The sequence below is a fragment of the Bradyrhizobium sp. 18BD genome, assembly GCF_054185225.1.
In genome coordinates, this window is the sequence record NZ_JAVAYL010000008.1 from 1 (window position 1) to 57671 (window position 57671).

Annotated in this window: 51 protein-coding genes; 14 read left to right on the forward strand and 37 right to left on the reverse strand. The window is 64.9% G+C overall.

All coding sequences use genetic code 11. The features are described 5' to 3' along the window. Positions 1–151: 151 nt before the first annotated feature. The 9 genes from RAD16_RS15955 to RAD16_RS15995 all read right to left on the reverse strand — a co-directional run bounded on the left by RAD16_RS15955 (position 152) and on the right by RAD16_RS15995 (position 11111). The gene (locus RAD16_RS15955; RefSeq protein WP_458158840.1) at positions 152–943 is read right to left on the reverse strand and encodes a fumarylacetoacetate hydrolase family protein; all 792 of its coding nucleotides are present in this window, start codon (positions 941–943) and stop codon (positions 152–154) included. A 54-nt stretch (positions 944–997) separates the two neighbouring features. After that, on the reverse strand, positions 998–3157 hold the full coding sequence (locus RAD16_RS15960) for a carboxypeptidase-like regulatory domain-containing protein (RefSeq protein WP_458158841.1): 2160 nt from the start codon (positions 3155–3157) through the stop codon (positions 998–1000). A 64-nt stretch (positions 3158–3221) separates the two neighbouring features. After that, positions 3222–4040 (reverse strand): alpha/beta fold hydrolase, encoded by an 819-nt coding sequence (locus RAD16_RS15965; protein WP_458158842.1) that lies wholly within the window; start codon positions 4038–4040, stop codon positions 3222–3224. Next, complete coding sequence (locus RAD16_RS15970) at positions 4040–4828, reverse strand: SDR family oxidoreductase (RefSeq protein ID WP_458158843.1); 789 nt, start codon at positions 4826–4828, stop codon at positions 4040–4042. Before RAD16_RS15970 ends, RAD16_RS15965 begins: the two co-directional genes overlap by 1 nt. Before the next feature lie 9 nt (positions 4829–4837). After that, entirely contained in the window at positions 4838–5809 is a 972-nt protein-coding gene (locus RAD16_RS15975) for a Bug family tripartite tricarboxylate transporter substrate binding protein (RefSeq protein WP_458158844.1), read from the reverse strand. Between the two features lie 40 nt (positions 5810–5849). Continuing rightward, positions 5850–7286, reverse strand: coding sequence for an MmgE/PrpD family protein (locus RAD16_RS15980; protein WP_458158845.1), 1437 nt, complete (start codon positions 7284–7286; stop codon positions 5850–5852). A gap of 17 nt (positions 7287–7303) precedes the next feature. After that, positions 7304–8755: an MmgE/PrpD family protein gene (locus RAD16_RS15985; RefSeq protein WP_458158846.1), complete on the reverse strand. Its 1452-nt coding sequence runs from the start codon at positions 8753–8755 to the stop codon at positions 7304–7306. Further along, on the reverse strand, positions 8745–9779 hold the full coding sequence (locus RAD16_RS15990) for a PdxA family dehydrogenase (RefSeq protein WP_458158847.1): 1035 nt from the start codon (positions 9777–9779) through the stop codon (positions 8745–8747). The genes RAD16_RS15985 and RAD16_RS15990 overlap by 11 nt, the downstream gene beginning before the upstream one ends. An 18-nt stretch (positions 9780–9797) precedes the next feature. Beyond that, positions 9798–11111: a cation:dicarboxylate symporter family transporter gene (locus RAD16_RS15995; protein WP_458158848.1), complete on the reverse strand. Its 1314-nt coding sequence runs from the start codon at positions 11109–11111 to the stop codon at positions 9798–9800. Positions 11112–11248: 137 nt separating this feature from the next. Here RAD16_RS15995 and RAD16_RS16000 point away from each other — a divergent pair, with 137 nt between their 5' ends. Both RAD16_RS16000 and RAD16_RS16005 read left to right on the forward strand, forming a co-directional pair. Next, the gene (locus RAD16_RS16000) at positions 11249–12262 is read left to right on the forward strand and encodes a LysR family transcriptional regulator (RefSeq protein WP_458158849.1); all 1014 of its coding nucleotides are present in this window, start codon (positions 11249–11251) and stop codon (positions 12260–12262) included. 71 nt (positions 12263–12333) lie between these two features. After that, entirely contained in the window at positions 12334–13776 is a 1443-nt protein-coding gene (locus RAD16_RS16005; protein WP_458158850.1) for a hypothetical protein, read from the forward strand. A gap of 6 nt (positions 13777–13782) precedes the next feature. Here RAD16_RS16005 and RAD16_RS16010 read toward each other — a convergent pair whose 3' ends face one another. After that, positions 13783–15084 (reverse strand): MFS transporter, encoded by a 1302-nt coding sequence (locus RAD16_RS16010; RefSeq protein ID WP_458158851.1) that lies wholly within the window; start codon positions 15082–15084, stop codon positions 13783–13785. 362 nt (positions 15085–15446) lie between these two features. Between RAD16_RS16010 and RAD16_RS16015 the strand changes: the two genes are divergently transcribed. The 3 genes from RAD16_RS16015 to RAD16_RS16025 are packed head-to-tail and all read left to right on the forward strand — an operon-like array spanning position 15447 to position 19217. Beyond that, positions 15447–16661, forward strand: a complete 1215-nt coding sequence (locus RAD16_RS16015) for an ABC transporter substrate-binding protein (protein ID WP_458158852.1) — start codon at positions 15447–15449, stop codon at positions 16659–16661. Positions 16662–16668: 7 nt separating this feature from the next. Then, complete coding sequence (locus RAD16_RS16020; RefSeq protein ID WP_458158853.1) at positions 16669–18402, forward strand: FAD-dependent oxidoreductase; 1734 nt, start codon at positions 16669–16671, stop codon at positions 18400–18402. A 20-nt stretch (positions 18403–18422) separates the two neighbouring features. Next, the gene (locus RAD16_RS16025; protein ID WP_458158854.1) at positions 18423–19217 is read left to right on the forward strand and encodes an IclR family transcriptional regulator; all 795 of its coding nucleotides are present in this window, start codon (positions 18423–18425) and stop codon (positions 19215–19217) included. Between the two features lie 174 nt (positions 19218–19391). Here RAD16_RS16025 and RAD16_RS16030 read toward each other — a convergent pair whose 3' ends face one another. The 10 genes from RAD16_RS16030 to RAD16_RS16075 all read right to left on the reverse strand — a co-directional run bounded on the left by RAD16_RS16030 (position 19392) and on the right by RAD16_RS16075 (position 28713). After that, positions 19392–20174, reverse strand: coding sequence for an SDR family NAD(P)-dependent oxidoreductase (locus tag RAD16_RS16030; RefSeq protein WP_458158855.1), 783 nt, complete (start codon positions 20172–20174; stop codon positions 19392–19394). 59 nt (positions 20175–20233) lie between these two features. After that, the gene (locus tag RAD16_RS16035; RefSeq protein ID WP_458158856.1) at positions 20234–20824 is read right to left on the reverse strand and encodes a thiamine pyrophosphate-dependent enzyme; all 591 of its coding nucleotides are present in this window, start codon (positions 20822–20824) and stop codon (positions 20234–20236) included. A 5-nt stretch (positions 20825–20829) separates the two neighbouring features. After that, positions 20830–21372: a thiamine pyrophosphate-binding protein gene (locus RAD16_RS16040; RefSeq protein ID WP_458158857.1), complete on the reverse strand. Its 543-nt coding sequence runs from the start codon at positions 21370–21372 to the stop codon at positions 20830–20832. Positions 21373–21694: 322 nt separating this feature from the next. Next, entirely contained in the window at positions 21695–22399 is a 705-nt protein-coding gene (locus tag RAD16_RS16045) for a GntR family transcriptional regulator (RefSeq protein WP_458158858.1), read from the reverse strand. A gap of 108 nt (positions 22400–22507) precedes the next feature. Beyond that, on the reverse strand, positions 22508–23251 hold the full coding sequence (locus tag RAD16_RS16050) for an aspartate/glutamate racemase family protein (protein ID WP_458158859.1): 744 nt from the start codon (positions 23249–23251) through the stop codon (positions 22508–22510). 9 nt (positions 23252–23260) lie between these two features. Then, positions 23261–24526 carry an NAD(P)/FAD-dependent oxidoreductase gene (locus RAD16_RS16055; RefSeq protein WP_458158860.1) on the reverse strand — a complete coding sequence of 422 codons (1266 nt, stop codon included), beginning with the start codon at positions 24524–24526 and terminating at the stop codon, positions 23261–23263. Positions 24527–24529: 3 nt separating this feature from the next. Further along, a complete protein-coding gene (locus tag RAD16_RS16060; RefSeq protein ID WP_458158861.1) occupies positions 24530–26191 on the reverse strand; it encodes a thiamine pyrophosphate-binding protein in 1662 nt (553 codons plus the stop codon). Next, on the reverse strand, positions 26188–27414 hold the full coding sequence (locus RAD16_RS16065; RefSeq protein ID WP_458158862.1) for a pyridoxal phosphate-dependent aminotransferase: 1227 nt from the start codon (positions 27412–27414) through the stop codon (positions 26188–26190). The genes RAD16_RS16060 and RAD16_RS16065 overlap by 4 nt, the downstream gene beginning before the upstream one ends. 10 nt (positions 27415–27424) lie before the next feature. Beyond that, positions 27425–27778 (reverse strand): RidA family protein, encoded by a 354-nt coding sequence (locus RAD16_RS16070; protein WP_458158863.1) that lies wholly within the window; start codon positions 27776–27778, stop codon positions 27425–27427. A 17-nt stretch (positions 27779–27795) separates the two neighbouring features. Beyond that, positions 27796–28713, reverse strand: a complete 918-nt coding sequence (locus RAD16_RS16075) for an NAD(P)-dependent oxidoreductase (RefSeq protein ID WP_458158864.1) — start codon at positions 28711–28713, stop codon at positions 27796–27798. Between the two features lie 237 nt (positions 28714–28950). On the opposite strand from RAD16_RS16075, the gene RAD16_RS16080 reads away from it, so the two are divergent. Genes RAD16_RS16080 through RAD16_RS16090 form a run of 3 tightly spaced genes read left to right on the forward strand, consistent with a single transcriptional unit; the run spans position 28951 to position 31214 of the window. Next, positions 28951–29790 carry a transporter substrate-binding domain-containing protein gene (locus tag RAD16_RS16080; RefSeq protein WP_458158865.1) on the forward strand — a complete coding sequence of 280 codons (840 nt, stop codon included), beginning with the start codon at positions 28951–28953 and terminating at the stop codon, positions 29788–29790. 6 nt (positions 29791–29796) lie between these two features. Then, complete coding sequence (locus RAD16_RS16085) at positions 29797–30459, forward strand: amino acid ABC transporter permease (protein ID WP_326904007.1); 663 nt, start codon at positions 29797–29799, stop codon at positions 30457–30459. Beyond that, the gene (locus tag RAD16_RS16090) at positions 30456–31214 is read left to right on the forward strand and encodes an amino acid ABC transporter ATP-binding protein (protein ID WP_458158866.1); all 759 of its coding nucleotides are present in this window, start codon (positions 30456–30458) and stop codon (positions 31212–31214) included. The genes RAD16_RS16085 and RAD16_RS16090 overlap by 4 nt, the downstream gene beginning before the upstream one ends. A gap of 38 nt (positions 31215–31252) precedes the next feature. Here the strand turns inward: RAD16_RS16090 and RAD16_RS16095 are convergent, their stop codons facing one another. The 3 genes from RAD16_RS16095 to RAD16_RS16105 all read right to left on the reverse strand — a co-directional run bounded on the left by RAD16_RS16095 (position 31253) and on the right by RAD16_RS16105 (position 35012). Then, the gene (locus RAD16_RS16095; protein WP_458158867.1) at positions 31253–31996 is read right to left on the reverse strand and encodes a metallophosphoesterase family protein; all 744 of its coding nucleotides are present in this window, start codon (positions 31994–31996) and stop codon (positions 31253–31255) included. Between the two features lie 149 nt (positions 31997–32145). Beyond that, complete coding sequence (locus RAD16_RS16100) at positions 32146–33651, reverse strand: carboxylesterase/lipase family protein (protein ID WP_458158868.1); 1506 nt, start codon at positions 33649–33651, stop codon at positions 32146–32148. 23 nt (positions 33652–33674) lie between these two features. Next, positions 33675–35012 carry an MFS transporter gene (locus tag RAD16_RS16105; protein ID WP_458158869.1) on the reverse strand — a complete coding sequence of 446 codons (1338 nt, stop codon included), beginning with the start codon at positions 35010–35012 and terminating at the stop codon, positions 33675–33677. A 213-nt stretch (positions 35013–35225) separates the two neighbouring features. On the opposite strand from RAD16_RS16105, the gene RAD16_RS16110 reads away from it, so the two are divergent. The 3 genes from RAD16_RS16110 to RAD16_RS16120 all read left to right on the forward strand — a co-directional run bounded on the left by RAD16_RS16110 (position 35226) and on the right by RAD16_RS16120 (position 40116). Beyond that, positions 35226–35876 (forward strand): TetR family transcriptional regulator, encoded by a 651-nt coding sequence (locus RAD16_RS16110; protein ID WP_458158870.1) that lies wholly within the window; start codon positions 35226–35228, stop codon positions 35874–35876. Between the two features lie 92 nt (positions 35877–35968). Beyond that, entirely contained in the window at positions 35969–38755 is a 2787-nt protein-coding gene (locus RAD16_RS16115) for a hypothetical protein (protein WP_458158871.1), read from the forward strand. Continuing rightward, entirely contained in the window at positions 38755–40116 is a 1362-nt protein-coding gene (locus RAD16_RS16120; RefSeq protein ID WP_458158872.1) for a metallophosphoesterase family protein, read from the forward strand. Before RAD16_RS16115 ends, RAD16_RS16120 begins: the two co-directional genes overlap by 1 nt. A gap of 49 nt (positions 40117–40165) precedes the next feature. Here RAD16_RS16120 and RAD16_RS16125 read toward each other — a convergent pair whose 3' ends face one another. From RAD16_RS16125 to RAD16_RS16150, 6 genes are all read right to left on the reverse strand, one after another. Beyond that, positions 40166–40951: an ABC transporter permease gene (locus RAD16_RS16125; protein WP_458158873.1), complete on the reverse strand. Its 786-nt coding sequence runs from the start codon at positions 40949–40951 to the stop codon at positions 40166–40168. Further along, positions 40948–41760 (reverse strand): ABC transporter permease, encoded by an 813-nt coding sequence (locus RAD16_RS16130; RefSeq protein ID WP_458159135.1) that lies wholly within the window; start codon positions 41758–41760, stop codon positions 40948–40950. The genes RAD16_RS16125 and RAD16_RS16130 overlap by 4 nt, the downstream gene beginning before the upstream one ends. A gap of 72 nt (positions 41761–41832) precedes the next feature. Then, positions 41833–42879 (reverse strand): ABC transporter substrate-binding protein, encoded by a 1047-nt coding sequence (locus tag RAD16_RS16135; protein ID WP_458158874.1) that lies wholly within the window; start codon positions 42877–42879, stop codon positions 41833–41835. 22 nt (positions 42880–42901) lie between these two features. Further along, complete coding sequence (locus RAD16_RS16140; RefSeq protein ID WP_458158875.1) at positions 42902–44209, reverse strand: NAD(P)/FAD-dependent oxidoreductase; 1308 nt, start codon at positions 44207–44209, stop codon at positions 42902–42904. Between the two features lie 17 nt (positions 44210–44226). Next, positions 44227–44943, reverse strand: coding sequence for an HAD family hydrolase (locus RAD16_RS16145; RefSeq protein WP_458158876.1), 717 nt, complete (start codon positions 44941–44943; stop codon positions 44227–44229). Positions 44944–44978: 35 nt separating this feature from the next. Next, positions 44979–46058, reverse strand: a complete 1080-nt coding sequence (locus RAD16_RS16150) for an ABC transporter ATP-binding protein (RefSeq protein WP_458158877.1) — start codon at positions 46056–46058, stop codon at positions 44979–44981. A gap of 213 nt (positions 46059–46271) precedes the next feature. Here RAD16_RS16150 and RAD16_RS16155 point away from each other — a divergent pair, with 213 nt between their 5' ends. Beyond that, positions 46272–47210 (forward strand): LysR family transcriptional regulator, encoded by a 939-nt coding sequence (locus RAD16_RS16155; protein WP_458158878.1) that lies wholly within the window; start codon positions 46272–46274, stop codon positions 47208–47210. A gap of 46 nt (positions 47211–47256) precedes the next feature. Here the strand turns inward: RAD16_RS16155 and RAD16_RS16160 are convergent, their stop codons facing one another. From RAD16_RS16160 to RAD16_RS16190, 7 genes are all read right to left on the reverse strand, one after another. Next, positions 47257–48177, reverse strand: coding sequence for a lipase family protein (locus tag RAD16_RS16160; RefSeq protein WP_458158879.1), 921 nt, complete (start codon positions 48175–48177; stop codon positions 47257–47259). A gap of 261 nt (positions 48178–48438) precedes the next feature. Further along, entirely contained in the window at positions 48439–49629 is a 1191-nt protein-coding gene (gene uxuA / locus RAD16_RS16165; RefSeq protein ID WP_458158880.1) for a mannonate dehydratase, read from the reverse strand. 70 nt (positions 49630–49699) lie between these two features. Next, the gene (locus RAD16_RS16170; protein ID WP_326904021.1) at positions 49700–50749 is read right to left on the reverse strand and encodes an L-idonate 5-dehydrogenase; all 1050 of its coding nucleotides are present in this window, start codon (positions 50747–50749) and stop codon (positions 49700–49702) included. Further along, positions 50746–52152 carry a TRAP transporter large permease gene (locus RAD16_RS16175; protein ID WP_458158881.1) on the reverse strand — a complete coding sequence of 469 codons (1407 nt, stop codon included), beginning with the start codon at positions 52150–52152 and terminating at the stop codon, positions 50746–50748. Before RAD16_RS16175 ends, RAD16_RS16170 begins: the two co-directional genes overlap by 4 nt. A gap of 4 nt (positions 52153–52156) precedes the next feature. Next, positions 52157–52735: a TRAP transporter small permease gene (locus RAD16_RS16180; RefSeq protein ID WP_458158882.1), complete on the reverse strand. Its 579-nt coding sequence runs from the start codon at positions 52733–52735 to the stop codon at positions 52157–52159. Positions 52736–52870: 135 nt separating this feature from the next. Next, complete coding sequence (locus tag RAD16_RS16185) at positions 52871–53830, reverse strand: sialic acid TRAP transporter substrate-binding protein SiaP (RefSeq protein WP_458159136.1); 960 nt, start codon at positions 53828–53830, stop codon at positions 52871–52873. A gap of 90 nt (positions 53831–53920) precedes the next feature. Further along, positions 53921–54718: a FadR/GntR family transcriptional regulator gene (locus tag RAD16_RS16190; RefSeq protein ID WP_458158883.1), complete on the reverse strand. Its 798-nt coding sequence runs from the start codon at positions 54716–54718 to the stop codon at positions 53921–53923. Positions 54719–54862: 144 nt separating this feature from the next. On the opposite strand from RAD16_RS16190, the gene RAD16_RS16195 reads away from it, so the two are divergent. Beyond that, positions 54863–56347 carry a mannitol dehydrogenase family protein gene (locus RAD16_RS16195; protein ID WP_458158884.1) on the forward strand — a complete coding sequence of 495 codons (1485 nt, stop codon included), beginning with the start codon at positions 54863–54865 and terminating at the stop codon, positions 56345–56347. 98 nt (positions 56348–56445) lie between these two features. Continuing rightward, positions 56446–56853: a nuclear transport factor 2 family protein gene (locus tag RAD16_RS16200; protein WP_458158885.1), complete on the forward strand. Its 408-nt coding sequence runs from the start codon at positions 56446–56448 to the stop codon at positions 56851–56853. Positions 56854–56877: 24 nt separating this feature from the next. On the opposite strand, the gene RAD16_RS16205 is transcribed toward RAD16_RS16200, so the two are convergent. Next, positions 56878–57627 (reverse strand): HAD family hydrolase, encoded by a 750-nt coding sequence (locus RAD16_RS16205; RefSeq protein WP_458158887.1) that lies wholly within the window; start codon positions 57625–57627, stop codon positions 56878–56880. Positions 57628–57671 lie beyond the last annotated feature (44 nt).

Sequence of the window (57671 nt, forward strand, 5' to 3'; positions counted from 1 at the left end):
GACAATCGCCGAAACGCCTTCCTGAGCTTGCCCATACGACTCCCTCCGTCTCGTGGGAGTCGTTCTCAGAATCCATCTTGCAAAACAACGCAATAGAGGCCGCAATTCCATATGCGATTCCCCTGCCGCAAGCGGGGAGAGGCAAAGACAATCAGACGATCTTGATCGACATATCCGGCAAGCCTTCGAGCTTGCACAGCAGCACATCGCCCTTCACCACCGGGCCGACATTCTCCGGCGTGCCGGAATAGATGATGTCGCCGGCCTTGAGCTCGAAGGCTTCCGAGAGCTTCGCGATCTGCTCGGCAACGCTCCAGATCATCTTGCTGAGATCCGAGCTCTGCTTCACGGTGCCATTGATCGCGAGCGAAATGGCGCCCTTTTCGAAGTGGCCGGTCTTGCTCGCGGGATGAATCGGGCCGATCACCGCCGCGCGGTCGAAGCTCTTGCCGATCTCCCACGGCTTCTTCTCCGAGGCCATGCCGTTCTGGAGATCGCGCCGGGTCATGTCGAGGCCGAGCGCGTAGCCATAGACGTGGTCGAGCGCCTTGTCGGCCGGGATGTTGGTGCCGCCGGATTTCAGCGCGGCGACCAGTTCGACCTCGTGATGGTAGTTCTTGGTCAGCGACGGATAGGGATGATCTGCGACCTCGCCCACCGCGACGTTCTGAATCGCGTCAGTCGGCTTCTGGAAGAAGAACGGCGGTTCGCGGTTCGGATCCGAGCCGCGCTCGATCGCGTGCGCCGCGTAGTTGCGGCCGATGCAGTAGATGCGGCGGACCTGGAACACCTGGGTCTCGCCGACGATCGGGATCGTCACCATCGGCACCGCGAACATCGGCTTGGGCGTGGCCTGCGCCGCGGCCGGCGCAACGTCGGCAATGCCCGCCGCGGTCATCGCGGCTGCGGCGGTGAGCACATCACGTCGAGAGGTTCTGGTCATCGTCTTGTTCCCTGGGCACTCGTTTTCTGGTTGGCTATTCTTAGGGCGAAACACTCAATGGGCCAATGGATCGGGCCGCATCTGCACCTTGTAGACTTTAGGCGAGGATTCCTTGCCGCCCTCCCCGTGGAAGCTCGCCCGTGTTCCCGTCGTGCTCCACAGGCCGCGTCCTTTCCAGCCGGTATCGGGATCGTCGATCCGGCCGTCGACATTCTTGGTGAAGAAGCCGAGGGGATACGGGTTACGCAGATTCACCAGTTCGCCATTGACCAGCGCCAGCAGCGACTCGCTGCCATTGGCGCTCGCGATCGGCACGTTCGCGCCGAGGCCGAACGCGTTGTAGCGGTCGACCCAGACATAATAGGCGTGATTGGCGCTGCCGCTGCTATCGAGCCCCCTGAACTGCGGCCCGGGCATGCGCCAGGTCTTCCATCCCTCGGGGCATTGCTTGCCGTCTGCCGTGGTCGGCCCGTTCAGCGGCCCCTTGCAGAGCTTGCGATCGAAGCTGGCGAGATGGCCGCTGGACAAGACCGTCCACACCACGCCGTCGAGGCCGATGTCGAGACCGCGCGGCCCGAACGTGCCCTCCGGCGGCTGGTACACTTCGGACAATGCAGTGTTGGCGGGATCGGGCCCGGGCATCACGCGGACGATGTAGCCGGGCTGGTCGATGCGGGAGAAGCCGCGGTCCATCGCCTGGCCCCAGACCGCATCATCGACCGGGCTCGGCATGATGCCGTAGAACGACGCGGCGATGCGCTTGTCCTTGGCTGGATCGACGGGATCCTTGTGCTCGACATAAGCATCGCGCTTGCCATTGCCATTGGTGTCGATGATCAGCGGCGTCCAGCCCTGCGATTTCACGTCATCAAGGGTCTCGCGATACTGCTTGGTGTTGAGCCAACCGACCAGCCCGCCGCCGAGGCCCGGGCCGCCGGAGCTGGTCCACAGCGTCTGGTTGGCATCGTCGTCGAAATAGAGGTGATGAGTCGTGAAGCAGGTGTTGATCAGGTCCCATTTGCCGGTCGCCGGATCAAAGCGCGACAATTGGCGTAGCGAGGTCGCCTGCGGCGCGACCTTCGCCGAAGCCAGATCCGAACCCTGCTTGCAGTAATCAGGATTGGCCGGCGGGCGCAGCCGGGCCGTGAACCAGACCTTGCCCTGCTCGTCCATCATCACATTATGGATGCTGGTGTGGCCGTCCCAGATCGGCTCGTCTCCCCAATAGGCCGACGGGCCGCGCGGCGCATCGGTCGATGATGGCGTATTGGGATCGAGATAAGGATGCTTGATGGTGCCCGCGACGTTCTTCACCGGATCGAGCGTCGGCACGAGATCGGAGCTCTCCTCCGACGATCCGTAGATCAGGCCGTTGGCATTGACCCTCGGGTTGCGCTTGTCGGTCGAGATAGCGTCATGCTGATAGCGCGTCGGCGCCGCCCAGTCCCACATCGTGAACACGACGTTGCGCTCGATGCCCTTGGGCCGCTCGGGCTTGGCGAACGGCAATTCGCCGGCCGCGATGCGGTCGGTCCATTTCGAGAAGAGGTCATAGACCTTTTCCGGGCCCATGCTGGCGAGCACCGTCGCCATGTATTCCTGGGCCTGGCCGGCTTGGGTACGAACCGCCCATGCCGTGTGAGAATCATAGCCGTCGGTAAACACCTTCGGAATCTCGCGGATACCGCGCGTGCCGAGCGCGTGGCAGGACTGGCACATGTTCTTGACCGTATCGACCCACTGGGCCTGCGACTTCATGGTCTCCGGCATCTTGTTGCCCTTGTCGCCGGTGCCGGGAAATTCCTCCGGCTTGGGGATATCGAGCATCGAATACCAGTACATGCCGGGATAATTCTGCGCGTCTTGCTTGGCCGAAGCCGCAGCGGCCTTGAAGTCCAGCACCTTGCCCGGCCGGGCCTCCTGCTGCGCCGTGTCCTGCAGGCCGTAGCCGCGAACCCAGACCTTGTAGTTGGCGGCGGGAAGATCGGGAATGACGAACCGCCCCTGATCGTCGGTGACGACCACCTTGGCGTATTTGGTCGGCAGGTCTTTCGTCTCGGCAATCACCCAGACGCCGGCCTCGGCGCCTTTATCGCCCATCACCTGGCCGCCGATGTCATTTGCGGAGATCTCGACATTTGCCGCCATGGCGGCACCAGCATGAAGCAGCGCAGTCGCGCTGACGCAGCCGGCAAGTATTCGCCTCAAGCTCATCGTTCCTCCCTTTCGTTCTCATTGATCGTCCGGGCCTCTTGGCGGGCCTATTCGGACCAGTTGCTCACGCTTTAAGTCGATCGAAGAACTCCCGAACCTTTCGTGCGCAGACATCCGGGTCGGTGGCGGCGACATGGTAGGAATCGCCCGGCAGCACTTCGAGCTTCGAGCCCGGGATCGTCTCCTGCCACGCCTTCACGGACGCGACGTCGCCGAGCCCCGAGCCGGTCGTGGTGATCACCAGCGCCGGGCGCTTGATCGACGGGAGCTCACCGGTGACATCGACCGTCGGGACCATCTGCAGGAACGCCTCCAGCGTCGAAGCCTTGGTCTTCGACATCAGCTTGATCCACCAGTCCAGAGCCGCCGGCGGCAGCGACGAGCCGAGCCGGCCGGCCGTGGTCTCGCGCACCCAGGCTTCCACGCCCTGCTCGCGGATCTGCTTGCGCCAGGTCGGCGCGCGCTCGTTGAACGAGGTCAGCGAGGCCGGTGCGCCCACCGCGGCCACCGCGATCACGCGGTCCGGATGCTTTGCGGTGAGATGCATCGCCAGCGTGCCGCCGATCTTGCCGCCGACCAGGAAGACCCGATCGAGCTTCAGCGCATCCAGCATCCGGACGATGTCGTCGCCGAGGCCGGCGAAGCGATAGACATAGTCGCCCTGCATCGGCGTCGAATCGCCATAGCCACGCAGGTCGGGGCGCACCACGAGGTGATGCGTGGCAAAGTACGGAACCCAGCGCCGGAACGCTTCGCCGCTTTCGGCGAGACCATGCAGCATAACGACCGGCGGCTTGGTGTCCCATGGCAGCAGATAATCGTCGATGCGAACCGCAAGCTCGCAACCCTCGCCGACACCGATCTTCCGCAGTTCGCTAGCCATCAGATACACCTCGTTCCACCGCCATCGACATTGATGCAGGTACCAGTAATGAAGGATGCGCGGTCTGAACAGAGGAACGCGACGATGCCGGACACCTCGTCCGGCTGCCCGACGCGCCCGAGCGGCACCGAGGCGATCGCCGCCGCATTGGTCGCGCCCTGATCCTGACCGGAGATCGCCGCGCCTTGCGAGATCAGGCTGTCCCAGCGGTCGGTCTGCACCGGACCGGGATTGACGCCGGTGACCAGCACGTTGTCGGGCGCGCATTCCTCGGCGAGCGCCAGCGTGAAATTCAGGAGCGCCGCGTTGACTGCGCCGCCCGCCATATAGGCCGCGCGCGGCTGGTGCCCGCTGCGGCCGATGATGTTGATGACGCGTCCCCAGCGGCGGTCGCGCATTTCAGGCAGGACATTACGCGCGCAGCGCATGTAGCCGAGCAGCTTCAGCTCGATCGACTTGGCCCAGGTCGCATCCGGCGTCTCGGCGATCCGGCCCATCGGCGACGCCCCGGCATTGTTGACGAGGATGTCGACCCGGCCGAAGGCCTCGCGTGCAGTGTCCATCGCACGGGCGATGTCGTCCGGCTTGGTCATGTCGCCGGCGCAGGCGATCACACGCCGGCCGGTATCCCGTGACATCTCCGTGGCAGCCGCCGCAAGGCGCTCGGCATCGCGCGCGACGATGACGACATGCGCCTGCTCGCGCGCAAGCTCGGCGGCAATGGCACGGCCGATGCCGATACTGCCGCCTGTGACGACGGCAACCTTGCCGCCCAGATTCAGATCCATGACGCTACCTTAATCCACCGTGGCGCCGGAGGCCTTGACGAGCTTGCCCCACTTGGCGGTCTCATCCGTCATGAACTGCCCGAATGCGTCGCCGAAAACCGTGCCGGGTTCGGCCCCGAGCTCAGCAAGCCGCTTCTTGACGTCAGGCATCTTCAAGATGGTCTCGAGTTCGCCGCTCAGCTTGGCAAGCGCGGGCGCAGGCGTTTTGGCCGGCGCCACCAGTCCGAACCAGGACGAGGCATCGAAGCCGGGAACGGTGTCGGCGACAACAGGCACGTCCGGCAGCGCTTCCGCGCGCTTGGTGCCCGCAACCGCGATTGCATTGATCGCCTTGCCCTGCACCTGCGGGAGCACCGCCGGCATGTTGTCGAACATGAAGGGGATCTGGCCCGCGAGCAGATCGTTCATCGCCGGTGCCGCGCCACGATAGGGCACATGGACGATATCGATGCCGGCCATGCTCTTGAGCAGCTCGCCTGCGAGATGATTGGTCGATCCGATGCCGGACGAGCCGAAATTCAGCGTGCCCGGCTTGGCTTTGGCGAGCGCAATCAGCTCGGCGACGTTCTTCGCCGGCACCTGCGGATTGACGACCAGCACGATCGGAACCGAGGCAATCAGCGCCACCGGCGCAAAGGCCTTGGCCGGGTCGAACGGCAGCTTCTTGTAGAGCGAGCCGTTGATCGTCAGCGGAGGCGGTGCAGTCAAAAGCAGGGTGTAACCGTCCGCCTCGGCGCTCGCGACCGTCTCGGCGCCGATATTGCCGCCCGCGCCGCCGCGGTTCTCCACCAGGAAGGTCTGTCCGTTCCGCTCGGTCAGCTTCTGCGCGACGATACGGGCGATGATGTCGTTGGAGCCACCGGCCGGGAACGGGACGATGATCTTGACCGGCCGGGAGGGATAATCCTGCGCTAGAGCAGCTCCGGAAAACAGGACGGCCGCACAGGCGGCCAGAAAGGTGCGTCGCATAACCCCGCGCATGGGCACTTCCTTGATGCTTGTCTTGTTGTTGGTGGACTCATCACGCTGTCATCAACGGCATAAGCTTGCCGATGTCATCAACCTTTTCGAGATTGCGGATCTGCGCGATCAGCTTGTCCGACTTCTCGGCGCCCAGCACCGGAACGATCAGGTCGCGGGTCTTCGCGGCCACCGCGTCCGTGCTCAGCGGATTCTCCTTGGTGCCCGGCGGATATTTGGTGAAGTGCTCCACCTTCTTGCCATCGGTCATTGTCACTTCGACGACAGCGCCGCGCGGTGCCGCCGGATCCATGAGCGCCTTATCGCCCACCAGTGTCACCTTTGCGCGCTGCTCCAGGATCTTCGGGTCGTGCATCAATGCGACGTCATGGCTGTCGTTGAAGGACACCGCGCCCTTGAGCAGCGCGACCGCGACGAGGTGCTGGCAATTGACGTCCGGCATCGCACTCTCGCCTACAATTCCCATCGCATCGGTCGGCAGCTTCACCAGGATGCTACGGACGTCATCTGGCGTGAGGCTGTGCTGCTTGCGCAGCGTCAGCGTCGCATCCAGCGGCGACTGGATCGGATAGCCGACCGAATAGGTCTTGATCGCCGTCTCCGTGACATAGAAGCGGCTGCCGAGGTCCTTCACCATCTCCTCGGGCTTCGGGTCGGTCGAGAGCGCGATGAAGAGATTATGTGTGCCGTCGAGCACGTCGTCGACGCCGGTCAGGCCGTTCTTGACCATGTCCACGGCCATCACGCCGTTGCGGGCGCCCATGCCGGCGAAGTCGAAGGCCTTCTCGATGTGGTCGTGATCCCTGACCCAGCTCCAGAGGCCGGAGACCTGCTGTGACGAATAGGAGATCGCGTAGCGCATCCCCTTCTCGTCGAGCCGGGCCAGCGACGCCGCGGCGCCGAGCGCGCCGAAGGTCGACGACGTCCCCTCGGCGCTGCGATGCGAGCCGCGCACGAGATCGGGCCCCAGTGCCATCAGCAGGCGGCAGGTCAGGTCATAGCCGAGCGCGACGGCGCGAATGACGTCCTGTCCGCTGCGATGCTCCCGCTCGCCGAACACCAGCGCGGCCGGCACCACCGAGCAGCCCGGATGGGCCTTGGTCACCGGCTCGAAATCGTCGGTCTCGTCGGCATGCGCGCACATTGCGTTCGCCATTGCCGCGTTGACGGCCGTGGTGCGGAAGTCGGACCCGACCACGGACGCCTGGGCATCGCCGCCGAGCGTGCGGACGTATTTCAGCGCCATCTCTCCCGGCTTCATCCGCGAGCCCGAGATCATCGCGCCGAGCGTATCGAGAATGCGGTGCTTGCATTCGAGCAGCACCTTCTCAGGCAGTTCCTGATCCCTCGCGGCAACCATGTAGCGGGCAAGCCGCTCCGTCACGCCGGGGCCGGCCGCAAAGGCCGCGCGGCCGCCGGTGGCAGCCAAAGCGGCGACCGAACCGGCAGATTGCAGGAAACGGCGGCGTGACGGCACGCTTCTCTCCCTCGCGATCAGACCGCGACCGACATTTTTGCGATCTCCGCCGCATTCGGCAGGTTCTCGACCCCCCAGCAGGCATCCATCACCCGGCGGATGGTCGCGGCGGGAATGATGCTGTCTGCGAGGTCCGAGAACTTGGCCTCCAGCTGCTTGTCGGTCATCGGCACCTCGACGCTGCCGATCGCATGCTCGATGTAGCGGTTGAGCTTGCGGCCGTCCTTGAGCACGATGGTGAGATCGACCTGCTCCGGCTTGATGCCCGGCGTGATCACCGGATTGACCTTGGCCCGCAGTGCGACGATGGTCGGGTCGGTCACGGCGCGGTCGCTGAATTGCTTCTCACCGCCACCGCCCTCGACGATCGCGACTGCGACCGCATGGTAGATGCTGAACTTGCCTTCGAGGCCCTGCTTCGGCGTTTTCTTTCCGGTCAGCTCCAGCACCAGCGGATGGACCTTGAGGTCGACGCGCTCGATCTGGTCGGCAGTCAGCTTGTTCTCGTTGCGGAGCTGGATCGCAGCGTCGATCGCCGGATGCAGGACGATGCCGCAGGCAAACGGCTTGTAGGTGTTCAGCGCCGCCTCATAGCGCTTGCCGAGATCGCCCACGATCTCGTTGTAGTCCTGCTTGGTGCTGATGGTGTTGGCCCAGCCGCGCTTGGCCTCGATCATCGCGTCGGACGAGGTGAAGTTCTTCGACGCCAGGATCGCGGCGAAGATGCCGCTCGAGGCGGCACGGCCCGGATTGAAACTCTTGTTCATCGAGCCGAAGGATTCGCGCAAGCCCACCGGCTGGGAGGCGGCAAGGCCGAGCGCCCAAATCATCTGCTGCTCGTTCAGCTTCAAGAGCTTGCCGACCGCGGCGGCCGAGCCGAACACGCCGGCCGTGCCGGTGATGTGCCAGCCGACATCGTAATGGTTCGGGTAGACCGAGTTGCCGATCCGGCACTCGGTTTCGACGCCGAGCACCAGCGCATTCAGGAAGTCCTTGCCGGACACCGGCTGCATCTCCGACACCGCGAGAATGGCCGACGCCACCGGCCCCGCGGGATGGATGATCGTCTTCAGGTGGGTGTCGTCGTAGTCGAAGATGTGGCTCGACACGCCGTTGATGAAGGCGGCATTCATGATGTCGAATCGCTCGCGCCGCCCGAACAGTGAGGCCTGCTGCGGCCCGGAGAACGGACCGAGCGCGGACACGGCGATGTCGACCGTCTCGTGATGCGATCCGCCGATGGCGACGCCGACCCAGTTCAGCAGCGTGCGAACGCCCTCTTTCCGGACGTTGGCCGGCAGGTCGTCGTACTGCGCGGTGACGAGATAATGCGCCAGCGCGCGCGTAACCTCCTTCGGCGCGGCGGCGGGCGCCGCGGCCGGGGCTTGCGCGAAAGCGGCGTTGGTGCCGACGGTGGCGAGCGGCAGCGCGGCCACCGCCTGGAGCAGTGTCCTGCGATCAGTGCGCATAGGCGGCCTCCTTGACCTTGATCGACACGAGTTTCGCGGCAAGCCGGACCGCGCTTTCGAGCGCACCGGTGTTCGCCACGCCCTTGCCGACGATGTCGAACGCCGTGCCGTGCGACGGCGTGGTGAAGACGGTCTCAAGGCCAGCGGTGACCGTGACGCCACGGTTGAAGCCGCGCAACTTGGTCGCGATCTGGCCCTGGTCGTGATACATCGCGACCACGCTGTCGAACTCGCCCGCGAAGGCGCGGATATAGACGGTGTCGGCGGGATAAGGCCCGGTGCAGGCGATGCCCGTCTTGGCGGCGGCTTCGACGGTCGGGCGGATCATCTCGATCTCGTCGCGGCCGAACAGGCCGTTCTCGCCGGCATGCGGATTGAGCGCTGCAACCGCGATGCGCGGCTTGGCAACGCCGGCCTTCTTCATCATCCGGTCGACCAGCTCGATCGCATCGGTGATGCTCGCCGGATGGATGCCGTCGAGCGCCTCGCGCAGCGACTGGTGCCCGGTGACGCGCGACATCCACTGACCATCGAGCACGTTCATCTCGGAGAAATAGGTCTTGTGGCCGAGCAGGCTCGCGAACATCTTGTGCTCGTCTGGAAATTTCCAGCCGCCGTCGAACATCGCCCGCTTGTTGAGCGGCGCGAAGGTGATGGCATCCACCTCGCCGTCCTTGGAGAAGTCGATCGCGCGCGACAGCGTCTCGCCGGTCAGCCGGCCGGATTCGGCGCTGGCCTTGCCGAGCGGGATTTTCGCGGGATCGGTATTGCCCAGATCGACGAGCTGCACCGTGCCGCGGCCCCAATTGGCGGCCTTGGGTGAGGCAATCCGCTCGACCTTCAGCTTCACGCCGGCATGTTCCATGCCCATCTCGAGCACGCGGGCATCGCCGATCACGACGAGGCGCGCCGCATCCGCGAGCCGGTCGTCGGAGAGGATTCGCGCGACCTGTTCGGGACCGATGCCGGTGCAGTCGCCCGTCGTCAGCGCGATGACGGGCAGTTCGTTACTGTCAGTAGCCATATCGAAGACCTTGGATCCTTACTTCACTGCTTGGACTTGCGCGGCGGACTGAACCCAGTCCTCGCGGTTGAATTCTCCATCCCATTTCGCGACCACGATGGAGGCGACGGCATTGCCGATGGTGTTGGTGATGGCGCGCGCCAGCGACATGAAGCGGTCGATGCCGAGCAGGAGCGCGAGGCCTTCCGCCGGCAGGCCGGCTGCGACCACGGTCGCTGCGAGCGCCGCGAACGCGCCGCCGGTGACGCCGGCCGCGCCCTTGCTGGTGAACAGCATCACCACGAACAGGCTGAGCTGCTGCGCAGCGCTGAGCTCGATGCCGTAGACCTGGGCGACGAAGATGGTCGAGAGCGGCAGCGTCAGCGCGACGCCGTCGAGATTGAAGGAATAGCCGGAGGGAATGACGAGGCCGGCGACCGCGCGGCCGACACCCGCCTTCGGCAGCTTCTCCATCATGCCCGGGATCGCGGTTTCCGACGAGGAGGTGCCGAGCACGACCAGCAGCTCGGTGCGGAGCAGGCGCAGCAGGTCCATCAGGCGAATGCCGGCCAGGCGGCAGATGGTGCCGAGAATGACGAAGATGAAGAATGCCATCATCGCCCAGGCGGTGCCGACCAGCAGCGCCAGCGCATAGAGCGTGGCGGCGCCGAATTTCGCCACCGTGAAAGCCATGGCGCCGAACGCCCCGATCGGGGCCAGCGCGACCACGACATGGACGACGCTGAAGACGAGTTCGGTCACCCGCTCGAGGCCCGTCCGCAACGGTGCGGCTTTCTCGCCGAGCAGCAACAGGCCGACGCCGCACAACAGCGCGAGCACGAGCACCTGGAGCACGTCGCCGGCTGCGAACGCGCCGACGAAGCTTTCCGGGATCATGTGCTGAATGTAGGCGGACAGCGACCCGACATGGGCCTGCTGATAGCGCGCAACGGTCTCGGCCTGCTGCGCGGTGGCATGCGCGACACCTGCGCCGGGCTGCACCCAGCGCACCACGACGAAGCTGATGAGCAGGCACAAGGTCGTGACGGCTTCGAAATAGACGAAGGCCTTGAGGCCGATGCGGCCCACCGCCTTCATGTCGCCGACCTGCGCGATGCCTGTCACCACGACCAGGAAGATCAGCGGCGCGATCGTCATCTTGATCAGCGAGATGAAGGCATCGCCCAGCGGCTTGAATTCGACGGCAATCGTTGGAGCCAGGAACCCGAACAGCGCCCCGAGTGCAGCGCCGGCCACCACCAGGACATACTGCTCCCGCCAGAGCGGCTTGCGGCGGCCTTCGGAAACCGGCCTCGACAGGGGCTCGGACAGCGGCGTTGCGGCGATCTGCAATTTGGTTTCCTCCAACGGCATCGTCGCGCCATACGAGCGTGGCGCTTTGTTCTTGTCTTGCGATGCCGTTTACATTGGACCAGCGGCGTGTCAGGCGCTAATGCCGTATCGGTATGATTTGAGGACAAAACGTTATTATGGACCTGATCTGGCTGGAGGACTTCCTTGCCATCGCCGAGGAGGGCGGGTTCTCCCGCGCCGCCGAGCGCCGGCACGTGACCCAGCCGGCGCTGAGCCGCCGCATCAGGTCGCTCGAGGAGTGGCTGGGCACGCCGCTGTTCGAACGTTCGACCCATACGATCACGCTCACGGCGGCCGGCGAGAGCTTTCGTCCCGTCGCCGAAGACGTGCTCCGCCGCGTGCTGGTCGGACGCGAGGAAGCGCTCGAGGTGGCGCGGCTGAAGGCCGAGACCATCACCTTCGCCGCCACGCATTCGCTGTCGCAGGCTTTCTTTCCGGAATGGATCCGCAACTCCGACAGCGCGCGGGCCGGCTCGGCCGTGCAGCTCGTCGCCTCGAATTTCGCAGGCTGCGAGAAACTGCTGCTGGATGCGCAGGCGCATTTCATGCTGGCGCATTACCATCCGTCGCTGGTGAGCCGGCTCGACGTGGACCGTTTCCAGCGCATCGATCTCACCACCGACATTCTGATCCCGATCAGCGCGCCGGCGGCCAAGTCTGCAGCCACCAAGTCTGCAGCCACCAAGTCTGGAGCCACCAAGCCAGGCCGTAACGGGCGCGGCAGCAAGAAGGCGCAGGCCCGCTATGCCCTGCCCGGCGCATCCGGTGCGCCGCTGCCTTACCTCGCCTACCACCCGGGTTCTGGCGTGGGCCGGCTGGTCACCTCGTTCCTGGCAACGAAGGATCCGGCGGCCTGGCTCGTCCCGGGCTTCGCCGCGCCGGTGATGCTGCTGGTCGACATGGCCCGCGAAGGGCGCGGCGTGACATGGGCGCCGATGAGCCTCGTCCGCGCCGATCTCGACAGCGGCCGCCTGTTGCGCGCCGGCGGCGCCGAATGGGACATCCCGATCAGCGTCTCGCTGTTCCGCACGCGGGCCCGCATGACGCGGGCGGCCGAGAATTTCTGGAGCTCCGTGCGCAAGGGCCGGCCGGGCGGGAAGTCCATCTCGTCCGCGTCGCGGGCCAGGTGACAGCGTCTCGAATCAAGTCGAGTGTCGAGCCGCTTTGGCGGCGAATGTTGCCGCTAGGCTTCCTCGCCGCAATGACAAGCGCGGCCCAGGCCGACCTGATGATTGCGCCTGCAACGCTGAAGGCGATCGGCACGATCGATGCCCGCTTCCAGTCATACAACATCGAGATGGTGGAGGTAACCGGCGGACGGTTCTGGAAGCCCTATGCGCAAGGAGGGGTTGGCCGCGATCGCTACGCCTATCGCCCGCCGATCGATCTCGCCAACACGCGGCTGCGCAAGCTGGCCGCGGCGCTCGGGCCGGCCTATTTGCGCGTGAGCGGCACCTGGGCGAATGCGACCTTCTTCGCCGACACCGACAATGCGCCGGCCGCTCCGCCTGCCGGCTTCAACACCATGCTCAGCCGCACGCAATGGCGCGGCGTCGTTGACTTCGCACACCTCGCCGATGCGGAGATCATGACGTCTTTCGCCATCGGTCCCGGCAGCCGCGACGCCGACGGCGTCTGGACGCCGGACCAGGCACAGCGCCTCGTCGATCTTACGCGATCGCTGGGGAGCCGCATCGCCGCCGCCGAATTCATGAACGAGCCGACGCTTGCGGCGAACAATGGCGCGCCGGCGGGATATGACGCAAATGCCTATGGCCGAGACTTCAAGATCTTTCACGCATGGATCAAGCGCGCGTCTCCCGAGACGTTGATCGCAGGGCCTGGCTCGGTCGGCGACCCCGCCACATCCTCGGCCACCGGCATCACCACGCGCGATCTGCTCGCCGCATCAGGGCCGGGCCTCGATCGCGTTTCCTATCACCACTACAATACACTCTCGCCTCGCTGCGGCGTGCACGACGATCCGGCCCAGGCGCTGTCCGGGGACTGGTTTTCGCGGACCGACGCGACGCTCGCCGTCTACCGCGGACTGCGCGACGAATTCGAGCCGGGCAAGCCGATCTGGCTGACGGAGACCGCGGATGCCGCCTGCGGCGGTAATCGCTGGGACGCAACCTTTCTCGACAGCTTTCGCTATATCGACCAGCTCGGCCGCCTGGCCAAGGCCGGCGTGCAGGTGGTGATGCACAACACGCTTGCGGCGAGCGACTACGGCCTGCTCGATGAGAAGACGTTCCGGCCACGCCCGAACTATTGGGCCGCGCTGCTCTGGCATCGCCTGATGGGAACGACCGTGCTGGACGCGGGCATGGTCTCAACGCGGGCCGTTCACGCCTATGCGCATTGCCATCCCACGGCGAAAGGCGCGGCGTCCGTGCTCCTCATCAACACGTCGCAACATGGATCGCACGCCGTGACGCTGGGGGCGCGCGCCGACCACTACACGCTTCGGGCGCGCCGCCTCCAGAGCGCGAGCGTGCAATTGAACGGCGCGACGCTCGCCCTGACTGACGGCGACAATCTGCCCCGCCTCGCGCCGCGAGCTGCACCCGTAGGCCGGATTGGCCTGCCGCCCGCCAGCATCACCTTTCTGGTGATGCAGCACGTGGCCGCCTGCCGCTAAGCGACCTCAGGATTTCAGCGCGTCGCGCGCCGTCTCCGGCGCCATCAGCGTCGAGATGATGGTGATGATCGACAGCGCGATGATGTAGACCGACACCGGCCAATATGAGCCGGCCCAGGCCAGCAGCGCCGTCGCGATCAGCGGCGAGAAGCCGCCGCTGATCGCGGCCGCGACGTTGGCGCCGAGCGAGGCACCGCTGTAGCGCACCTGGGTGCGGAACAGCTCCGGCATGAAGGCGGCCTTCGGCCCGAACAGCAGCGCATGCGTCAGCGTCATCGTGACGACGAGCGCGAACGTAATCAGCGCCGGCTCCTTGGTGTCGAGGAACCAGAACAGCGGAAACGCCAGCGCCACCGAGAACACGCCGCCGGCAAGATACAACGCCTTGCGGCCAAAGATGTCGGAGAGCCAGCCCGCGAGCGGCAGCGTCGCGAACTCGACGATCGCGGCATAAACCACGGCATTCAGGATCACCTGCCGCGGCAGGCCGAGTTTCGTGGTGGCATAGACGACCGTGAAGACGGTGAGGAGATAAGCAAGGCCGACCTCCGACACCGTGATGCCGATCGCGAGCAGGAAGCTGCGCCAGTCGCGGCGAAGCACTTCCCACACCGGTTGCGCCAGCACCTCCTTGCGCTCGACCACCTCCTTGAAGTGCGGCGTCTCCGCAAGCTTCAGCCGCACGATGAAGCCGACGCCGACCAGCAGAATGCTGATCCAGAACGGCACGCGCCAGCCCCAGCTCAGGAAGTCGGCCTCGGGGAGCTGTGTCATCAGGGCAAAGATGCCGGTCGAAGCGGCAACGCCGACGGGAAAGCCGATCTGCACCAGGCTGCCGTAGAAGCCGCGGCGATTGCCGGCATGCTCGATCACCATGACCACCGCGCCGCTCCATTCGCCGCCCAGTCCAATGCCCTGGACGAAGCGCAGCAGGATGAGCAGGATCGGCGCCCAGACGCCGATCTGGCTGTAGGTCGGCAGGCAGCCGATCAGGAAAGTGCCGAGCCCCATCGCGATCATGGTCGCGACCAGCATCTTCTTGCGGCCGAGCCGGTCGCCATAATGCCCGATGATCGCGCCACCGATCGGCCGCGCCACGAAGCCGACCGCATAGGTCGAGAATGCCGCAAGCGTGCCGACGAAGGGATCGAAGCTCGGGAAGAACAGCTTGTTCAGCACCAGCGCCGCGGCCGTTCCGTAGATCAGGAAGTCGTACCACTCGATCGCAGTGCCAAGCGCACTCGCCCACACCACATGCGCCGTCGTCGATCTCTCCGCCGAACCGGAGACCCCTGCTGCTGCCGTCATTGCCATCCGCCCCACAGATTCCAGAGCGCATCATGGCCAAACGCGTGGAGGGTTGCAACCTGCGGCGGTGATGACGCTCACAGGATAACAACGCGAGATTTGCGCGCCGCTGCTTCCACACCCGTCATTGCGAGGAGCGCTTGCGACGAAGCAATCCAGACTGTCTCCGCCGCAAGATTCTGGATTGCTTCGCTTCGCTCGCAATGACGATGCCGAAGCAGTTGCGCTCCGCTCGCCGCTGCGCCGGATAGGAACCCACTCCCACCGGATTATTCGCCATTGACAAACTAATTCGCCATTATCTAATTTGCCTCCAGAATAACCGGCCGCGCCAGGCGGCTCATAAAAGAGAGGGAACGACGATGAGAGGGCTTCTGGCCTGCGCCATGCTCGCGGCCATGACGTGGGCTGCCATGACCAATGTTGCGCGCGCGCAAGTCTCCGACGATGCGGTGCGGATCGGCGTGCTGACCGATCTGTCGAGCTGGGGCCGCGACAACTCTGGACCCGGCTCGGTCGAGGCCGCGAAGATGGCGGTGGAGGAGTTCGGGCCGACCGTGCTCGGCAAGCCGATCGAGATCATCAGCGCCGATCACCAGATGAAGACCGATATCGGCGTGCAGATCGTGCGCGGCTGGTTCGACAACGGCAAGGTCGACGCGGTCGTCGACATCCCCAATTCCGGCATCGCGATCGCCGTGCACAACATGGTGCGCGAGCGCAACAAAATCGCTCTGCTTTCCGGGCCCGGCGCGAGCTCGCTGACCGACGAGCTGTGCAGCCCGAACACCGTGCACTTCACCTATGACACCTATGCGCTGTCGAAGGTGACAGCCTCCGCCGTGATCAAGGAAGGCGGCAAGTCCTGGTACTTCATCACCGCGGATTACGCCTTCGGCCAGCAGCTCGAGAAGGACGCCACGCGCTTCATCAACGAGATGGGCGGCAAGGTGCTCGGCGGCGTCAAGCATCCGACCAACACCGCGGACTTCTCCTCCTTCGCGCTGCAGGCGCAGAGCTCGAAGTCCGACGTGGTCGCCTTCGCCAATGCCGGCCAGGACACCGACAACGCCATCAAGCAATCCGGCGAGTTCGGGCTGGTGCAGGGCGGCCAGAAGCTCGTGGGCCTGTTGATGTTCGACACCGACGTGCACGCGATCGGCCTGAAGGCCGCGCAGGGCACCTACATGACCACGGCCTCCTACTGGAACATGGACGAGGCGACGCGGGCCTGGTCGAAGAAGTTCTACGAGCGCACCAAGGTGATGCCGACCATGATCCAGACCGGCGTCTACGGCTCGGTGCTGCATTATCTGAAGGGCATCAAGGCCGCCGGCACCGACGATCCGGCCAAGGTGATGGCCAAGATGCGCGAGCTGCCGATCGAGGACGTCTTCGTCCATGGCGGCAAGCTGCGGGAGGACGGCCGCGTCATCCGCGACATGTATCTGGCCAAGGTGAAGACACCCGAGCAGTCCAAAGAGCCGTGGGACTATCTGGAGATCGTCAAGACCGTGAAGGGCGAGGACGCCTTCCGTCCGGTCTCCGAATCCAAATGTCCGCTGCTGAAGAAGTGAGGCCCAAATGACCGGCAACGAGCGCAACGCAAGCGAAACCTACGAGTGCGATGTGCTCGTGGCCGGATCGGGCTGCTCCGGCATGTCGGCCGCGATTACCGCGCGCTATCGCGGCCTCGACGTGCTGATCGTCGAGAAGGAGCCCCGCTTCGGCGGCACCACCGCCCGCTCCGGCGGTTGGCTATGGATTCCCGGCACGTCCTTGGCAAAGGCCTACGGCATCGAGGAGACGCCGGAGCAGGCCCGTACATATCTGCGGCACGAGGCCGGCAACAATTTTGACGCCGCACGGGTCGATGCGTTTCTCAGCGCCGGCCCCGAGGCGGTTGATTTCTTCACCACCAAGACCGCGCTGCGCTTCGACATGCCGCTGGTGTTCCCCGACTATCACGCGGAGGCGCCCGGCGGCACGCAGGGCGGCCGCTCCATGGTGACGCGCCCGTTCGATGGCCGCGAGCTCGGCGACCAGATCAAGACGCTTGGCATGCCCCTGCCCGAGCTCACCGTGTTCGGCATGATGCTGGGAAGCGGCAAGGAGATCATCCACTTCATGCGCGTGACGAAGTCGCTGACCTCGGCGGTCTACGTCGCCAAGCGTCTGTCGCGCCACCTGATGGATGTGCTGCGCTATGGACGCGGCATAACGCTGACCAACGGCAATGCGCTCGCCGGGCGCCTCGCAAAATCCGCGCAGGACCTCAAGATTCCGATGTGGCTGTCCTCGCCGGTGCGCGAGCTGACGGTCGAGAACGGCGCGGTGACAGGCGCGATCGTCGCGCGCGAGGGCCGCAACGTGCGCGTCCGCGCGCGGCAGGGCGTCGTGCTCGCCTGCGGCGGCTTCCCGCACGACGTCGAGCGGCGCAAGAAGATGTTTCCGCATGCGCCGACCGGCCATGAGCATTTTTCGCCCGGCCCCACCGGCAACACCGGCGATGGCCTGCGCCTTGCCGAAAGTGCCGGCGGGCATGTCGAGGATCGGCTGCCGAACGCGGCGGCCTGGGTGCCGGTGTCGCTGACTACGCGCAAGGATGGCTCGAAGGGCGTGATGCCGCACTTCATCGACCGCGCCAAACCCGGCGTGATCGCGGTGATGCGCGACGGCAAGCGCTTTGCCAATGAAGGCAATTCCTATCACGACTTCGTCCAGGCCATGATCAAGGCCGCAAAGCCCGGCGAGGAGATCGCCGCCTATCTCGTCTGCGATCACCACACGCTGCGCAAATACGGCCTCGGCTGCGTGCCGCCGTTCCCGATGCCGCTCGGTCATCACCTTAATACCGGCTATCTCATGCACGGCGACACGCTCGACGCGCTGGCAGCCAAGGCCGGCATCGACGCCAAGGCCTTCACCGAGACGGTCAGGCAGTTCAACGCGACCGCGCCGCAGGGGCACGACGCCGCCTTCGGTAAGGGTTCGAAAGCCTATAACCGCTACCAGGGCGACGCGATGCACAGCCCCAATCCCTGCATCGCGCCGATCGAGAACGGCCCGTTCTACGCCATCAAGATGGTGATCGGCGATCTCGGCACCTATGCCGGCATCGTCACCGACGAGAACGCGCGGGCGCTTGACGCCGAGGGCCGGGTGATTCCCGGGCTCTACGCCGCCGGCAACGACATGGCGAGCATCATGGGCGGCAATTATCCCGGTGCCGGCATCACGCTTGGGCCGGCGCTGACCTTCGGCTACATTGCCGGCCGTCATCTCGCCGACAGCGCAGCCAAGCGCAACGCGGCGTAAACCAGGCGCATCGGAGGCGCATGAAGAGAGAAAGCCGCGGCATCCAGTCGATCGAGGTCGGCGGAGAACTGCTCCGCGCGCTCGCCAGGAGCGGCGAGCCGATGATGCTGCGCGATCTCGCCCGCGAGGCCGGCATGACGCCGGCCAAGGCGCACCCCTATCTCGCCAGCTTCTCCCGCATCGGCCTGATCGAGCAGGACGAGACCACCGGCCGCTACGAGATCGGCGCGCTGGCGCTGGAGCTCGGCCTGATCAGCCTGCGCCGCCTCTCCGGCGTGCGCATCGCACGTCCGAAGATCGCAAGCCTCGCAAGCCAGATCGGCCACGCTGTCTCGCTCGCGGTCTGGGGCACGCACGGCCCGACCGTGGTGCAGCTGGAGGAGCCCGGCCAGCCCGTCCACATCGTGATGCGCGCGGGATCGGTGATGGCGCTGCTGGAGACCGCGACGGGGCGCGCCTTCGCGGCCTTCCTGCCGGAGAAGACCATCAATGCCGCGCTCGAAAGCGGCCTCGATCGTCACGGCGTCGGCTACAATCCCAAGCGCGCGGTGAAAGGCGCGAAGGTCGCCGAGATGCTGGCCGAGGTCCGCAAGCACGGCCTCGCCCGCGCACTCGGCGATCCCCTGCCCGGCGTCAATGCGTTCTCCGCGCCGGTGTTCGACCATGCCGGCCATGTCGCGCTTGTCATCACCGCGATGGGGCCGGAAGGCACGTTCGACGCGCGCTGGGACAGCCCGATCGCGCATGCGCTGCGGGATTGTGCGGGCGGGATCTCGAAGCGGCTTGGCTACGGGATGACTGTGGCGGCGGAGTGATAATGGGCAAATTGCCCGCGCAGCAACCGCTGTCATGCTCCGCCTTGTGCGCAATTGCGCACTGGAGCGGGGCATCCAGTACGCCGCGGCCCATCGGCTCCATCACTGCTGTCTCGGAGTACTGGATCGGCCGGTCAAGCCGGGCGATGACAGCGAGTGTGCGGCGACTCCGCCCTACTTATCCTTCACCGGCACGGTGTAATTCAGGATCAACCGCCCACCGTCGGGATAAATGGTCTGCCCCGTGATATAGGACGCATCGTCACTCGCAAGGAACGCCACGACGGACGCGACCTCGCTCGGCTCGCCACCACGGCCGGCCGGGGTACGTGACATCACGGTCTTCCGCGCATCTTCCGAAGTGTAGATCGACGACGCCACCATGTCGGTCAAAATCGTCCCCGGCCCCACCGCGACGACGCGGATGTTGTGCGGAGCCAGCGCGACGGCGGCCACGGAGGTGAGCTGCTTCATGCCGCCCTTGGACATCGCATAGGTCGCAAGCGCCGGGATCGCCAGCAGCGCGTTCACCGAGGACATGTTGATGATGACCCCGCCGCCGCTCCCTTGCGCGATCATCTGCTTGGCCGCGGCCTGCACGCCGAAGAACGCACCCTTCAAATTGACGCCGATGATTTCGTCGAATTCTTCCTCGGAAATCTCCAGGATGTCGCGGTTGCGGGCGACGCCGGCATTGTTGACCATGATGTCGAGCCGGCCGAATTCTTTCACGGCGGTCGCGACGAGCTGGTCGACGTCGGCGCGTTTGGCGACATTGCCGACGACGGTGCGCAGGGCATCCAGCCGACCGAGCTCGGCGGCCGTCGCGGCGAGGCCCTCGGCATCGACATCCGAGATGACGACCTTCACGCCGTCATCGAGGAATCTCTTCGCACAGGCCTTTCCGATGCCGCGCGCCGCGCCGGTGATGGCGGCGACCTTGCCGGATAGTTTCATGGGTCTCACTCCAGGATAGCTGCTTAGGGCGCAGGCCTACGCCGGATAAGGACCGAGGGCTAGGCCGCCGCAAAGCCGAGATGAGCACGGAACCGGTTCTTGATAAAGACGGCATCGCGCGAGGGCAGCGACCGAGGCGGATTTTCGGCCAAAACCTTGATGACAAAAAGCCGCGGGCCGTCGGCCGGCTCGGCGATCTGCGTCGCGAGGCGCTGCACCTCCTCCAGCGTCCGCACCGTCGCGGTTGCGGCGAAGCCGCAAGCCGTGGCGATGGCGGTGAGATCGACGCCGCGGCCGGTATGGCTCGCCTGCATCCCTGTCTCGCCAAAATGCTGGTTGTCGATCACGACGATGTCGAGATTGCGCGGGCGCGCGACGCCGATGGTGGCGATGCCGCCGAGGCCCATCAACTGTTCACCGTCGCCGGTCAGAGCGAGTACACGCTTGCCCGGCTGCGCTTGCGCGAGCCCAAGGCCGATCAGTGCAGCGCCGCCCATAGCGCCCCAGAGATAAAAATTGTCGTCGCGGTCGCCGGTCGCGTGCAGGTCGTAGGTCGGCGAACCCAGGCCCGAGACGACCAGCGTGTTCTTGCGATCCCTAAGAAGTGCCGCGACAGCAACGCGGCGATCGAGTTGGGAAGGAACGGACATCGATATCACCACTTCTTCTTGCCGATCAGGCGCTGCCCGATCAGGACCGCGATCTGCTGGTCGGATTCGTAGGCGAGCGAGGCCGCGGATTCGACGGTCTCGACCAGATCCTCCGCCGTCTCCGCGCGCATCACCTTCAGGCCGATCGCCTCCAGCGAGGGCTGGGTCGCCCGGCTCATCGGCACCTGCCAGGGATTGAACTCGGCCCATTCGCCGCGCATCGTCACCAGCATCAGCAGCGGAAAGCGGCCGATCGCCGACAGCGACAGCATGTTGATGCAATTGCCGACGCCGCTCGACTGCATCAGCAGCACGCTGCGCTGACCGCCGAGCCAGGCACCCGCGGCAATCGCAGTGCCCTCCTCTTCGGTCGTCAGCACATTGGTGGTGACGTCGCGGTCGGCCGAGAACATGCGGATGAGCTGGCTGTGGCCGGCGTCCGGCACATACGACATCTGCCTGACGTCGGCGGCCTTGAGGATGCGATAGAGCTCGGACGGCCAGTCGTCGCTGCTGCGCGTTTCGGGATTGGGCTTGGGACTATGCACCGCGTGTCTCCGTGGAATTCAAGCGGCACGCTAGCGATATGCGCGCGCGAACGCTCTGACCGTCTGGCACGATCAGATATCGAGGGATTTTATAGCTGGCGTTTTCCCTGCGGAGCAGAGCGCACGATGCGCATTGCTGCACCCTCTCCCCTTGCGGGAGAGGGCATCGCCAAAGGTAGACACAAACTCACTAGGGTGAGGGGTCTGCCTCCGCACACTCAGGTGCATCTGCACACGCGGAGAGATACCCCTCATCCGGCGCTTCGCGCCACCTTCTCCCGCAAGGGGAGAAGGGAAGAGGCACCGCCGCTCGGGCTTGCCCTCAATTCGTCGCAGACCTCGCCGCAGCCGGCATATAGATCTGCGCGTAGCCTTCCTTGATCGCTGACGTAATGCGATCCAAGCGCCGGTCGATGTGCTTCTCCAGCACGGACACGCAAGCCTCTTCGTTACGCGCCTTCAACCCCTCGACCACCGCGCGGTGCTCGGCCTGCGTGTTCGATCGGTTGATGCTGTCCATGTCGATCCAGCGCACGAAGCGGATGCGGGCGTTGACGTTGCGCAGGACGCGCAGCATCTCGGCATTGTTCGACATGGCCATCAGCCGCTCGTGAAAGGTCTCATCTAACTCGACCAGTTCGACCGAGGAACGCTGGCCGGGATCGGGGCCGGTGGCTTCGAGGAATTTCAGCAGCGCGTCGATGTCCTCGTCCTTCGCGCGCTTGATGGCGAGGCGGATCGAGGCGACCTCGATCGACTTGCGCAACTCGTAGAGGTCGAAGATCTCGTGGGCGTCGAGCTCGCGACAGAAGAAGCCCTTGCCCGGCGTGAAGCGCAGGAAGCCCTCGGTGTTGAGACGGTTGAGCGCTTCGCGCAGCGGCGTGCGGCTGACCCCGAGGCGCTTGGCCAGCTCGCCTTCGTTGAGCCGTTCGCCCGGCTTGAACTCATAGCTCACGGCCATCGCCTTGAGCTGTTCATAGACGCGATCGACGATACTATCGGAAGCCAGTTCCACGTTGCTCTTCATCAGCTGCATTCATGCCCGAACACAGCCCAATATACCGGGGCTGTGGGGATGATTGCAATGCAAACGGCTGTTTAGCCGGTTTTGTTCAGAGCTTTGCGGCAGCCGGAATCAGGCGAAGGCGCGCGGGCGCAGTCCAGCATGAAACCAGGTGATCATGGAATAGATGTCGTAGACCGGCAGGCCGACTTCCGCCTGCAACGCTGCCGCATAAGGCGGCATGTTGGTGCATTCGAGCACGATGGCGCCGACGTCAGGGTTTTTCGCGACAAGCTGCTTGCCCGCCTCGACCACGTCACGCTCGGCCAAGCCGACGTCCATGTCGTCCTTCTCGGCCTTGATCAGGACGCGGAAGAATTCCTTGCCGTGCTCGGTGCCGACCAGCGGCGTATCAAGCGGCACGCCGGCGCCTTCGAGATGGGCCGGCGTCAGGGTCGAGCCCGACACCGTGACGAGGCCGACGCGCTTGCCCGGCGGCAAGGTCGCCTGCACCCATGGCACCTGCATTAGCGACGAGGTCGCGACGGGAACGCCGACCGCCGCCGCGATCTCCTTCTGGAACAGCGAGAGGAAGCCACAATTGGTGGTGATGGCCTCGGCGCCGAGCCGCACCAGGTCCTTCGCCGCGTCGATGAAGTCAGGCAGCAGGCCGGCCGCGCCCTTCAGCACCACCTTCTCCGGCGACGCGCCGCTCACAACGCGATAGAGCACCGGAAACGGCCAGGTCGTGCCGTTGCCCATGTCGCCGGGAATGCGGGGGAAGCGTGCTTCCAGCATCAAGATGCCGAGCGGCGCACCATAGATGGCCTTGCCGCCACGGGCGATGCGGGAGGAGGAGCTGGCAGAATAAGTCATGGTGCGATCTCAGAGGAAGCGATTGGGAGAGAACGGCGCGAGTGGAATTTCGGGCTGCTTGCCGCTCAGGAGCTGGGCGACGAGACGGCCGGTGCGGGCCGAGCCGACCAGACCGACATGGCCGTGGCCGAAGGCATAGACGATGTCGCGCGAGGCGCGTGCGTGGCCGATGCAGGGCAGGCCATCCGGCATGCTCGGGCGATGGCCGAACCACGTCTTGATGCGCGAGGCCGGAATGTCCTTCGGCAGTTTTGGGAACATGCTGAGGAGGTTGTTGCGCAGGATCTCGGCGCGCTTCCAGTTCGGCGCGGCCTCCAAGCCGGCGATCTCGACCGTGCCGGCGGCGCGCAGGCCCTTGTTGGTCCAGTTCACCACCATCTTGGCGTCGGACGCCATCATCGAGCTGCGCGGACCTGATTCCGGATTCTCGATCATGACGTGATAGCCACGCTCGGTCTCGAGCGGCAGCGGGTCGCCAACCGATGCGGTGAGCCGCTTCGAATGCGCGCCGGCGGCAACGACCGCGGCATCGCAGGGAATGACGCCAGTCTCGGTGATGACGGCGTCGAGCTTGTTGCCGGACAGCTTGAGCCCGGTTGCCCTGGCATGGACGAGCTTGGCGCCGCTCGCCAACGCATGCTGGGCAAGGGCTGCGACGTAAGCGCCGGGATCGCGGCAGCGTCCGGCCTCCTCCACCACCACGCCGAAGGTGTAGCGCGGATGCAGGTCAGGCTCGCGCTGGCGCATCTCGTCGGCGCTCAGCTCCATCCATTCGACGCCGACCTTCTTGCGCAGGCGCCAGCCGAGATCGTTGTCGAAATTGCCGCGCGACGGGAACACGTGCATCACGCCGTTGCGCTCGACCAGATCAGGCACGCCCGCCTCTTCCGCGAGCTTCCGGTGCAGCAGCGGCGCGTCCTTCAACAGGTCGCGCAGCGCAAACGCCGTCTTCTCGACCCGCGCCTCGGTCCAGCCCGAGAGCAGGTACTTGATCAGCCAGGGTAGCGCCTTCGGCAGATACGACCAGCGGATCGCGAGCGGGCCGAGCGGGTCCATCAGATAGCCCGGCACCTTCTTCCAGATGCCTGGTTCTGCCGGCGGGATCACCGAATGCGAGGAGAGCCAGCCGGCATTGCCATAGCTTGCCGCCTGCTCGCCACCGGGCGCGCCCACGTCGATCAGCGTGACACGGTGGCCCTCACGCAGCGCCTCGATGGCGCTGATCACGCCGACCGCGCCGGCTCCGATGATGGCGACGTGGCGGCCTTCCGACATCGCTTACGCCTTCACAGCCGGTGTGAAATCCTTGCCGACCGAGATCGCGCGCGGATCGATGATGCAGTGGAGGATCGACGGCTTGCCCGAGGCCAGCGCGCGCTCGAACGCCGGCGCGAATTCCTCGGTGCGCTCGACACGCTCGCCATGACCGCCGAACGCCTTCGCGTACATCGCAAAGTCGGGGTTCTTGAGCTGGGTGCCGACCACGCGACCAGGATAGTCGCGCTCCTGGTGCATGCGGATGGTGCCGTATTGCGAATTGTCGACGACGATCACGACCAGCGGCGCGTCATACTGCACGGCGGTCGCGAATTCCTGGCCGTTCATCAGGAAGCAGCCGTCGCCGGCGAAGGCGACGACGACGCGATCCGGATATTGCCGCTTGGCGAGCACGCCCGCCGGCACGCCATAGCCCATCGAGCCCGAGGTCGGCGCGAGCTGGGACGCAAAACTGTGGAAGCGGTGATGGCGATGGATCCAGCCGGCATAATTGCCGGCGCCGTTGCAGACGATCGCGTCCTTCGGCAGGCGATCGCGCAGCCAGGTCATGACCTGACCGTACTGGAACGTACCCGGCAGCTCGCGCGCCTTGTCGGTCCAGGCGAGGTAATCGGCATGTGCCTTGGCGGCCTCGCCCTTCCAGGCAACCGCACCTGAAGGCTTCAGCGTCTCAACGGCGGCAGCGAATGCGGCAGGCGTCGCCTGGATTGCCAGCGCCGGCTGATAGACGCGGCCAAGCTCTTCCGAACCGGGATGCACGTGGATCAGCTTCTGCTTGGGCGTCGGTATGTCGAGCAGCGTGTAGGACGAGGACGGCATCTCCGACATGCGGCCGCCGATCAAAAGAATGACGTCGGCGTTGTCGATGCGCGCCTTCAGGCCGGGGCTCGGTCCGATGCCGAGATCGCCGGCATAATGCGAATGATCGGCGTCGATCAGCGACGCCCGGCGGAACGAGGTTGCGACCGGCAGGTCGAAGCGCTCGGCAAAGCGCGCGATGCTCTTGGTGGATTCATCGGTCCAGCGCGAGCCGCCGAGGATGACCAGCGGCGCCTTGGCGCTCGCAAGCATCGCACCGACCTGCTCGAGATCTGATGGCGCCGGCCAGCTCACCGCGGGCTCGATGCGCATGGCGTCGGCGACAGCGGCGGTCTCGGTCAGCATGTTCTCCGGCAGCGCGATCACGACGGGACCAGGGCGGCCCTGCATGGCGACGCGGAAGGCGCGCGCGACCAGCTCGGGGATGCGATCGGGACGATCGATCTCGACCGCCCATTTCGCCATGGGGCCGAACACCGCCTTGTAGTCGAGCTCCTGGAACGCCTCGCGCTCGCGCATGCCGGTATCGACCTGACCGACGAACAGGATCATCGGGGTCGAGTCCTGCATCGCGATGTGGACGCCATGGCTGGCATTGGTCGCACCCGGACCGCGGGTGACGAAGCAGACGCCGGGGCGTCCCGTCAGCTTGCCATAGGCTTCCGCCATCATCGCGGCGCCGCCTTCGGCGCGGCAGATCACCACGTCGATCGGGCTGTCATGCAGCGCGTCGAGCGCCGCGAGGTAGCTCTCGCCCGGCACGCAGGTGACGCGGTCGACGCCCTGGGCGACCAGCTGATCGATCAGGATCTGGCCCCCGGTGCGGGTGTTGCGAATGGTCATGACAGCTCCCTGCAGGCTTTGGCGATGCGCATCACGGCCTCGCGCAAGTTTTGTTCCGAGGTGGCGTAGGACAGGCGGAAATAAGGTGCAAGGCCGAAACAGCTGCCCGGCACCACGGCCACGTCATGCCTCTCCAGCAGGAAGCGGCAGAACGCTGCATCGCTGTCGACGACGGCACCGTCAGGCGTGCGGCGGCCGATGAGGCCGGCGCAGCTCGCATAGGTGTAGAACGCCCCCTCCGGCCGGCGGCAGGTGACGCCGTCGATGGCGTTGAGCCCGTCGACCACGAAGTCCCTGCGACGCTGGAACGCGGCGCGGCGCTCGATCAGCACGTCCTGCGGGCCGGTCAGCGCGGCGATCGCGGCGGCCTGGCTCACCGAGGACGGATTGGTCGTGCTCTGGCTCTGCACCACGGCCATCGCCGCGATCAATTCGCGCGGGCCGCCGCCATAGCCGACGCGCCAGCCGGTCATGGCATAGGCCTTGGAGACGCCGTTGACGGTCAGCGTGCGCGACTTCAGGCTCGGCTCGAGCGCGGCGGCCGTGACGAACGGCATGCCGTCATAGATCAGGTGCTCGTAAATGTCGTCGGCCATCAGCCAGACATGCGGATGGCGCTTGAGCACATCGAGGATCGGACGAAGCTGCGCCGCCGAATAGGCCGCACCGGTCGGATTGGACGGCGAGTTCAGCAGCAGCCAGCGCGTCTTCGGCGTGATCGCACGCTCGAAATCGGCAGCGTCGAGGCGAAATCCGTTCTCCTCGCGGCAGAGCACGTCGACCGGCGTGCCGTCGGCGATGCGCACCATGTCGGCATAGCTGGTCCAATACGGCGCGGCGAGAATCACCTCGTCGCCCGGACTCAAGCTCGCCATGAAGGCGTTGTGGATCACCTGCTTGGCGCCGGCGCCGGCGGTGATCTCGTCGGCGGCATAGACGAGATTGTTCTCGCGGCGGAATTTCTCTGATATCGCCGCCTTCAATTCCACGGTGCCGTCGAGGATGGTGTATTTGGTCTGGCCCGCGCGAATGGCGCGCTCGGCCGCGTCCTTGGCATGGTCGGGCGTGTCGAAGTCGGGCTCGCCGGCACCCAGCACGATCACCGGCCGCCCCTCGCGCTTCAGCCGCTGTGCGACCGCGCCGATCTTCAAAATCTCGGAGACGCCGATAGCGCTGATGCGCTGCGCGGGACGAAAGGTCGATACGGGTGCCCTGACAGTCACGGCCGAGCCCTTACTTCCGCGCGGCGATCGCGATCACTTCGATACGGAAGGCGGCATCGGCGAGTTCGACCTTGCCGCAGGCGCGGGTCGGGGTGTTGCCGGGCACGACCCAGGCATCATAGACCGCGTTCATGGCGTCGAAATCGTCCATGGTCCTGAGCCAGACCTGCACGCTGAGCAGGCGCGACTTGTCGGTGCCGGCGCGCGCCAGCATGTCGTCGACCTTGGCCAGCGCCTCTTTGGTCTGCTGGGTGATGTCGGCAGTCTTGGTATCCGCCACCTGGCCTGCGAGGAAAACGAGATCGCCGAACACGGAAGCGCGGCTGCGACGGGCGTTCTGGTCGATGCGGGTGATATCCGACATGGGATGTCCTTATTGATTTACTTGCCGGCGGCGATGATGCGGCGGCAGTGGTCGAGCGCCGCGCCAATGAGGTTGTCGCTCGCCTCCGGCGTGCGGAACGCCGAATGCGCCGACAGCGTCACGTTCGGCAGCTTTGTCACGGGGTGACCTGCCGGCAGCGGTTCGACGGTGAAGACGTCGAGGCCGGCATGGGCGATGTGGCCGGAGCGCAGCGCGTCCAGCATCGCGTCCTCATCGACGATCGCGCCGCGCGCGGTGTTGATCAAAATGCTGCCTTTGCGCATCTGCGCGATGCGCTCGCGCGACAGGAACCGCTTGGTCTCGTCGTTGAGCAGCAGATGCAGCGAGACGACGTGGCTCTCCGCGAGCAGCTTCTCCAGCGAGACGAACTCGACACCCGGATGCGTCTTCGGCGTCCTGTTCCAGGCAATCACCTTCATGCCGCAGCCCGCCGCCATGCGCGCGGCTTCCGCGGCGATGCCGCCGAAGCCGATCAGGCCGAGCGTCTTGCCGGTGAGCTGCATCGCGTCACGGCGCAGCCAGTTGCCCTCGCGCATGCCGCGGTCCATCTCGCCAAAGTTTCGCGCGGAGGCCCACATCAGCGCGATCGCGCATTCGGCCACGGCGGTGTCGCCATATCCCTTGATGGTGTGGACGGAGATGCCGCGCTCGGCGAGTTCCTCCGGATTCATGTAGCTGCGCGCGCCGGTGCCGAGGAAGACGACATGCTTCAGCGCCTTGCAGGTCTCGGCGATCGGCGTCGGCACCGCAGTGTGGTCCACGATCATGATCTCGGCATCGCCGAGCAGGCCGGGCAGATCGTCGGGCTTGATCGAGGGATTGCGGTTGATGCTGACCGGCAGCTTCTGCGAGGCCAGCAGCTTGTCGGTCACCCCCGCCAGGGTCTCGTTCGCATCGACGAATAGGGCGCGCACAGGCCTCTCCTTCAGCACATCTTGATATTGCGTTCAGTTTTGTATTCAGACTTGAATGCGATTTGCAATCCCTAGCCCTCGGGAATTTTGCGCAATCCTGCCAAGATATTGGGCTCCCCTCTGACTTGCCGCCCAAATGGTCAGCAAATCGAAATACCGTATTGCATTTTATCCTGAATACAGAAATAGTCCAGTGGCCGGAGAACATCCGACCCAAATTCCAGGGAGACAGAGACCATGAATCGCAGGGACGCTCTCACCAAAGTCGCGCTCGCGGGCGCAGCGATTGCCGCCGTAAGCAGCTCGGCCAAGGCCGACACCGCGCCAACGTCCACGCTCGACCGCATCAAGAAGAATGGTGTGCTCCGCGTCGCCGTGATCGTCGGACAGGAGCCCTACTTCCATAAGGATCTGGCCACCAACGAGTGGTCGGGCGCCTGCATCGACATGGCCAAGGATATCGCCGGCAAGCTCGGCGCCAAGCTCGAGACGCTGGAATCGACCTGGGGCAACCAGATCCTCGACCTGCAGGCCGACAAGGTCGACCTCGCCTTCGCCGTGAACCCGACGCCGGAGCGCGCCCTGGTGATCGACTTCTCGACCCCGATCCTGGTGCACTCCTTCACCGTCATCACCAAGAAGGGCTTTGCCAAGCCGCAGACCTGGGCCGAGCTCAACAAGCCCGACGTGAAGATCGCCGTCGACATCGGCTCGACGCATGAGACCATCGCGCGCCGCTACTGCCCGAAGGCCAACATCCTCGGCTTCAAGAACCGCGACGAGGCGATCCTGGCGGTCGCGACGGGACGTGCCGACTGCAACGTCTCGCTGGCCGTGCTCTCGGTCTCGACCCTGAAGAAGAACCCGAACCTCGGCGATCTCGCCATCCCGCGCCCGCTGCTGACGTTGCCGACCAACATGGGCATCCGCGCCGAGAGCGACCGCCGCTATAAGGATTTCCTCAGCGCCTGGGCGGACTACAACCGCTCGATGGGCCAGACTCGCGAATGGATGCTGAAGGGTTTCGAGGCTGTCGGCCTCACCGCCGATGACCTCCCGCCCGAAGTGCAGTTCTGATCGATCATGTATGTCTGGGACTTCGCGGCGCTCAAGCCGTATTGGGGCCTGATCTGGCAGGGGCTCCTGGTCACCGTGTATTACACGGTGGCCACGGTGATCGCGGGTCTCGTGATCGGACTGTTCGTCGGCATCCTGCGCACGACGGCGCCGCGCTGGGTCACGGTGCCGCTGCGTCTCTATATCGAAGTATTCCGCTGCACGCCGCTGCTGGTGCAGTTGATCTGGGTGTACTACGCCCTGCCCGTCCTGATCGGCGTCGACATGTCGCCGGCGATGGCGTGCTTCATCGCGCTGTCGCTCTATGCCGGCTCGTTCTACGCGGAGATCTTCCGCGGCGGCATCGAGGCCGTTGACACCGGCCAGTGGGAAGCCGGCCGGGCCATCGGCATGCGCCGCGGCAAGATCTTTCGCCGCATCGTGCTGCCGCAGGCAACCCAGGTGATGATCCCCTCCTTCATCAACCAGACCATCATGCAGCTCAAGAACACCTCGCTGGTGTCGGTGGTCGCGGTCGGTGATCTCCTATACCAGGGCACTGTCATCACCGCATCGAGCTACAAGCCGCTCGAGGTCTACACCACGATCGCCGTGCTCTATTTCGTCGTGCTGTTCCCGCTGACGCTGGTCGCCGACAGGGTCGAGCTGAAGATGGGAGCGCACCGATGAGCGCTTTGATCGCTGACAATATCCACAAGGCGTTCGGCGACCACGAGGTGCTCAAGGGCGTCTCGCTCTCGGTTGCCCGCGGCGAGGTCGTCACCCTGATCGGCGCCTCCGGCTCCGGCAAGTCGACCTTTTTGCGCTGCCTGAACCTGCTGGAAATGCCGCAGCAGGGCAAGCTCGCAATCGGCACGCACAAATTCGCCTTCGGCAAAGGCGTGCGCGCCGCCGGTGACGCGCAGCTCGCGCTGCTTCGCCGCAGCGTCGGCATGGTATTCCAGCACTTCAACCTGTTCCCGCACATGTCGGTGCTCGGCAACGTCACCGAGGGACCGGTGCAGGTGAAGGGCATGGCGCAGGCCGAGGCCAACGCGCTCGGCCGCGATTTGCTCGCCAAGGTCGGCCTCGCCGACAAGGCCGATGCGTTCCCGAGCCGTCTGTCCGGCGGCCAGAAGCAGCGCGTCGCCATCGCCCGCGCGCTCGCCATGAAGCCCGACGTGATGCTGTTCGACGAACCGACCTCGGCGCTCGATCCCGAACTCGTCGGCGAAGTGCTCTCCGTGATCCGCAGCCTTGCCGCCGAAGGCATGACCATGGTGCTGGTGACGCACGAGATGGCCTTCGCCGCGGACGTCTCCACCCGCGTCGGCTTCATGAACGACGGCATCATGGCCGAGATCGGCACACCCGAAGAGACCATCCGCCAGCCGCGCAGCGAGCGGCTGAAGGCGTTCTTGAGCCGGTTCCACGAGACGCATTGAGGCGCGAGATCGCGAATGCTGGCGATGGGACGACGACGTCACCTGACTCGTCCCACCCAGCCCGTCGCAATTGCGCTCGCCCAGGTCAGCATTCCCTTGGCGCGCGCGAGTGCCGCCATGGCCGTGGTGTCATAGGGCACATAGCGGATCGTCGCGGACCAGCCTCCTCCGGCATGCTCCAGTATTGCGTAGCAGGCATGAGGCGTACCGACTTCGACCACGTAGGGCACCGGCACCTTCCCATCATAGCCGGGCAATCCAACACTGCCGGGATTCACGACCAGCCGGCCATCCCTCAGACGCACCAAGCGAGGAATATGCGTGTGTGCACACAGGATGATCTCGGCGGCGATTCCTTCGGCGCCAGCCTCGATCGAATCAATCCCGCTCGGATGCGGGCGGCCGTCATCGCCGATGTGGTCGAGCCAGAAAGCCGCATCATTGCTCGGCGATCCATGGCACAGGAACGCCCGCTCTTTATACGTGAGCGTCGACGGCATGCTTGCCATCCACTCGAAGTGCTTGCGCTCGAGCTCTCGGAAGTCGCTGCGTGTCGAGGTGCCGGCCTGCCGGAGCTCCAGCAGAATGCGATCCTGATCGCCACGTATTGACGGAACCCCTCGCTCCATCAGCAGGTCCGCCGTTCGGGCTGCCTCGAGCGGACCACTGACATGGTCACCCAAATTCACGATCTCGTCGATGCCGAGCGTGGCGATGTCCGCAAGGACGGCTTCAAGCGCCGGACGATTTCCGTGCACGTCCGCGATGGCAGCAAATTTCATGTGGCCTCTCCGTTCGGGATGGCCGACGATTCACGCAATGCGGGACGATGCAGGGATAGCGGTTCTCTTTAGCTGCATTTTTAGAAGCGCCCGCAAGCTGAGGATCAAATCGGCGCTGGAGCGACACTTACATGTCCGGGGTGCCGCAATCAACCGGTCTTCGCGCGTGCGGCGGGAGCCTGCGGCGCGCCGCGTTGCGCTGACAGCTCCGCCCACAGGCGAGAGCGCACGCCCTCATTGAGCGGCACAATATGGAACGGCTGGTCGAAGATTGCGAGCGGCTCCCTGACCGCCTCGAACCGCGGCCAGGCCTCAGTCACATCAGGCATGCCGGTCGTGACGAAGCGCAGCAAGTTCGCCTGGAAGCGGGCCGCGACGTCGATATCGGCTGGCGTCATCGGGCCGCCCTTGCGTTTCAGGATCGGGCGATCGATGAAGTCAGGCAGATGCGCCCAGAGGCAGGCGTTGTCGGCGCCGTGGGTCGGCCCTTGCGACAAGAACGGCTCCAGCGCGGGGCGGTGGTCGAACCGGCTCAGCCACACCGCGCCGTCGGCCGCAGCATGGAGCCGCGCGAGATCCGCCATCGGACGGTGCCAGAATGCATCCGACAGCAGCGCTTCGTGGGGATCTTCGTCGGGACGCGCCGTATCGCGGTAGCAATTCAGCAGGCGCTCCCAGCCGGCATCGCCGAACGTAACGCGCACCTGCCGCTCGGTGGTGCGGATCATCGCGGCCGGCGGCGTGCTCTTCAGGAACATCACCATCTCGTCGCGACAGGAGCCGAGCCAGAGCGGAATGTCGCGCAAGGTCCCGTCGGCGAACACATCGCGCGGCTCGCGCGGGATCACGGTGCCGTCGAGCACTGGGCCGAACACGGTGCCGGCCTCCGTCTCGTCCGCGAGCTTGCGGCCGACCCGCTCCACCGCCGCGAAGAGATTCTGTAGCGGCACGGCCGCAATGGCGCTCGGCTCGCGCGCAAGTCCGAGTTCGTCGAGCACGCGGCGCGCGACGAGGTCGGCATGATCGGCGCTCATGATGTTGCGGCCGGGCGCGCTCAGCGCCAGCGCACGGGCGAACTTGCCCTTGGCCTGCGGCAGCGTTGCGAGCGCGATCACCATCGACGCGCCGGCCGATTGACCGGACAGCGTCACCTGATCCGGGTCGCCGCCGAAACCGGCGATATTGGCATGGACCCAGTCGAGCGCCGCGAGCGAATCCGAGATCGCGAGGTTATTGGCTTCGCCCAATCCGTGACGATGCAGTTGCAGGAAGCCGAGCGGGCCGAGCCGATAGTTGATGGTGACGATGACGGCCGGGCCGTGCGCGGCGAGGAAGGCGCCGTCATAGTCAGCGCCGCCGCCGGTGACGAAGGCACCGCCATGGATGAAAAACAGCACCGGCAACGGGCGATCAGCCCCGACCGGTGTCCAGATGTTCAGGCTGAGACAGGACTCCTCCGCCTGATCGAGATGTCCGGGCTGCGGCGCATAGGCGCCGTAGTCCGTGCATCGCCGCGATTCGGTCCACGCGAGCGGCGGCGTCGCCTTGGCAAAACGCCGCGCGGTTGCGAACGGCACGCCCTTGAAGGCGCGGACAGCCCCCTGCTCGGCCCCGATGACGGGGCCGTGCGTGGTCGGAACAGCGTTGGTCAACATGCGATCGTTGTCCTGTCTCTTGCTTACGCGCGCCGCTTGCCGAGATCGGCGATGTCGACCTTGTGGGTTTCGCGCGCGGTCGATGCGGCGGCAGCCGAGGCGACACAGCAGCCGGCGACGAAGATCGCCACCGGGATCCAGCCGTTCGGTCCTTCACCGACGAGGCTCGCGCTCACCAGCGGCGTGAAGCCGGCGGCAAGGAAGCCGAGTTGGGTGCCGATCGCTGTTCCGGAATAACGCACGCGCGCTTCGAACATCTCCGCGTAGAACGACGGCCAGATCGCGTTGGGTGCGGAGTAAATGATGTAGAGGCCGATCGCGGCGGCGAAGATCGCCGTCGTGTTGCCCGACGTCACCAGCATGAAATAGGGGAACAGCAGCACGGCGCAGCCGAGCACGCCGCCGATGAACACCGGCTTGCGGCCGATCCGGTCGGCAAGCAGGGCCCAGAGCGGCTGGGCGAACAGCGCCACGACATTGCCGAGCACGCCGGCCCACAGCATGGTCGGACGTGCGACGCCGAACTTGCTGGTGGCATAGCCGAGCGCAAACACCGCGGTCATCGTGCTGACTGTCGCGATCAGCGCGCAGACGATGACGCGCAGCACATCCGGCCAGTAGTCACGCAGCAGCGCGACGACGGGGAAGCGCGCGACTTGCGCCTTGTCCTTGATGTCTTCGAACACGGGCGTTTCCGGCATGGTCCGCCGCACCAGATAGGCGACCAGCAGCACCAGCGCGGAGAGCAGGAACGGAATGCGCCAGCCCCAGCTCAGCAATTGATCTTCCGGCATGCTGGCGACGGGAATGAACACCAGCGTTGCCAGGATCGCGCCCGCCTGGGTGCCGCTCAACGTCCAGCTCGTGAAGAAGGCGCGGTTGGAATTGGCGGAATGCTCCAGCGTCAGCGAATTCGCCCCGCTCTGCTCGCCGGCCGCCGACAGGCCCTGCAACAGGCGCAGCAGCGTCAGGATGATGGGTGCCGCGTTGCCGATGGTCTTGGCATCCGGCAACAGGCCGATCGCCAGCGTCGAAGCGCCCATCACCACCAGCGTGAACAGCAGCACCGTCTTGCGGCCGATGCGGTCACCGAAATGGCCGAGGATCACGGCACCGACGGGACGCGCGATATAGCCGATGCCGAAGCTCAGCAGCGCGAGCAGCGTCGCGGTCGAGGGATCGACATTGGCGAAGAACACTTTTGGAAAGATCAGTGCTGCCGCGGTGCCGTAGATGAAGAAGTCGTAGTATTCGAGCATGCTGCCGACGAAGCTGACCAGCGCGGCGCGCTTCGGCAGCTTGTTTTGCGTGGTTTCCGCGCTGGACGGCGCGTGCAGCGATGCTGTTGAGGTCAAGCTCATCAAAATTCCTCCCATGTGTGATGGCGGTCGCGCTTCGCGTCATGCCCGTCCGGCCGTGCGCGAGTTTTTTGCTTTTGGTTGCCGCAACCTTGGTTTCAATCCATAATGTACGAACTAGTACGTTTATGCAATACTCATTGGATCGACGCCGGAACGGACGAAATTTGCCTTCACCTTCAAGGTGATCCGTGGAAACTGGCGGGAGAAACAGTAATGCTCGAGCGCATGCCGCCCCCATCCAAGCGCACCAACGATCCTGAGCGCACCAAGCGCGACATCCTCGAAGTGGCGATGGCCGAATTCGCCTCGGAGGGCTATTCCGGCGCCCGCGTCGATGCGATCGCGGCGCGGACGCGCACGTCGAAGCGGATGATCTACTATTACTTCGGCGGCAAGGAGCAGCTCTACCTCGCGGTGCTGGAAGAAGCCTATCGCAGCATCCGCGCGCTGGAGGACCAGCTCGACATCGCAAGCTGCGATGCCCGCGAGGGCTTGCGCCGGCTGATCGAGGCAACCTTCGACCATGACGAGCGCAACCCGAACTTCATCCGCCTCGTCTCAATCGAGAACATCCACCACGGCAAGCACCTGAAGCAGAATCTACAGCTGCGCCAGCTCAACGCCAGCGTGATCGCAACGCTCGACGACATCCTCAAGCGCGGCCATAGCGAAGGCGTCTTCCGCGACGACGTCGACGCCATCGACCTGCACCTCGCCATCTCCTCCTACTGCTTCTTCCGCGTCGCCAACCGCCACACCTTCGGCGCGCTGTTCGACCGCGACCTCAGCGAGCCGAAGGTGCTGGCGAAGAGCAGGAGCCAGATCGTGGAGATGATTTTGGCGTGGCTGGGGGCGAAGGGGTGAACTCGGACGAACGACTTTAGGTTGGATTCGAGACCCCGGGGTCGCTAGGATGACCTCGGAAATTCAGGCAAAGTCGTCTCGGGGCAAGCAACGTGCCGCAATTCGATCGACGTGCCACGTCTGTCCTGGCGCTGTTGGGCGACACCTCCCACACGCCTTATCATGTGGGCGCGTACGAAGCCTTGGCGCAGGCCGCCCACCCCCCATTCGCCCTGATGCCGGATTGGCTCTGCGGAAGTTCGGCCGGAGCCATCACCGCGGCGATTATTGCCGGCAATGAACCCGACCGGCGCAGGCGCGCGCTGCAGGACTATCTCGAATTTTGTACGAGCGGGCCGCTGGCCGACGCCCCATCACGGCGCTCACCACTCGACCGGGTGCGCCGGCAGCTTGGCCTTACAAGCCAAATCGAACGCCGCCGATTCGAAACAACCAAGATGCTGCTGCGTCTGGTGGATTTCGACTTGATCAACCACGGACCAATGCGGTTGACGATGGTGGCGACCAACGCCGTGTCGGGACACTGGATAGTATTCGATAACCGGCACAGCTGGATCTCTCCGGAACATGTGCTGGCGAGCGGCCTCGCTTCGCCTGAGAACGAGGGCGTTCTCATCAATGGCGAGCTGTACTGGAACGATGACCATCTGCCGTTCACCGCGCTCGAGACACTTTTGCGCGGCGAGCCGGGCGAACTCGTCGCCTTCGTCGTCGATCCCTGGAGCAGGGTCGCACCGTCTCCCGTGACTCTCACGGAAAAGCGCTTACGCGCGAAGGAAGTCGCGAACGCAACGCGCCTGGTCAAGAACATCGATTGGGTCGCCAATCAGTTCTCGTTGCAAAACGCCGCGCGAGTCAGCGCGTTCCGGCCGCTCTCTGCTGCGACGGTCGAGCCAGGCCGGCTCGATATCGTCCACGCCCTGGTGGCACGCGATGTCTCGGCAGCACCGGATCCGGTTTCACCGCGCGAAGCCCGTCAAACAGCCTACGACATGGTCAGCCGCGCAACACGTGCCGCTCCCTGGGACCGGCCGGGAGAAGCTTCCGCGGCCGTGCATAAGATCATCGCCGAGGGGGACATTTCGACCAAGACCTATGAGACGATCGCTGCTTCACCTGTCGCGCCAACACCAGCGTTTCCGGTCGACAAGACACTTTCCGATGCGGAGTCGGATATTCTGAAAGAGCTGAGAAGCGCATTGGCCGCAAACGCGACCACGACGTATCTGGACGCGCTCAAGGAACTCGCTCCTGCGTCGACACGCGCTGAACCGTCTCCGCAGCAAAAACCAAGCCTGAACTTCGCGCTGGAGGGAGCTCAGGCGTGGCAGGACGAGGTTGTCTGGGGAAGCCAGTTCGACCTGGTGGTCAACTATGGATCGGTTGGAGAGGCCGACCTCGGAGGCGTCCGCAGCCAACTCCTTGATACGCTGATCGACAGGCCTTCGTTGAAGCTCGGCATCACGATCGTGCCGACGGGACTGCTTGTGGTCGACGGCATCGTAACACGCGAGGCTCGCTTCGAGAATGGAGCGCTGACCAAAGACTTGCCGCGTTTCAAGCTCGCGGCCCCGCCTCGTCCCGAATCCTCCGATGGCGAACCAGAACCACGTGGCATTCATGTCGTTCTCTCGGACCGCGGCGCGCTGATTCATTCGTTCTTCCTGGAGATCTATCTCGTGGAGTCCCTTGGGTCGGAGAAGCACGCGCCCATCATGATCGACTTCGACCTGCAAGCGATTGCCGCAGCCAAGCCGGAACAGCGGATCGCCGAGCTTTTCATCACCAGCAAGGGCGATTCCTGGGAGGTTTACTGGAACATCGATGGGGTAAGCGGCAAGCCCGAGATCACATCGGTGGTGACGCCCTCGAAATTGAAAGCCGCTTACGACTCGCTGATCGTCGACGATATCCGGAAGATCGCGAACAACCCGCTGTGGAAGACCATCGACGAGAAGCTGACCCTGCCATCCGACGACAATGCACGCGCCTTGGCGCAGGAGGCGATGCAGGCCGCCGTCACCGTGGGCTCGAAACTATACCAGCTGCTCGCGGAAGATCCGGTCTTCAAGAAAATGTTCGAGCGGATCGAGGAACTGCCAGACGGCGCCAATATCGCCGTCATCACGGATTCTGTCGTCTTTCCCTGGGAGATGCTCTATCCACTCAACTACATCGACGGCTATCCGCCGGACAATTTTCAGCCGACGCGGTTCTGGGGCAACCGCTTCATGATCGAGTCGCTGCTCATCGTGACGTCGACCGCGGAGAAACTGCCGTCGAATCGCCAGCAGGCGGGGCAACTTCATGTCACCATGGGCCTGAACGACAGCATCGACCAGGAAAAGACCTGGCAGGGCCGCAAGCTGCTTCCGGTCAAACTCCAGAAGGACTACTTCGACCTGTCGCTTGCACCGCGCGGCAAGTATGCCGTCGGATTCGATCAGGTCGTCGCCGCGTTTCGCGACCAGGCGGCCAGTCCGAGCCTGATCTATTTCTTCTGTCATGGGACCGCCGACATCCTCGAGTTCGAGAAATCCAGGCAGTTCACCGCCTTTCACGTCACCGGCCCTCCATTTGCGAACTGGCCGCTGGTGTTTGTCAACGCCTGCGACGCCGGAAACATCTCGCCCGTCTCCTTCCTTTCGTTCCGAAAGGAATTCCGCAAGCGACGATCCGCGGGTCTCGTGGCACCGTCATTTCCGGTGCCGACCCTGTTCGCTGCGGTGTTTGCGAGGACATTCATCGAACGCTATGCCGCTCGGGTGCCTGTCGGGCAAATTCTGTTCGATCTGCGCCGCGACTTGCTCCTCAACAACAACCCGCTCGGCCTGTGGTATTCGTTGCAATGTCCACTCGACCTGAAGGCACCGGCCTGATGGCGCAGAAGCCCGTCACACTGATCGTGAGCGACCTCCACATGGGCGATGGAGGGCGCGGCGACGATTTCGTCGACGACAAGGAACAGTTCGCGAGTTTCGTCCGGCAGCAGGCGCAGAGTGATCGAGGCCGGCGCGGCGAGATCGAGCTGATCATCAATGGCGACCTCCTCGAATTCGTTCAGGTCCTCCCTGAACGATATACGCTGAACTCGCCCGACTACTGGTGCTCGGAAGAAGAATCGCTTGATAAGCTAAACCGCATCCTCGCCGGCCATCCGGAGTCGTTCGCGGCGCTGGCGGAGTTCCAAAGGCCCGGCAATGTCGTGACGATCTTCCCCGGAAACCACGACGTCGACCTGCATTGGACAGCGGTGCAAGACCGCCTCCGCAGCGTCGCCGGGAATGTCAACATCGAGCTCGGCGAGCACACCTACACGCGCTACGGCGGCAAGCTCCATATCAGCCACGGCCACCTGTTCCCGTCGATCGATCCCGTCAACGGTTTCAAGAACTGGCGCCATCCGATCCTTCGCCTGCCCGATGACAGCGCTCCCCCGCGATTGGAGATGTGCGTTGGAACGCTGTTCGTGGTCCGCTTCGTGAACCAGCTCGAAGAGAAATATCCCTTCGTCGACAATGTGCATCCTCAGACCGAGTTGGTCCGGATCCTGTTGCGTGAAGACCGCTGGGGGCTGCGAACGGTGGGATGGCTCGGTGCTCGATTCATCGTCCAGCATTTCGGCGCATCGCTGTCTGCCGGGAGCAAAGACGACATCGGGCCGGAGCTTCTAGGCGCCATACGCGGCGATCCGTTTTTCCGCGAGAGGCTCGCTGAGCTCTGCCGCGACCTGCTTGGCCGGCCGGATATGACCGAAGCCGATGTCGGCAAGGAGTTCGGCAGCGAAGAGCAGCTCGCCGAGCTTCTCGAAATGCTGCTGAAGGCCGACGGCAGCTTGACGCGATGGACCGATGTCCTGGAAATCGCCAAGCCCGCGGTCAACGCGGCCGGAGACGGCAGCGGATCGACGCTGTCGTTGCACGACGCCTCCCAGATCGACGTTCGGGCCGAATGTCTGACCATCGCCCGAAACATATGGAAGGTGCACGCCGACATTGTCGTGCTGGGTCACACGCACCTGCCCCAGGCGGTCGAGGAGAACGGATGCCGGTACTACAATCCGGGCTCATGGACCCGTTACATCGAGGACCCGTCCGCTCTTACGCTGGCGGATCTGGAAGACGACAACAGCTATCCCTACGAGCTGAACTACGTCCGGATCGAGGATGACGGCGGCACGCTTCGCAGCGAACTCGCCTGTTTCGAGCGTCGGAAAACGAGCGCAGCCGGCGCTGCGTGACGGACATCCCGGTCGCCTTGACGACCCCGCGCGCGGAGCGGCAGCCCTTTCACCCACTCTTCCGCTGTCGCGCGCTCGCCAGCAGCACCAGCATGAAGGAGGCCGCCGTCATCAGCGTGGAGATTGCCGCAATCGTCGGGTCAATTTCGTCGCGGAGCGCGGTGAACATGCGCTTGGTCAGCGGCTGATACTGGCCGCCGGAAATGAACAGCGCGACGATGGTCTCGTCCATCGCCGAGATGAAGGCGAAGATGCCGCCGGCGACCACGCTCGACTTGATCTGCGGCAGCGTCACCGCAAAGAAGCTGCGCAGGCGGTTCATGCCGAGGCTACGCGCCACCATCTCCTGCGCGGGATCAAAACTCTGCAGGCCCGCCAGCACCGATATGACGACGTAAGGCAAGCCCAGCATCACGTTCGCCAGCACGAGGCCGGGCATCGTCGCGACCAGGCCGACCTTGGCGTAGACGAAGAAGATACCGACCGCGGTGATGATGATCGGCACCACCAGCGGCAGCAGCAGCGCCATGTGGATCACCCGCATGATGCGCAGCTTGGACTGGCTGATGGCATAGGCGGCGGCAACGCCGCACGGCGTTGCGATCAGGACGGTCAGCAGCGCGACCGTCAGCGTCACCCGCGTCGCCTGCATCCAGGCCGGATTGGCGAAATATTGCTGGTACCAGCGCAGCGAGAACGACGGCGGCGGGAAGGTCAAAAAGCGCGCGCTGGAGAACGAGATCGGCGCGATGATCAGCAAGGGGAGGATCAGATAGACCAGCACCAGCGCGCTGATCACATAGAGGGCGATACGGGCGGGTGAGAGGCGCGTCATTTTTGCCCCAACACGCGATCGAGCGAGATGAAGCGGCTGACGACGAAGAAGATCGCGAGCACGCTGAGGAGCAGCACGACCGCGACGGCGCTCGCCGCGCCGAACTGGTTGTAGAGCTCGACATTGCGGCTCACCAGCATCGACACCATCACAGTGCGGCCGCCGCCGAGCAGCTCCGGCGTGATGTAGAAGCCGAGGCAGAGCACGAACACCATGGTGCAGCCCGCGAGCACGCCCGGCAACGACAGCGGCAGGAACACGCGGAAGAAGGTCAGCGACGGGCTCGCGCCGAGACTGGCGCCGGCCTGCATCAGATCGCCGGGGATCTTCTGCATCGTGGCGTAGAGCGGCAGCACCATGAACGGCAGCAGGATGTGCACGGTCGCAACCACCGTGCCGAACGTGTTGTGGACCAGCGCCAGCGGCTCGGAGATGACATCGAGATAGCGCAAAAATTGGTTGATCACGCCGGTGCGCTGGAGCAGCGCCAGCCAGGCATAGGCGCGCACCAGCACGCTGGTCCAGAACGGCAGCACGACCAACGACAGGACGAGGATGCTCCATCCCTTCGGCACGGAATTGGCGAGATAGGCCACGGGATAGCCGAGCAGCAGCGCGATCACCGTGACCGCGAGGCTGATTTCGAAGGTCAGCGCGAAGCTGCGCCAGTAGATGTCCTCGGTGAAGACCCGGCGGTAGTTCTCCAGCGTAAAGCCGTCATGGTAGATCGACTGCCAGGCGAGCCAGCCGACCGGCAGCACGATCAGGAGCAAGATCACGAGCAGCGCCGGCGACACCAGCGCCAGCATCAGGCCGTGCTCACGGCGCTGATGCTTTTGCGATGGATCGGACACTGTTGTCGTCAACGCTGCCTCGCCCGTCTACTTCTGCATGAACGACGCCCAGCGCTTCTCCGCGGCTTCGCCCGCGGGCGAGGACCACCAGGCGTAGGACATCAGCGCCTGCTTGGCCGCATTCGCCGGCTCGCTCGGCAATTGCGCGGCGCGCTCGGGCTTGATCACGTTGGTCTCGAACGCCTTCGGGTTGCCCGGGCCGTAATCGATGTTGAGTGGCAGATTGGCCTGGTGCACGGGGTCAACGGCCTCGTTGATGAACTTCACCGCCGTATCCAGGTTCGGCGCGCCCTTGAGGATGCAGAGCGAGGTGCTCTGCAGGATGCCCTGGTTGTAGGTGAAGGACACCTTGGCACCCTCCTTCGCGACGGCGCTGACGCGGCCGTTCCAGGCCATCTCCATGTCGACCTCGCCGTCATTGAGGAGCTGCGCCGACTGCGCGCCGGAGGTCCACCACACCGTGATGTGCGGCTTGATCTCCTCCAGCTTCTTGAAGGCGCGGTCGACATCGAGCGGATAGAGCTTGTCGGGCGCGACGCCGTCGGCCATCAGCGCCGCTTCCAGCGTGGCGATCGGGTGATTGCGCAGCGCGCGGCGGCCGGGGAACTTCTTGACGTCCCAAAAATCGACCCAGCTATTCGGCGCGTCCTTGGGGAAGGTCTTCTGGCTGTAGGCCAGCACGCTGGAATAGAATTCGTAGGAGACTGAATACGGACTACGATAGGTCTCCGGCATCGCCGCCGCGTTCGGGATCTTCGTGAAATCGAGCTTCTCGATCAGCCCCTGCTCGCCGCCACGCAGGCAATAGCCGGTGGGCGTGTCCACGACATCCCAGATCGGCTTGCCGCTGCCAACCTGCGTCTTGATGGCGGGCCAGGCATCGGGAATGGAATCCTGGTTGATGGTGATGCCGAGCTTCTTGGCGGAGGGATCGAGGATCGCCACCGTCTGCGCCTGCTGATAGGCGCCGCCTTGCGAAACGAAGGTGATCTGCTCGGCGGCATTCGCCGCGGTGCTCAATCCGATTGCGCCCAGCAGCGTGCAGCCCAATCCCAAACTCTGCTTCATCGTCATCCTCGCCTCCTCCAAAGTGATCTCACTGACCGATCGCATCGAGAAACTGGTACCAGCCGGCGACCATGCGCACGGCGGGCTCGCGCAGCGGATAGAACGGGATAGCCTTCATGCGGCTGACGTCGAGCAGGCCGACGTCGGGCGTTTCGCCGCGCACGAAGGCGGCGAGATAGCGGCCCATCAGGCTCGACATCGCAACGCCGGCGCCGTTGTAGCCGAGCGAGACCAGCGTGCGGTCGTCGATCCGGCCGATATGCGGCACCGAGTCCAGCGTCATGGCGACGAGGCCCGACCATTTGTATGCGAGCGGGACGTCGGCCAAATCAGGGAAAATGCCGACCATCGCCTTGCGCAGCGCGTCGAAGGCGGCTTGCGAGTCCTGCTTGCCGAACGCGCCGCGGCCGCCGAAGATCACGCGGTTGTCGACCATGCGGAACCAGCGCATCATGCGCTTGGTCTCGGTGTAGGTACGCCCGGTCGGCATCAGCTTGCCCGCGAGATTGCGCGGCAGCTGCTCGGTCGCGATCATGGCGCTGCGGAACGGGATCAGCGTCCGCTGCATATTCGCGGTCGCGCTGGTGAGATCCGAATAGCTATTGGTGGCGATGATCGCCTGCTTGGCGCGTACCGCGCCTTGTGGCGTCTCAGCGACGATGCCGCCCTTCTCGCGCCGGAGCTTGATCACCGGCGATTCCTGGAAGATGGGAACACCGCGACGCGCCACGCCGTCGGCAAGGCCACGCAGATAGTTCAGCGGATGGATGCCGCCGGAGCCGGGATTGAGCACGCCGCCGACGAAAATGTCGGAGCCGGTCTCCTCGCGCACCCCGCGCTTGTCGAGGATGCGGACCTCGGCAGAGCCCATCTCGCGCGTCATCCAGTTGGCTTCGCCGATGGCCGCCTTCAGCGTCGTCTCGTTGTGCGCGGCCTTGACCTGGCCGGTGCGCGTCAGGTTGGCACTGGTGATACCGAACTCCGACACCAGTTCCTCGACCATGTCGGTCGATTCATGCGCGATCTCGTACATGCGCGTTGCCATGGCGCGGCCATGCGCGGCATCGATCTCGCGGAACGAGAGGCGGAATTTCGCGGTGATGACGCCGCCATTGCGCCCGCTCGCACCCCAGCCGGGGCGGTTGGCTTCGAGCACGATGGGCGATGCGCCGTCCTTGGCGATGTGGTGCGCGGCGGACAAGCCGGTGTAGCCCGCGCCGATGATCACCACATCCGCCTGCTGCTCGCCCGACAGCACGGGAAACTCGCGCGCCGGCTCCGCCGTGGCGACCCACAGCGAATTGACCGATGGCAGCGCGCTCCAGTCCCGCGTCATGCCCGCGCTCACGACCTTTACGCCGCCGGCCCGATCGCCGCGTCGGCGAGCGCCTTCAGCGTCGGGAAGTGGAAATCCGGCTTGGTCAGCGTCTCCACCGCCGGCGTGCCGCCGAAGCCGGCGATGCCCTGACGACGCTCGATCCAGCACACCTTGTAGCCGAGTTTCCGCGCGATCCCGATGTCGTGGTACTGGCTCTGCGCGACGTGCAAGATATCGGACTGCTTGTAACCGAACGCCGACTGACGCCCCTTGTTGTAGGCGAAGAATTCCGGATTGGGCTTTGCCACCCCGGTATCGTCGGCACAGACGGTGTCGTCGAAGGGATTGCCGAGCGCGTGGGCGTAGCACGACAGCGCGACGCGGTCCGCGTTGGTCATCGCGACCAGGCGGAATTTCGTGCGCAGACGCTTCAGCGCCTCGACCGAGTCCGCGAACGGTCCCCAGCGCAGCACCGAGAGCTGGAACACATCGCAGGACGCATCGTCCGCGGGTAGCCCGAGCTCGGTGGCGAGATGGCGATAGACGTGGAACATCGCCTCGCTGGAGCGCTCGTAGTGCCTGTCGCGCCCGCGCTTGTAGGGCTCAAAAATCTGCTCGTCGCTGAGCTCGGCCGGCGTCTTGCCCGAGATCTTGCGCACCGCGTTGAGCACGCCGGCCTCGAAATCGATCAAGGTGCCGACGACGTCGAAGGTGAGAACCTTGAAATTGCTGAAAGCGGCTTGGGTCGACATATCAGTTTCTTCTCTCGGTTGAACAAGGCTGGAGTTCAGTCCACCCGGGGCACGACGATGGTGTCCGCGGGATGAAGGGTGACGGTGAGGCTGCCGCCGAGCGGCGGGATGCGGCTATAGGCCTGGTGGAAAGCCGGCTGGCGCAGGCTGAGCGCGATGCCGTCGGTCAGCGCCAGGAAGATGCGCAGGCTTTCTCCCTGATAGACGATATCGGTGACCGTCCCGGTCAGGCGATTGCAGGCGGCATCCTGCGCGCCGTCGTCGATCAGCAGCTTTTCGCTGTGCACCGCGAGCATCAGCGCATCGCGTGAGGGAATGGCGCGGGCGCTGCGCAGCAGCGCATTGCCGAGCGCGACGCTGGAGGCATCGACACGGCGGACGGGGAGCATCGTCGCCTCGCCGATGAAGCTCGCGACGAAGGAATCGGCGGGATGGTCGTGCAGCCGCTCGGGCTCATCGATCTGGATCAACCGGCCATCCTTCATCACCGCGACCCGGTCGCTCATGGTCAGCGCCTCGCGCTGGTCATGAGTGACGTAGATGATGGTGGCGCCGATCCGCCGGTGCAGCGCGCGCAGCTCGATCTGCATGGATTCGCGCAGCTGCTTGTCGAGCGCGGACAGCGGCTCATCCATCAGGATCAGCCGCGGTTCGAAGATCATGGCGCGCGCGAGCGCAACGCGCTGGCGCTGGCCGCCGGAGAGCTGCGCAATGCCGCGCTCTTCATAACCGGCAAGGCCGACCATCGAAAGCGCCGCGCGCACCTTGTCGGGCCAGCCTGATTTCGGCAGGCGACGCGCGCGCAACGGAAAGGCGACGTTCTCGCCGACGCTCATATGCGGGAACAGCGCGTAGTTCTGGAACACGACGCCGATGTCGCGCTTGTGCGGCGGCATGTAGGTGACGTCGCGGCCGCCGAACAGAATTGTGCCTGAGGTCGGCAGGATGAAGCCGCCCAAGATGCCGAGCAGCGTGGTCTTGCCGGAGCCGGAGGGACCAAGCAGCGAGACGAATTCACCGGCGCCGACATTGAGGGAGACGTCGTCGAGGGCGCGAACGGCGCCATAGGCCTTGCTGGCCGATTTGATCTCGACGCTTTCCGCTCGTTTGTCCAACGATCGACCTCGCCTGGTTCCCCTGCAATGGCGTGCCTCACTGCGCGCCATAAGCCTGCTTTATAGACAGGGCTTTGAAGCGTTCAGAGGCGCGACGTGCGCTGCACCAAATCTTCTCTCGCAGGCCCTGTGTTTAGGCTGTCATGCCAATGACACCAGACTTGGCAAAATCCGGCAATTGCCAAATTCTTACCGCGCCCATAACATGGCGTTATGCCTGAGCTACGCCGGATGCTGCCCTCCAGCAACGCCCTGTTCGTCTTCGACGCAGCGGCGCGCAATGGCAGCTTCACGGCGGCAGCCGCCGAGCTGAACGTGACGCAGCCCGCGGTGAGCCGCATGCTCGGCCAGTTCGAGGAGCATCTCGGCGTGCGCCTGTTCGACCGCACCGCGGGCCGCGCGGTGCTCACCGAGGAAGGCGAGCTCCTGTATCGCCGCGTGCTCGAAGGCTTTCGCAGCATCGAGACCGGACTCACCGAGATCGAACGGCGGCGCAAAGGCACCGAGACGGTGACGCTATCCGTCTCTTCGGCCTTCACCACGCACTGGCTGATGCCGCGGATCGACAAGCTGCAGCGACAGTTTCCGCAGGTCGATCTGCGCTTCCAGCTCATCTCCGGCGCGCTGCGCGGGCCGGTCGAGAATGTCGATCTCGGCATGCGTTTTCGCGATCGTGACGAGCCCTCGTCCGGTGGCACGCTGGTGATGAGGGAGGTCATGCTGCCGATGTGCAGCCCGGGCTATCTCGGCGAGACCGATCCCGCCGAGGGTAACACCATCATCCGCCTCGCCGAGACACCGGGCGACTGGGCCGCGGATTACGCCTCGCTGCTCACCGGCCGCCGCGGCGCCGCCAAGGGCCTGAGCTTCACCGATTATGCGGTCGTGGTGCAGGCCGCCCTGCTCGGCCAGGGCATCGCGCTCGGCTGGCTGACGGTCGCCTCGCACTGGCTGCTCACCGGCGCGCTGGTGCCGGCCTCCGACAGGCTCACCACCACGCGCCGCATCTGCGAATTCCTGCCGCCGCGCAACCGCCCGATGCGCCCCATCGCCGCCGAGATCCGCGACTGGATCATCGCCCAGATGCACAGCGAGATCGCCGCGATCGACCGGCTCTATCCGAAGCTCGGCGCGATGGCGGCGTGTTACTAGAGCATGCGAAGTGGGTACCGGTTTGCGTCAAGTAAGCGCGTCAAAGCTAGAGTCTAGCCGGCGTCAGCGCAGCGCAGTAGCGGTCGGGCAGATGATCGCCGATCCCCGGCGGTACCAGCACGGAAGAGAGGACACCGATCAGGTCCGATCGCGTGTTCAGTGATCTTCCCTTGAAGAGACTGACGATCTGCGCGAGCAGACCGGCGTCCGCGCGCGGATCATTCGAGCCCAAACCGCCTGTCGGTCCGCCGGCGCTGAATCTCGCGGCCCGGTCGCATGCGAGATAGCGGCCGACATGCAGGAAATCGAGCTGCGGCGGCGGCACCGTCGGGACGATGTCGGTGCCGTTGACCAGACGGTAGGTCGTCCTGCCAAACGTCTCGTTATAAGACGTCACGAAATCGGCGCGGCCGGTGCGCGGGCAGCCGTATAGATAGATCTGCGCATCCTTCAGCTGAAGCTCGACGCGCGCGAAATCGGCGATGTTCACCGCGATCGCTGCGCCCAGGCTGTGCCCGGTGATGAAGATGGGGGATTTGTCGGCAAGCGCCGTGGTGATCGCCGCCTTGACGTCAGCCCAGACGGCCGCAGCCGCCTGGCGGAAACCCGTGTGCACCGGCGACGCCGGCTTGCCGAGCGTGAAGTTATTCAGCCAGTTCAGAAGGTGAACCGGGTCGGTGCCCGCAAAGGCGATGATCGTCGCCCTGCCCCGCCGCACGATGACGCCCCTCGTGTCCGTCAGCTCGGGCGTGGTGCTCACCGGCTGAATCAAAAGCTTAACGTCGGACAGAGTCCAGAGCGGCGCAACCTGCCTGATCGTATCGGGCACATGGGTCTCGTAAGCGAGCTGCGACATCCACATCATCGCGCGCGCGACGCCGAGATCGAAATCGGTGGCAGCTTCGTTGAATGCCGCGAAGGCGTTGCGGTCGTATTGACCGACAGGAAGTTCGACCAGCTTGCTCATGTTCAGCTCCCAAAAATAGTTTGCGGCTGCACTGCATGGATCGAAGTCGAATGGAACCAGCTTCGCATATGGCTGGACTTTTGACAATCTGTGCGGGTGGTGATGGGATATTCTCCCTCCACGTCATTGCGAGCGCAGCCAAGCAATCCAGAGTCTTTCCGCGGAGGGATTCTGGATTGCTTCGCTGCGCTCGCAATGACGATGTGGATAGACTTTCGATCGTAGTTTGGCCTCTCCCCTGCCCGAGGAGAGGCCAACCGATCACCGATGCTCGATCGCCCTGATCGCACCGCGCAGCTCGGCGAGCCCGCGCAGGCGGCCGATCGCGGTGTAGCCGGGATTGGTGCGCTTGGTGGCGGCGAGGTCGTCGAGCATGCGGTGACCGTGATCGGGACGGAACACGATCTGCTGGTCGGGCGCGCGCCGCGCGTTCTCCTTCAAGAGCGCCTTCAGCACCGCGACCATGTCGACGTCGCCGTCGAGATGATCGGACTCGTAGAACGTCAGGCCGTCGGCCTCGCGCTTGGTCGCGCGCAGATGCGCAAACGCGATGCGCGGGCCGAAGCGTTCGGCCATTTCAGGCAGATTGTTCTCCGCGCGCACGCCGAGCGAGCCCGTGCACAGGCAGATGCCGTTGGCCTTCGACGGCACCGCGTCGAACAGCGCCTGGTAGTCGTCGGCAGATGAAGCAATGCGCGGCAGGCCGAACAGCGGCCGCGGCGGATCGTCCGGATGCAGGGTCAGGGAGACGCCGAGCTGCTCGGCGACCGGCGTCACGCGCGCAAGGAACTCGGCCAGATGCTGCCGCAGGATCTTCGGCGTGATGTCGCGATAGGTCTCGAGCCGGTCGCGGAATTGCGGGATGGTCATCGGCTCGGTGGTCGAGCCCGGCAATGCGCTGGCGATCACCGTGACGAGATAGTCGATATCCGCCTGGCTCATCTTCTCGAACAGCGCTTTCGCGCGCGCCTGCTGCTCGGGCGAATATTCCTGCACGGCGGCAGGGCGCTTGAGGATGTGCAGTTCGAACGCCGCAAAGCGGTCCTGGTCGAAGCGCATCGCGCGGGCGCCGTTCGGAAGCTCCCACTCCAGATCGGTGCGACACCAGTCCACCACAGGCATGAAATTGTAGCAGATGACCTTGATGCCGGACGCCGCCACCGCCTCCATGCTCGCGATCCACGCCTCGACCGACTTCGTCGCCTTGCCGCCGAGCCGCTTGACGTCGTCGGGGATCGGAATCGACTCGACCACCGACCACGTCAGTTGCGAGCGGCCGGGCTGGCCGTTCTCGATGAAGTTCTTGCGCTCCTCGACCGCCTTGCGCGTCCAGGCCTCGCCGATCGGCACCTGATGCAGCGCCGAGACGATATCGCTCGCCCCGGCCTGCCTGACATCGTCGAGCGAGACCGGATCATCCGGCCCGTACCAGCGCCATCCTTCGAGCATCATATGATCACACCTAAAGCGTTTCGAGCGAAGTGGATACCGGTTCGCGTGAAGAAAACGCGTCAAACAAAAGTCAGTTCGCGGTCAGCACGACCTTGACGCTCTGCGAGCGGTCAAGCGCCAGCCGCAGCGCGTCGGGCGCGGTGGAGAGCGGCCGCTCGGCGGTGACCAGCGACAGCACGTCGACACTGCCGGACCCGATCAGTTCCACCGCAGTCATGAACTCGAAGCCGAAGCGGAACGAGCCGCGCAGGTCGATCTCCTTGGCCATCACCGCATTCGACGGTGTCGGAATCTGGCCGCCCGGCAGGTTGCCGATCTGCACCACGACACCGCCACGCCGCACGATCCCAATCGCGCTCGCGAGACCCGCGGCCGTACCCGAGACCTCGAAGGCGACGTCGTAGGGGCGCGACGCCGCCTGCGCCTTCAGTCCTTCCTCACCGCCCGAGACGTTCTCGACATGCGAAGCGCCGAGCCGGGTCGCGAAGGCCAGCGGCGCCGGTGCGATGTCGGCCACCGTGATGTCGGCCATGCCGGCGCGATGCGCGGCGAGCATCGTCAACAGGCCGATCGGGCCGGCACCGAAGATGATGCCGCGCTTGCCCTCGATGTTGCCGGCGCGCGCGACCGCGTGCAGGCAGACCGCAAGCGGCTCGGCGAGCGCCGCGGCCTGATAGGAGACGTGATCAGGGATTTTCACGCATTGCGCAGGGACCGCGTCGAAATAATTGGCAAAGCCGCCCTGCATGTGCGGCGTCTTCGACGCCGAGCCCATGAAGTAGATGTTCTCGCAGAGGTTCGGCCGGCCCTCGCGGCAGGCGACGCAATGGCCGCACCAGCGCGACGGGTTCACCGCGACCCGATCGCCAACCTTCAGGTTTGCCGCGGAGCCGGAGATCTCCACGACCTCGCCCGAGATCTCGTGGCCGAGCACCAGCGGTGACTTCACCACGAAATCGCCGGTGCGGGCATGACGGAAGTAATGCATGTCGGAGCCGCAGATGCCGCCCGCGCCGAAGCGGATGCGCACCATGCCGTCGGCGAGCTTGTCGAGCGGATGCTCGATCATGCGCAGATCTTCGGGCCCGAACAGGGTAGCGGCGAGAGCAACGGAGGTCATTTGGAGAGTCCCATATATTTAGGCAGCCAGAGGGTCAGTTCGGGAATGTAGGTGATCGCGATCAGCGCGAGCATCAGCGGCACCAGCCAGGGCAGGATCGCGACCGTCGTGCGCTCGACCGAGAGCTTGGCCACGCGGGCCAGCACGAACAGCACCATCCCGAGCGGCGGATGCAACAGGCCGATCATCAGGTTCAGCGTCATGATCAGACCGAAGTGGATCGGATCGATGCCGAGCTTGAGCACGATCGGCAGCAGGATCGGCACCAAAATGGTGATCGCCGCCGTGGTGTCGATGAAGCAGCCGACGAACAGGATCAGGACGTTGGCCAGCGCCAGGAACACCCATTTGTTGTGGGTGATGCTGAGCATCCAGTCCGACAGCATCTGGGCGGCCTGCGACACCGTCAGCAGCCAGGCGAAGATCGAGGCCGCGGTGACGATGAACAGCACCGAGGCCGTGGTCTCGATGGTGTCGAAGGTTGCCTTCGCCACCGTCTTCAAGGTCATGGTGCGGTAGCGCACGAGGCCGAGGAACAGCGACCAGATCACGGCGGCGACCGCGGCTTCCGTCGGCGTGAACCAGCCCAGCGTCATGCCGCCGATCAGGATCACCGGCGCCATCAGCGCCATCACCGCCGAGAAATCAAAGTACCAATCGATGATCAGCAGCGTGCCGAGACCGATGACGACGGCCATGTTGGTGGACATGCCGGCCATCACCATCAGCCAGATCGCAAGCGGGAACGCCAGCACGATGGCGATCTCGAGGCCGGCCGAACCGAGCTGCGGCCAGGAGAACGGGGTGTCGCTGCCCCATTTGTTCTTGTGCGCGAAATAGGTGACCGTCGCCATCATCAGCAGCGTCATGACGATGCCGGGAATGACACCGCCCAGAAACAGCGCGCCGATCGAGACGTTGGCCATCATGCCGTAGATCACGAACGGCAGCGACGGCGGGATGATGGGGCCGAGCGTTGCGGACGCCGCGGTGACGCCGACCGAGAACTCGGTGGAGTAGCCGTGGTCCTTCATCGCCTTGATCTCGATGGTGCCGAGGCCGGCCGCATCCGCGATCGCGGTGCCGGACATGCCGGAGAAGATCACCGAGCCGATGATGTTGACGTGGCCGAGACCGCCACGCATCCAGCCGACCAGCGCGACCGCGAACTTGTAGATGCGGCCGGTGACGCCGGCGATGTTCATGAGATTGCCGGCCAGGATGAAGAACGGCACGGCGAGCAGCGGAAAGCTCTCGACGCCGGCGATCATGCGCTGCGCCAGCGTGACGTCGGGCGTCACACCGCTGACCAGGATGTAGAGCAGCGACGACGCGGCCATGGCAATCGCCACGGGAACGCCGAGCAGCATCAGGATGAGGAAGCCTCCAAGCAACAGCAACATGGGATTACCCTTCAAAACCGTCGTAGGCGCCGGGACGTTCGAGGATCGAATAACCCTGTCGCAAATGTTGGATGGCCACCTGCACGGAGCGTGCGAACATCAGCACGAAGCCGGCCAGGACGGCGTAATAGACGTAGTCCTTGGGAAGATTGATCGTGGTCATGGATTCGTCGCCAATGATCTGGATGTAGACCCAGACCAGCTTGATGGCGTAGCCGAAGAACGCGATCCGGATCAGATCGATCACGGTGGACAGTGCGCGCGCCACGACGTGCGGCAGATAGCGATAGATCAGGTCGACCTGGATATGCCGCGACAGCCGCACGCACATCGAGGAGCCGATGAAGACCACGCCGATCAGGCAGTAGGTCGCGATCTCCTCGGTCCAGGCATAGCTGTCGTTGAGGACATAGCGGGTGAAGAACTGCAGGAAGACGGCGAGCGCCATCACCCAGAAGATCACCAGCGCCACCCAGTCCTCGAAAGCATAGACGCCGAGATCGACCTTCGGGGTCGCCTCCTCCTCGAAGGTATGGGCGATCTCGTCTCCGGTGATCTGCCGGTGCACTTCGACGGTCGACATGTGGTTACTCCCCAAACTGGCTCCGTCGTTCCGGGATGGTGCGTTGGCAGCAGACCCGGAACCTCGAGATTCTCAGGTGCGCAATGCGCACCGCAGTTCGGTCCAACGGACCGCCCCGGGATGACGACTACGTCGTCACTTCACCGCCTGGATGCGTTCCCAGTCGGCCTTGCGATAACCAAAGGTCTCGAACGGAACGTTCTTCAGCACGATGTCGCGGAATTCGTTCTTGTCAACCTCGGTCACGGTCAAGCCCTTTTCCTTGAAGAAGGAAACGAGCTTGGCCTCGTTCTGCTTGATCTCATCAGTCGCCTTGGCGGCGGCTTCCTGCGCAACGTCGGTGAAGATTTTCTTGTCTTCGTCGCTGAGCTTCTTCCACAGCGCGCCCGCCACCACCGTGTTGAGGTGGTCGACGATGTGGCCGGTCAGCACGATGTGCTTCTGCACCTCGTAGAACTTCTTGGCTTCGATCGTGGTCAGCGGGTTCTCCTGCGCCTCGACGGTGCCGTTCTGGAGCGCGAGATAGACCTCGGCGAAGGCGATCGGCGCGGTGTTGGCGCCGCAGGCGCGCGGCATCGCGAGATAGGCCGGCACGTCGGGCACGCGCATCTTCAGGCCCTTGAGGTCGGCGCAGCTCTTGATCGGCTTGTTCGACGAGGTCTGGCGCACGCCGTAATAGGTCACCGCGACGATGTGGTGGCCGCTCTTGTCCTCATAACCCTTGGCGAGCTCCTTGAAGATGTCGCTCTTGGTGTAGGCGAGCAGATGGTCGGAGTCGCGGAAGGTGTAGGGATAATAGGTCACGCCGATCGGCGGGAAGCTCTTGGCCGCGAAGCTCGAGCCGGAGATGATGATGTCGACCGAACCGAGCGAGAGGCCCTGGTTGATGTCGGCTTCCTTGCCAAGCTGCGAGGCCGGATAGACGTCGACCGTGTAGCGCCCGTTGGTGCGCTTGCCGATCTCCTGCGCGGCCCAGACCGAAGCGGTGTGAAACGGCTCCGAGGTCTCATAGACATGGGCCCATTTGAGCTTGGTCTGCGCCATGCCGGGGTTGGCCGCCGCGAGCATTGCCGCGACCGAAGTCGCCAGCACCATCGTCATTTTCTTCAACACTGACTTATCCTCCACTGACTAAAGTCTGCTTCTTGTTCACCCGCCTCCAAGATGGATGCGGGCCGCCCAATCTCATCGCCGCCGCGCACTGCCGCTCTTGGCCTGCTTCTTCGGCTTTGGTTTTGCCGGGGGGCGCACGGTGCGGCCTCGCCCGGCAGGCGCCGCCCCTGCGGCAGCCTCAGCACCGAAATTCTGCGCAAAGCGCTCCTGCGAGCGCGCCAGATGTTTTCGCATCGCCTCGCGGGCAGCGTCCGGATCATGCGCTACGATCGCATCGCGCACGGCGCGATGCTCGTCGAGCGCCGTACGCCAGGTGCCCGGGCTTTCGAAATAATGCGCAAGCTGCGCGAAATAGGGATTGAGGCGCTGGTCGAACAGCTCGCCGACCACGCGCACCAGCACAGCATTGCCGAGACTGCCGGCGATCGCGACGTGGAAGGCGCGGTCATGCACCATCGAGGCCTCGCCGGGATGTTCGACCTTCTCCATCGCGATAAGGGAGGCATCGATGCGGGCGACATCGTCCTTCGTCGCCACGCGCGCGGCCTGCTCGGCAATGGCGCTTTCCAGGAATTCGCGGGCGCGCAGCAGCTCGAACGGACCTTCGATGACGGCGGATGGCGCCGGCGCGACGTCGGCGGGCTCGGTTACATAAATGCCTGAACCGACGCGAATGCGAACGCGGCCCTCGACCTCGAGCGCGATCAGCGCCTCGCGCACTGTCGGACGCGAGATCCTGAGCTGCTCGGCGAGCTCGCGCTCGGTCGGCAAGCGGCTGCCGACCGCGTACTCGCCGCTGTCGATCAGGCTTCGCAATTGATCGGCGACCTGGCGATAAAGCCGTCTCGCCTCCACAGCTTCCAGCGGCACGCTGGCCTCCCCGAAAGGGTCGCGCGGGGTCGTCCCGAACCGCGGCCCGCCAATTTTTGGAAAATTGGTCTTACCAATTGACCGGAGCATTGACCGAGGACAGGCGCCATGTCAAGCAGCGGCCAAACACAGGGAGAGACGACCATGCGTCCGGGTTCAGAGCGTCTTGGCCGCGCCAATCTCGACCGGCTGCCAGCTAGCATCCGCCGCCCGGCCTATGACCGTTCGCGCGTTACGCCCGGCATCGTGCATTTGGGCCTCGGCGCGTTTCATCGCGCACACCAGGCCGTCGTCATCGATGATTGCCTTGCCGGCGGCAGCTCGTCCTGGGGCATTGTCGGCGCCAGCCTGCGCAGCCCGGATACCCGCGACGCCCTCGCCCCGCAGGATCATCTCTATACGGTCGCCGTGCGTGCCGCCGAAGGCACCGAGCATCGCGTGATCGGGGCGCTGCTCGACAGCGTCGTTGCGCGTGAGAAGCCGGCAGCGCTGGTCGAACGGATGGCCGATCCCGCCATCCGCATCGTCTCGCTCACCGTGACCGAGAAGGGCTATTGCCACACGCCGCAGACCGGCGATCTCGACGAGCGGCATCCTGACGTCGTGCACGACCTCAACAATCCCGATGCGCCGCGCTCGGCACCCGGCTTCATCGTGGCCGCGCTGGCGCGCCGGCGCGCACAGGGTCTGGCGCCCTTCACCGTGCTGTGCTGCGACAATCTCGCCGCCAACGGCCACACCGTGCAGCGCATCGTGACGCAGTTCGCCGCGCTCCGCTCCAAGGAGCTCGGCAAGTGGATCGCCGACAACGCCGCCTTCCCGTCGACCATGGTGGATCGCATCGTGCCGGAGACGACCGACGCTGACCGCGATGCGGTCGCTGCCGCGCTCGGCCTGCGCGATGCGTGGCCGGTCATGACCGAGCCGTTCACGCAATGGGTGATCGAGGACCGCTTTACGGCAGGCCGGCCCGATCTTGCGGCCGCGGGCGTCGAGCTCGTCACCGACGTCAAGCCGTTCGAGCTGATGAAGCTGCGCCTGCTCAACGCCAGCCATTCGGCGCTGGCCTATCTCGGCTATCTCGCGGGTTACGAGACCATCGCCGACACCATGCAGGATCCGCATTTCGCGCGCCTCGCCGCACAGGTGATGGAAGTGGCCGCCGTGACGCTGACGATGCCTGCGGGCACTGATCTTGCCGCCTATCGCGCCTCGCTGCTGAAGCGTTTTGCCAATCCGGCGCTGCATCACCGCACCTGGCAGATCGCGATGGACGGCTCGCAGAAGCTGCCACAGCGCCTGCTCGGCGCGATGCAGGATCGCCTGCATAAGGGCTTGCCGATCGCGACGCATGCGCTCGCGGTAGCGGGGTGGATGCGTTACGTGACCACGCGCGACGAGCAGGGACGCGCCATTGACGTGCGCGATCCCCTCGCCGCTGAGTTTGCCGCGCTGGCGCGCGAGGCGGGTCCCGTCGCCGAGAAGCTCGCGCCCGCATTGCTTGGCGTGGAAAAAGTGTTCGGACCGCTGGGCGCCGAGCCGCGCCTGCGCGAGGCCGTGACCTCCGCGCTCGGCCGTCTTTATAGGGACGGCGCGCGGCGGGCGGTGGAGACGCATGTTTCGGCGTGACCACAAAGCAGGCAATGCTGCACTGCGGTCGAAATCGAACGTGAAATCGATCGGAAGTCGCGCTTGATTTTTGCCGGTCCTTGCCGCACCCGAGAGGCATGGCAAAGGACAACAAGGTCATCGCCGCGAACGCGGCCTTCTACGCCGCCTTTTCGACCGGCGATGTCGACGGCATGGAGCGGATGTGGGCGGATGACGACGCCATTTCCTGCATCCATCCTGGCTGGCCGGCGATCATCGGCCGCGCCACCGTGATCGGAAGCTGGCGCGACATCCTGCAAAATCCGGAGCGGCCGCAGATCGTCTGCGCCGAGCCGCAGGCCATCGTCGACGGCGACAGCGCCCGGGTGCTCTGCATCGAGATCGTCGACGGCACCGCTTTGGCCGCCGCGAACCATTTTCGCCGTGTCGGCGACGGCTGGCGCCTGGTGCATCACCAGTCGAGCCCGATTGCGCAGATTGTCGAGCAAGCCGAGGACGATAGAACGAGTCACCGCGTCCACTGACAGCTAGCCTCACGCCGGCGTGATCTACTGTGCATGGGGTTGTTTTTCAGTTTTTTGTTTTGAGCCCCCGAGTTCCGACAAATCATCCAGCACGACCCGCGCCGCGGCGAAGTCGTCATCCCGGAAAAACATGCTGCGGGTGATCAGCACCGGAATGTTCGCCCGCGACGCCGCGATCAGCCCGTTGCCGGAATCTTCGATCGCGAGGCAGTCGGATCCGTCCAGCTTCAGCCGCGCCAGGATCTCGAGATAGACATCCGGCGCCGGCTTCTTGTGCCGGACGTCGTCGCCGGCGACGACCGCATCGAAATCGGCTGCCCAGCGCGGTCCCAGCGCCTGCGACAGCAACGCATCGATATTGCCGCGCGAGGTCGTGGTCGCGATGGCAAGCCGCTGGCCGCGCACCCGGGCGTCCGCCAATAGCTCGGCCACGCCCGGCCGCAACGGGCAGCAGCCGGTCGCGATCAGCTCGGCATAATGCGCGGTCTTGATGCTATGAAGCTCGGCGATATCGGCATCCGACAGCGGCGGCGCGATCCACCGCCTTGCGTGGTAGGCCCGCATGCGTTCCTTGCCGCCAGTCACGCGGAGCAGGTCCTTATAGGTGGCCCGGTCCCAGTGCCAGTCGAGACCGTGACGGGCGAAGGCATGGTTGAAGGCCCGCCGATGCCGCTCCTCGGTCTCGGCCAGGGTGCCGTCAACATCGAAGATCAGCGCGGCGGCGCGCCGGATCAGCTCGGCTGCATCCGCTGGAGCGATCGCTTCTGCCTGCATGGTCGATGCCTCCCGGTCACGATCGACCATCGCCCGGGGCGGGA

What these genes read in the sequence shown, in the direction of transcription:
- RAD16_RS16030 (WP_458158855.1), bottom strand. Translation starts at nt 20,174, where the DNA reads ATGAAACTATCCGGCAAGGTCGCCGCCATCACCGGCGCGGCGCGCGGC.
- RAD16_RS16135 (WP_458158874.1), bottom strand. Translation starts at nt 42,879, where the DNA reads ATGACGATGAAGCAGAGTTTGGGATTGGGCTGCACGCTGCTGGGCGCA.
- RAD16_RS15970 (WP_458158843.1), bottom strand. Translation starts at nt 4,828, where the DNA reads ATGGATCTGAATCTGGGCGGCAAGGTTGCCGTCGTCACAGGCGGCAGT.
- RAD16_RS15985 (WP_458158846.1), bottom strand. Translation starts at nt 8,755, where the DNA reads ATGCGCACTGATCGCAGGACACTGCTCCAGGCGGTGGCCGCGCTGCCG.
- RAD16_RS16055 (WP_458158860.1), bottom strand. Translation starts at nt 24,526, where the DNA reads ATGTCGGAAGGCCGCCACGTCGCCATCATCGGAGCCGGCGCGGTCGGC.
- RAD16_RS16160 (WP_458158879.1), bottom strand. Translation starts at nt 48,177, where the DNA reads ATGAGCAAGCTGGTCGAACTTCCTGTCGGTCAATACGACCGCAACGCC.
- RAD16_RS16185 (WP_458159136.1), bottom strand. Translation starts at nt 53,830, where the DNA reads ATGGTGCTGGCGACTTCGGTCGCGGCAATGCTCGCGGCGGCCAACCCC.
- RAD16_RS15965 (WP_458158842.1), bottom strand. Translation starts at nt 4,040, where the DNA reads ATGGCTAGCGAACTGCGGAAGATCGGTGTCGGCGAGGGTTGCGAGCTT.
- RAD16_RS16205 (WP_458158887.1), bottom strand. Translation starts at nt 57,627, where the DNA reads ATGCAGGCAGAAGCGATCGCTCCAGCGGATGCAGCCGAGCTGATCCGG.
- RAD16_RS16130 (WP_458159135.1), bottom strand. Translation starts at nt 41,760, where the DNA reads ATGCTGGCGCTGGTGTCGCCGGCGCTGCTCGTGATCTTGCTCCTGATC.
- RAD16_RS16100 (WP_458158868.1), bottom strand. Translation starts at nt 33,651, where the DNA reads ATGTTGACCAACGCTGTTCCGACCACGCACGGCCCCGTCATCGGGGCC.
- RAD16_RS16015 (WP_458158852.1), top strand. Translation starts at nt 15,447, where the DNA reads ATGAGAGGGCTTCTGGCCTGCGCCATGCTCGCGGCCATGACGTGGGCT.
- RAD16_RS16125 (WP_458158873.1), bottom strand. Translation starts at nt 40,951, where the DNA reads ATGACGCGCCTCTCACCCGCCCGTATCGCCCTCTATGTGATCAGCGCG.
- RAD16_RS16120 (WP_458158872.1), top strand. Translation starts at nt 38,755, where the DNA reads ATGGCGCAGAAGCCCGTCACACTGATCGTGAGCGACCTCCACATGGGC.
- RAD16_RS16080 (WP_458158865.1), top strand. Translation starts at nt 28,951, where the DNA reads ATGAATCGCAGGGACGCTCTCACCAAAGTCGCGCTCGCGGGCGCAGCG.
- RAD16_RS16095 (WP_458158867.1), bottom strand. Translation starts at nt 31,996, where the DNA reads ATGAAATTTGCTGCCATCGCGGACGTGCACGGAAATCGTCCGGCGCTT.
- RAD16_RS15975 (WP_458158844.1), bottom strand. Translation starts at nt 5,809, where the DNA reads ATGCGCGGGGTTATGCGACGCACCTTTCTGGCCGCCTGTGCGGCCGTC.
- RAD16_RS16140 (WP_458158875.1), bottom strand. Translation starts at nt 44,209, where the DNA reads ATGACGCGGGACTGGAGCGCGCTGCCATCGGTCAATTCGCTGTGGGTC.
- RAD16_RS16155 (WP_458158878.1), top strand. Translation starts at nt 46,272, where the DNA reads ATGCCTGAGCTACGCCGGATGCTGCCCTCCAGCAACGCCCTGTTCGTC.
- RAD16_RS16200 (WP_458158885.1), top strand. Translation starts at nt 56,446, where the DNA reads ATGGCAAAGGACAACAAGGTCATCGCCGCGAACGCGGCCTTCTACGCC.
- RAD16_RS16090 (WP_458158866.1), top strand. Translation starts at nt 30,456, where the DNA reads ATGAGCGCTTTGATCGCTGACAATATCCACAAGGCGTTCGGCGACCAC.
- RAD16_RS16175 (WP_458158881.1), bottom strand. Translation starts at nt 52,152, where the DNA reads ATGTTGCTGTTGCTTGGAGGCTTCCTCATCCTGATGCTGCTCGGCGTT.
- RAD16_RS16145 (WP_458158876.1), bottom strand. Translation starts at nt 44,943, where the DNA reads ATGTCGACCCAAGCCGCTTTCAGCAATTTCAAGGTTCTCACCTTCGAC.
- RAD16_RS16025 (WP_458158854.1), top strand. Translation starts at nt 18,423, where the DNA reads ATGAAGAGAGAAAGCCGCGGCATCCAGTCGATCGAGGTCGGCGGAGAA.
- RAD16_RS16195 (WP_458158884.1), top strand. Translation starts at nt 54,863, where the DNA reads ATGCGTCCGGGTTCAGAGCGTCTTGGCCGCGCCAATCTCGACCGGCTG.
- RAD16_RS16050 (WP_458158859.1), bottom strand. Translation starts at nt 23,251, where the DNA reads ATGACTTATTCTGCCAGCTCCTCCTCCCGCATCGCCCGTGGCGGCAAG.
- RAD16_RS16035 (WP_458158856.1), bottom strand. Translation starts at nt 20,824, where the DNA reads ATGTCCGTTCCTTCCCAACTCGATCGCCGCGTTGCTGTCGCGGCACTT.
- RAD16_RS16085 (WP_326904007.1), top strand. Translation starts at nt 29,797, where the DNA reads ATGTATGTCTGGGACTTCGCGGCGCTCAAGCCGTATTGGGGCCTGATC.
- RAD16_RS16170 (WP_326904021.1), bottom strand. Translation starts at nt 50,749, where the DNA reads ATGACCTCCGTTGCTCTCGCCGCTACCCTGTTCGGGCCCGAAGATCTG.
- RAD16_RS16045 (WP_458158858.1), bottom strand. Translation starts at nt 22,399, where the DNA reads ATGAAGAGCAACGTGGAACTGGCTTCCGATAGTATCGTCGATCGCGTC.
- RAD16_RS16060 (WP_458158861.1), bottom strand. Translation starts at nt 26,191, where the DNA reads ATGACCATTCGCAACACCCGCACCGGGGGCCAGATCCTGATCGATCAG.
- RAD16_RS16000 (WP_458158849.1), top strand. Translation starts at nt 11,249, where the DNA reads ATGGACCTGATCTGGCTGGAGGACTTCCTTGCCATCGCCGAGGAGGGC.
- RAD16_RS16070 (WP_458158863.1), bottom strand. Translation starts at nt 27,778, where the DNA reads ATGTCGGATATCACCCGCATCGACCAGAACGCCCGTCGCAGCCGCGCT.
- RAD16_RS16110 (WP_458158870.1), top strand. Translation starts at nt 35,226, where the DNA reads ATGCTCGAGCGCATGCCGCCCCCATCCAAGCGCACCAACGATCCTGAG.
- RAD16_RS16005 (WP_458158850.1), top strand. Translation starts at nt 12,334, where the DNA reads ATGACAAGCGCGGCCCAGGCCGACCTGATGATTGCGCCTGCAACGCTG.
- RAD16_RS16105 (WP_458158869.1), bottom strand. Translation starts at nt 35,012, where the DNA reads ATGAGCTTGACCTCAACAGCATCGCTGCACGCGCCGTCCAGCGCGGAA.
- RAD16_RS15960 (WP_458158841.1), bottom strand. Translation starts at nt 3,157, where the DNA reads ATGAGCTTGAGGCGAATACTTGCCGGCTGCGTCAGCGCGACTGCGCTG.
- RAD16_RS15990 (WP_458158847.1), bottom strand. Translation starts at nt 9,779, where the DNA reads ATGGCTACTGACAGTAACGAACTGCCCGTCATCGCGCTGACGACGGGC.
- RAD16_RS15955 (WP_458158840.1), bottom strand. Translation starts at nt 943, where the DNA reads ATGACCAGAACCTCTCGACGTGATGTGCTCACCGCCGCAGCCGCGATG.
- RAD16_RS16010 (WP_458158851.1), bottom strand. Translation starts at nt 15,084, where the DNA reads ATGACGGCAGCAGCAGGGGTCTCCGGTTCGGCGGAGAGATCGACGACG.
- RAD16_RS16180 (WP_458158882.1), bottom strand. Translation starts at nt 52,735, where the DNA reads ATGTCGACCGTCGAAGTGCACCGGCAGATCACCGGAGACGAGATCGCC.
- uxuA (WP_458158880.1), bottom strand. Translation starts at nt 49,629, where the DNA reads ATGATGCTCGAAGGATGGCGCTGGTACGGGCCGGATGATCCGGTCTCG.
- RAD16_RS16020 (WP_458158853.1), top strand. Translation starts at nt 16,669, where the DNA reads ATGACCGGCAACGAGCGCAACGCAAGCGAAACCTACGAGTGCGATGTG.